We start from the raw sequence: 55,285 nt of genomic DNA, 5'->3' as shown, positions 1-55,285 counted from the left end.
GCACCCCGGCCCGGGCGAGGAGTCCGGACAGCGCTTCGGCGACGTTGGAGTCGACGTTGGACGCGGTGAGTGTGGTGGAGAAGCCGTGCGGGTATCCCGCTTCGGCGAGCAGCGCGCGGGCCTTCGCCGCCGAGCGGGCGAAGGGCTTGACCGACGGGTCGAAGCCGAAGGCGCCGCGCGGGATCATCGCGGGGACCTCCCGGGCCTTGCCGCCCAGCACCGCCTTGATCAGCAGCGGGACGTCGATCGCGTGGTTGAGCGCCTGCCGCACCCGGTGGTCGCCCAGCGGGCCGCCGTCCAGGGTGTTCAGCGAGAGGTACGAGGTGCGGATGCCGGGGTAGCTGTCCAGCGTGACCCCGGTGTATCCGTCCAGCTGCTGGGCGGCGTCGGGGGTCAGCCCGGCGACGAGGTCGACGCCGCCGCTCTGCAGGGCCGCGAGCGAGGAGGAGGGGTTGGGCGCCGGGCTGAAGACCAGCCCGTCCACGCTCGGCCTGCCCTGCCAGTGCCGGGGGTTGGCCCGCATCCGCAGCTGGTGGTCGCGCTGCCAGCTGACGAAGGTGAACGGGCCGGTGCCGACGGGGTGGCCGGCGAATCCCTCGTCCCCGACCCGCGCGATGTAACGCGGCGGGACGACCACACCGCCGAACAGGGAGAGCTTGTCGGGCAGGATCGGGTCGTGCAGCGTGGTGTGCACGTCCACGGTGAGCCGGTCGACGACGCTCACGCTCTTCACATAACGCAGCTCGACGATGGGCGACTTGGTCGCCGGGTCGAGCAGCCGCTCGATGCTGAACTTCACGGCGGCGGCGTCGCAGGGCTCACCGTTGTGGAAGGCCACACCGGGGCGCAGCCGGAACCGCCAGGTCCGCGCGGAGCGGGCCGTCCAGGAGAGTGCCAGGCGCGGGTGCAGCTTGTTGTCGCCGCCCCGGGTGGTGAGCGTGTCGAACATGTTGATCAGGGCGTTCATCGACACCATGTCGCCCTGCTTCTGCGGGTCCATGGTCGTGGCGTCGCCGGGCTGCGAGACCCGCAGGACATTGCCGGCGCTGCTCGCGGGGTTGGCACCACACCCCGTCAGAAGAGCCGGGGCGGCGACGGCCGGAATGAGCAGACCGCCGAGCCGCACCACGTCGCGGCGGGACGGGTGGTTGCGGTCCACGGCCCACCCCTGACGTATTCGTTCCATTGAACAACACTTCCGTTCCGGAAGATGGAATGCGATGCGGTTAAGCTAGGCGTCATGCCGAACACCGTCAACACCCGATCGAGCGAGCAGGAGCCCGGGAAGGGCCCCGTCGACAAAGCGATGGAGGTACTGGAGGCACTGGTACAGGCGGGCGGCCCGCACCGGCTGGGCGAGCTCGCGCGGCGCACCGGTCTCACCAAACCGACGGTCCACCGCCATCTGCGGACGATGGCCGAGTACGGCTTCGCAGAGCCGGCGGAGGGCGGCAGTTACCGCGCGGGACCCCGGCTGCTCGGCCTGGCCGCGGCCGCGCTGGACACCGGGGACGATCTCCGGCTGGTCCGCCCGGCGCTGGCCGATCTGCGCACCCGCACCGGACAGCTCGCGTACTACGCGGTACGGCACCGGGCCACCGCCGTGCACCTGGAGCAGTCGGAACCGGTGCGCGGCTACCGGATGGGCACCCGCCCGGGCGGCGAGACCCCGCTGTACTGCACCGCGGCGGGTCTGGCGATGCTCTCCGCGCTGCCGGAGCCGGAGGTGACGGAGGTACTCGAAGAGACCGCGCTCACCGCGCACACCTCCCGTACGCTCACCGGACCGGACGCGATCCGGGCCGAGTTGCGGCGTACGGCTGAGCGTGGTTACGCGGTCGACGACGAGTACCACGAGCAGGACGTCCGCGCGGTGGCCGCGCCGGTGACGGACGGGGACGGACGAGTCGTGGGCGCGATCGGCATCTCCGGGCTGACGTTCACCCTTGATCCGGAGAGCGCCGGGCTGTTCGGGCCGATGGTGCGCGCTGCGGCCCGCACGGTCTCGGCCGGCCTCGGCAGCAGCGGCCCCGCGCTGGGCGTCGTCGGCCGCAGGACGGCGCGCGACGGTGACCGGACATGAGCAGCGTGAATCCGGCAGGGGGCGCGGCGGACACCGCCCGGCCGGCCGGGCTGCTTGCCGCCGGGCGGGAGCGCCGGGTGTACTCGGCGGCCGCCTGGTCGGTCGGCACGGCCGACGGTCCGCTGGACCGGGGCTGGACCGGCACCAGGAGCTGGACGGGTCCCGGGCTCGACGGCGGCGAACTGTGGGATCTCGCATCCGTGACGAAGCCGGTCGCGGGCCTCGCGGTGATGGCCCTGGCCGATGCGGGCGCCCTCGCGCTCACCGACACCGTCGGCGCGCATCTGCCGGAGTACCGGGGCGGCGACAAGGCCCACCTGACCCTCCATCAACTGCTCACGCACACCTCGGGACTGCCCGGCCGGGTACCGCTCTACCGGGAGAGCCCGACGCGTAGGGCACTGCTGGACGCGGTACGGGGGCTGCCGCCGGCCGCTCCACCGGGCGCCCGTGTCCAGTACTCCTCGCAGGGGTTCATCCTGCTCGGGCTGATCGCGGAGGCCGCTGCCGGGCGCCCGCTGGACCAACTGGTGGCGGAACTGGTCTGCGCACCCCTGGGGATGACGGACACCGGTTTCACCCCGGACGCGGCGGGCCGGGCGCGCGCGGTGGCCACCGAGGACTGCCCGTGGCGCGGCCGGGTGGTGACCGGCGAGGTGCACGACGAGAACGCCGCGGTGCTCGGCGGGGTGGCCGCCCACGCCGGCCTGTTCGCCACCCTGGGCGACATGGAACGGCTGGGCAGATCACTGGCGGGCGGCGGCCGGGAACTGCTGCGCCCCGCGACGTTCGCCCTGATGACAGCGGGCCACACGGACGGCCTCGCCCAGCGCAGAGGGCTCGCCTGGCAGGGCCAGGACCCGGTCGGCTCCCCCGTCGGCGACTCCTTCGGGCCCGCCTCGTACGGGCACACGGGTTTCACGGGCACGAGCCTGTGGGTCGACCCGGCGACCGGACGGTACGCGGTACTGCTCACCAACCGGGTGCATCCCAGCCGGGACGGGGACGGCATCACAGCGGTGCGCCGCGCCTTCCACGACGCGGCGCACAGACTCGACGGGAGGTGACCGGGGCGCGGCTCGGCCTGGCTGTCAGGCCCGGTCGCCCGTCGCCGGGACGTCGCAGCCGTCCGGGCCGCAGACCTCGCCGTCCCCGCCGAACCCCGCCAACCGGGGCTTGGCGCCCCAGGCCTGGCCGAGCGCCTCGGTGAAGACCTCGGCGGGCTGGGCACCGGACACGCCGAAGGCCCGGTCGAGGACGAAGAAGGGCACGCCGTTCGCACCGAGTTCAGCCGCCTCGCGCTCATCCGCCCGTACGTCGTCGGCGTAGGCGGCGGGATCGGCGAGCACCGCGCGGACCGCGTCGGCGTCGAGCCCGGCCTCCACCGCCAGCTCCACCAGATACGCGTCCCCGTTGAAGACGGACCGCTCGTCCGCGAAGTTCGCCCGGTAGAGCAGCCCGATCAGCTCGTCCTGGCGGCCCTGCTCCTTGGCGAGGTGCAGCAGCCGGTGCATGTCGAAGGTGTTCCCGTGGTCACGGCCCTCCGTGCGGTAGCCGAGCCCCTCGGCACCGGCATTGGCGGCGATGTTGTTCTCGGCCTCCTGCGCCTGCTCCATGCTCAGCCCGTACTTCTTGCTGAGCATCTCGAGGACGGGCGCCGCATCGCCCTTGGCCCGCCCCGGGTCGAGCTCGAAGGAACGGTGCACCACCTCGACCTGGTCACGGTGCGGGAAACCGGCGAGGGCCTTCTCGAACCGGGCCTTGCCCACGTAGCACCAGGGGCAGGCGATGTCGCTCCAGATCTCGACGCGCATGTTCTTCATCTCTCCAGGGTCGTACGGCGCAGGAAACCCCACGCCCCCGCGGGAACATGCAGACGGACCAGCCCATTCCCGGCGCCCGGCCGCGGTCCGGCACGGCCCGGCAGGCGAGACCGCTGCGCCTCACCACAGCGGCCGGGCGTCGCGGTCACTCTCCGGGTGCTTCCGTCATGCCGTCCGGCGTCGGGGCCGGGGGGTCGGCCGGCGGGGTGCCCGGCGGAGCCAGCAGGAGGGGGAGGTAGACATCGTCGACGATCTCCGTGATGACCTCCTCCGGGACCGGGGCCCCGTAGAGCAGATAGTGGTTGCGGAGCAGGTCGACCGCCACCGTGGCCCGCCGTGACCCGGGCACCCACGGCTCGATCTCGCCACGTGCGGCAGCCCGTAACAGGACACTCTGGATCGGCCCCGGGCCTGCGGGCCCGACCCGTTCGCGGACCAGCCGGGCGAACTCGGGATCGTGCATGGCCTCCGTGAGCAGGCCGCGGAGGATGTCGCCGTGCGAGGTGGCGAACTTGGCGGAAAGTTGCCGCAGTACGGCGACCACGTCGGTGCGCAGGGCGCCGGTGTCGGGCAGATCGGCATCGGTCAGGCGGCGGGCCGCGCAGGCGTCGATGACGAGTTCGGCGCGGCCGGGCCACCGGCGGTAGAGGGCGGCCTTGCCGGTGCGGGCCCTTACGGCCACGCGCTCCATCGTCAGTCCGGCGTAACCGACCTCGGCGAGTTCGTCGAGGACCGCCGTCAGGATGGCTTTTTCCAGCTCCTCGCCCCGGCGGCGAGGGTTTCTGCGATGGTCACCGGTCGACCGGTCCGGCGCTTCCCCGTTGGTTGGAGGCATGACTCCCAGCCATTTATCAAACACCCGTTGTGAACCCCGAGTGCGTCAGCCTAGCCTCCGATTAGAGAACTGACCGTTCTTTAAGCGTCGAAGCACATCGAGGGGAACGATGACCGAGACCGTTACCACGCCCTCATCAGGCGCCCCCGCCTTTCCCAGCGACCGCACCTGTCCCTACCAACTGCCCGACCAGTACAACGACCTCCGAGGACGGGAGGGGGCACTGCAGCGGGTCACCCTCTACGACGGCCGGCAGGCCTGGCTGGTGACCAGGTACGAGACGGCGCGGAAGCTGCTGGCCGACCCCCGGCTGTCGTCCGACCGGACGCACGTCGCCTTCCCTGCCACCTCCGAGCGGGTGACCAGCTTCCGGGACCGCCGGCCGGCCTTCATCGGCCTGGACCCGCCCGAGCACGGGCCGAAGCGGCGCATGACCATCAGCGAGTTCACCGTCCGGCGCATCAAGGGCATGCGGGCCGAGGTCGAGGAGATCGTGCACGGCTTCCTGGACGAGATGATCGCCTCCGGGCCGCCCGCCGACCTCGTCAGCCAGTTCGCGCTGCCCGTACCGTCCATGGTGATCTGCCGGCTGCTCGGCGTGCCCTACGCGGAACATGACTTCTTCCAGGACGCCAGCAGGCGGCTGATCCAGTCCCCTGACGCGGCCGGGACACGTGCTGCCCGGGACGAGCTGGAGAGCTATCTGGGCGGCCTGGTGGACTCCTTGCGCGGCGAGTCCCGGCCGGGCCTGCTCAGCACCCTGGTCACGGAGCAGCTGGAGAAGGGCACGATCGACCGCGAGGAGCTGGTGTCGACCGCCATCCTGCTGCTCGTGGCCGGCCACGAGACCACGGCGTCGATGACCTCACTCAGCGTCATCACCCTGCTCGAACACCCCGACCAGTACGCCGCGTTGCGCTCCGACCCGTCGCTGGTGCCGGGTGCGGTGGAGGAACTGCTGCGCTATCTGGCGATCGCGGACATCGGCGGAGCGCGTATCGCGACAGCTGACATCGATGTCGAGGGGCAGTGCATCAGGGCGGGCGAGGGCGTCATCGTCACCAACTCCATCGCCAACCGCGACAGTTCGGTCTTCGCCGACCCGGACACCTTCGACGTGCGGCGCGAAGCCCGCCACCATCTGGCGTTCGGCTACGGGGTGCACCAGTGCCTCGGCCAGAACCTGGCCCGCCTCGAACTGGAGGTCATCCTCACGGCGCTGTTCGACCGGCTGCCGAACCTGCGGCTCGCGGTGCCGGTGGACCGGTTGACACTGCGTCCTGGTACGACGATCCAGGGCGTCAACCAACTCCCGGTCACCTGGTGACCGCGGCGAAAGGAGCAGCCATGCGTGTGACGGCCGACCGGGAGGTCTGTGTGGGAGCGGGCCTGTGCGCGCTGACGGCGCCCGAGGTCTTCGACCAGGACGACGACGGTGTCGTGACGGTGCTGGCCGGCGAGCCCGGCGACAAGGACCGCGCCGCGGCGCGTGAGGCCGGGATGCTCTGCCCGTCGGGCGCGGTGCGCGTCGACGAGTAGGACCCGCGTGGGACGGCGGTGGCCGGTCCGGTCGTAACCGGGGCCGGCCCCGCCGGCCGCCTCGGCCCGCCGGCCGCCGCAGATGGCCCAGGGTGCTCCGCTTTCGGGCGACACCTCAGCCCGGCGCCCGACCCTCGACGTCCCGGTGCCCGACGATCGCAGGCGGCCGGCCCCGCCCCGGCCGTGGAGCGTCCGATCACCGGGAGACCGCAGTGCACATCCTGCTCGTCGCGAGTGCCTTCAACAGCCTGACCCAGCGCGTACACGCCGAGCTGCGGGACCATGGCCACACGGTGGCCGTCGCCATCGCGCTGCCCGACCCGGCCCGGCACGACGCGACGCTGCGGGAGGCCGTCCGCCGCCACCGGCCCGAGCTGATCGTCGCCCCGCTGCTGAAGACGGCCGTCCCGGAGGACATCTGGACCGCGCACACCTGCCTCATCGTGCATCCGGGGCCTGCCGGTGACCGGGGCCCCTCCTCCCTGGACTGGGCGATCCAGGAGGGCGTGACCCGGTGGGGGGTCACGGTCCTGCAGGCCGGCGCGGTCATGGACGCCGGTGACGTCTGGGCCACCGCGGAGTGCCCGGTGCCCCCGGTGGGCAAGAGCGATCTCTACCGCAACGAGATCTCCGACGCGGCGCTGCGGGCCGTGCTGCTGGCCGTGGAGCGCTTCGCGTCAGGCACGTACTCCCCCGAACCGCAGCAGTCAGAACCGCGGCAGCCCGAGCCCCGGCGGCCGGTGCGGCAGGGCAGCATCGGCACCCGGCCCTATATGCGGCAGGAGCAGCGGCGGATCGACTGGCGGGCGGATTCCACCACGGCGGTGGTACGCAAGCTGCGCGCCGCCGACTCGAACCCCGGAGTACGGGACGAACTGCTCGGCGGTGAGTGGTTCCTGCACGGCGGCCACCCCGAGGACGGGCTGCGCGGCCGGGCGGGTGAGCTGCTGGCCACCCGGTCGGGCGCCGTCTGCCGGGCGACGGCCGACGGAGCGGTGTGGATCCCGGAACTGCGGCCCCGGCGCGTGCCCGGGCAGCCGCCCACGTACAAACTGCCCGCCGTCAGCGCGCTCGGCGACCGGCTCCCGGAACTGCCCGAACTCCCCGCGCCCCTGCGGCCGGACGGGGACTGCCGCACCTGGAGCGACATCCGGTACCGGGAGGAGGGTCGGACCGGGTTCCTGACGTTCTCCTTCCCCGGCGGCGCGATGAGTACGGCGCAGTGCGAGCGGCTGCTCGCCGCGTACCGGACCGCCATCGCCCGGCCCACTTCGGTCCTGGTGCTGGGCGGCGGCCGGGACTTCTTCAGCAACGGCATCCATCTCAACGTGATCGAGGCGGCCACCGATCCGGCGGCGGAGTCCTGGGCCAACATCAGCGCCATGGACGACCTGGTGGAGGCCGTTCTGACGACCACCGACCGTCTGGTGGTCTCCGCTGTGGGCGGCAACGCCGCCGCGGGGGGAGCCATGCTGGCCCTGGCGGCGGACGAGGTCTGGTGCAGGGCGGGCGCGGTGCTGAACCCGCACTACCGGCTGATGGGCCTGTACGGATCCGAGTACTGGACCCGCACCCTGCCGCGCCGGGCGGGAGCGGATGTCGCCGGGGAGCTGATGCGGCGGGCGCTGCCGGTCAGCGCTGCCGCCGGGCAGCGCATCGGTCTGGTGGACCGGATCGTCGAGTGCGCCCCACAGGACTTCCCGGCCGCGGTCGCCCGGCTCGCGGCGTTCCTCGCGTCGTCCTCCGGCGCGCAGTCGCGGGCGGCGGCCAAGAAGGCGGAGCTGGAGCGCGAGGAGGCCGTCAGGCCGCTGGCGGCCTACCGGGAGGACGAACTGGCGCGGATGGCCCGCACCTTCGGCGATCCGGACGCGCCATACCACGCGCTGCGACGTGCGTTCGTGCACAAACTGCCACTGCCCGGAACACCTGAGCACCTCGACATCCACCGGCCGGGACAGCCGGGGGCGGCGCCGGGTGACGGGGCATGACATAGCGCCGCCCTCACCACCAGGAACCGCCCGGGGCCACCAGGAGCCCCTGCGGGCTATCAGAAGGGCGCCCGGCTCTCAGCTCCGGACCCGCACGGCCGGGATCGCCAGCCGCAGCGAGACGTGCGCCCTGTCAGGGTCACTGACCGCCGGCTCGTACGGCAGCCATCCGTGGCGGGCGTAGAACCGCTGGGCGCGCAGATTGTGTTCGTACACTTCGAGCCGGGCCTCGGGCACCGCGTCCCGCTGCCAGGCCGCCACGACCGCGTCGTGCAGGGCGCCACCGATCCCCCGGCTCCAGCGGGCCGGGTCGACGTGGAACTGCATGAGGGTCATGCCCCCGTTGAAGACCCGGAACGACGCGACCCCGGCGACGATGCCCGCCACCTCGGCGCAGAGCACCCCGCCGTCCTGCCGGCCGATCGCGCCGACCCAGCCCTCCCGCACCTGCGCGTGCACCTCGGCGCTCGCGTACTCCTCGACCGGTATCCGGCCTTCGTAGTACGTGGCACGGGCCGCCGCGTGGAGCGCCGCGATGGTGTCGATGTCCTCCGGGCGCGCCGGGCGGATCAGAGCAACGGACGTCATGGCGGGGAGGACGCCGGCTGATCACCGCACGGTTGCAAGACGGCTGAAGGAGGTCCGGTAGGCGCTGGGGGTGAGGCCGGTGCGCCGGGCGAGGTGCCGGCGCATCGAGTCGGCCGTGCCCAGACCGCTGGCGGCGGCGACCCGGTCCATCGGGAGCTTCGTGGTCTCCAGGAGTTCACGGGCCCGCTCGATCCGCTGGTGAAGCAGCCACTGAAGGGGGCTGACCCCTGTCTCCGCCAGAAACCTGCGGGAGAGCGTACGGATGGAGACGCCCGCGTGCCGGGCGAGATCGGAGAGGGTCAGGGGCTCATCCAGGTGCTGCATGATCCAGGCGCGGGTCTCGGCGAAGGAGACGCCGCGTTCGGGCGGCAGCGGGGTATCGGTGGACTGTGCCTGCCCGCCCGGCCGCACGGGGGCGACCAGGGCACGTCTGGCCACCTCATTGGCGATGGCCGCCCCGTGGTCGGTGCGGACGATATGCAGGCAGAGGTCGAGACTGGCCGCGTAACCGGAAGCCGTCAGGATCCGCCCGTCCTGGACGTAGAGGACGTCGCTCTGCAGGCTGACCGAGGGGTAACGGCGGGTCAGCTCCTCGCCGTTCTGCCAGTGCGTGGTCACCGGGCGCCCGTCGAGCAGACCGGCCTCGGCCAGCAGGAACGCGCCGGAGCAGATGGCGGCGATCCGCTTGCCCGCGGTGGCCGCGGTGCGGATCGCGTCGAGCGTGCGCGGGTCGAAATCCTGGCGCAGCCCGGCGCCCGCGATGATCACCGTATCGGCCCGCAAGACGGCTTCGAGGCCGTGGCGCACCTGGATGTCCAGCCCTCCGGTGGTGGCGACCGGGCCGGGCTCGGGGGCGCAGATGGTGGTCTCGTACCCGGGCACGCCGTCCACCTCGGCCTTCTCGAAGATCATCTCCGGGACGGCCAGATTGAACATCGAGACGGGCGGAGTGGCGATAACCGCTACACGGTACGGACGGGGCATGGCCAGAACCTCCGGTTGCATGGCATTCAGGCCACTACTGTACGGGCGCCCCCTTCGCCAGACTCGCCGTATGACAATCGCAAGCGCCGTCCACGGCACCTCCACCCGGCCCGCGACGGACAGCCGGGGCCGGGCCCCTTCGCCCGGGCTCACTCTCTTCGCCGCGCTGTTCGGCTTCTTCCTGATCACCCTTGACGCGACCGTCGTCACCGTGGCGCTGCCCGCGGTCAGCAGCGATCTGGGCGGCGGGCTCGCCGGGCTCCAGTGGGTGGTTGACGGCTACACCCTGGCCTTCGCAGCGCTGATGCTCTCCACCGGCGCGCTCTCCGACCGGATCGGCGCCCGGCGGGCGTACGCGAGCGGAATCACCGTCTTCACGCTCGCGTCCGCCGCCTGCGGTCTGGCCCCGGGCCTGCCCGTACTGATCGGTTCACGGGTGCTTCAGGGCGTCGCGGCCGCGGTTCTGCTGCCCGCCTCACTCGCGCTCGTACGCCAGGCTTACCCGGAACCGGCGCGGCGGGCCCGCGCGGTGTCGCTCTGGGCGGCGGGCGGTTCGGTCGCGGTGGCGCTGGGACCCGTCGCGGGTGGGGCGCTGACCTCCGCGTGGAGCTGGCGCGGGATCTTCTTCATCAATGTGCCGGTGTGCGCCGTAGCTCTGCTCCTGCTGTCCCGCACCCCGCGTTCGCACCGCAGGCCCGCCCCGCTGGACCTGGCGGGTCAGCTGACCGCCGTGCTGATGCTGGCGTCGGTCACCTTCGCGGTGATCGAGGGCGGCACCGCCGGGATCGTCGCGGGCGGGGTGGCCCTGGTCATGCTGGCCGTGTTCCTCCGTGTCGAGTCCCGGCATCGGCATCCTGTGGTGCCACTGGGACTGTTCCGGAACCGGGCGGTCTCGGTCTCGCTGGGCGCGGGCGCGGCGAACAGCATCGCCTTCTACGGCCTGATCTTCGTACTGAGCCTCTTCTTCCAGCAGGTGCGGGGACAGTCCGCGATGAGCGCGGGGCTGATGTTCCTGCCGATGTCGGCGCTGATCCCGCTGGTCAACGTCCTCGCGGGGCGGCTGGCGGACCGCTTCGGGCCGCGGGTGCCGATGCTGGTCGGCCAACTGGTCGCGGCGGCGGGGGCACTTCTGCTGCTGACGGTCTCGCGGCGTACTCCGGACGTCCTGGTGGCGGTCGCCCTGATGCCGCTCGCCCTGGGGACGGCTCTGACCGTGCCGCCGCTCACGGCCACCATGCTGGAGGCGGTGCCCGGCGAGCGGGCCGGACTGGCGGCGGGGGTGCTCAACGCCGGGCGACAGATCTCCGGCGGCCTGGCGGTCGCGGTCTTCGGCGGACTGGTCGCCGGGGGTGGCTTCGCTGCCGGGATGCGGACGTCGCTGCTGGTCAGCGCTGTCCTACTGGCCCTCTCCGCGCTGGCCACAGCACGGCTGCGGACGGCGCGGATGACCCTGCGGCCCGCCGCTGCCGGGTCCACGGAGGAGCCCGCGGCCCCCGCGGGGTGAGGCCGGCGGGCCGGGCGCGACCCCGCCCGGCCCCGCCATCAGCTCCCGTCGCGCAGTCCCCTGGGCGCGCGGTCCCGGTAGACGAGCGAGTCGAACGTCACCGCGCAGCCTTCGGCTGCGGGGCACTGGGCCAGGAAGCCGATCCGGGCGCCGGCCGCCGCCGCTCCGTCGCCGAGTGCGAAGACCCGTACGAAGGTCCAGCGTTCGCCGTCGGCCGACGCGTGGAAGGCGAAGGCCTTCCCGGTCCGGCTGATCCGCAGCCAGACGCTGTCGCCCTCCACCACCGAGGAGTTGACGTCGTCGGAGTACCCCCTGGTCACGACCGAGCAGATGGTGGGGGTGTCAGGGGAGAGTTCGAAGCAGAGCTTGGCCCACTCCCGTTCGCCGGTCTCCAGGTACAGCGCGCCCGCGTCCCCCGCGCCGACGAAGCCGACCGCCACCCTGGCGATCAGCTGGAAGTCGCCGGGCGGTGGTGTGCCGAGCAGCCTGGGCGCGTCCGACGCCGGCTCGGGTGAGTCGCCCGCCGGGGGCACGAACAGGTCCTCGCGCGCTCCGGCGCGCACCGAGAGCGCCCCTTCCTCGTACTTCCAGGGGGCCTGTGGGCCCTCCGCAAGCAGTGGGAAGGGCAGCTCGGGCAGCCGGGTCACTCGGGGAGGCCGTTGATGCGGCGGGGCAGGCCCAGCGGGTTGGCCTCGCGCAGCTCGGGCGGGAGCAGCGCGTCGGGCGTGCTCTGGTACGCGACCGGGCGCAGCCAGCGCTCGATGGCGGTACCGCCGACCGAGGTGGAGGTGGAGGTGGTGGCCGGGTAGGGGCCGCCGTGGTGCTGGGCGGGGGCGACCGCGACCCCGGTGGGCCAGCCGTTGACCAGGACCCGCCCGGCGAGCGGGGTGAGCTCGTCGAGCAGAGCGGCGGCTGTGGTGCCCTCGCCCGCGGCCTCGGCTGTGGAGACCTGGAGGGTCGCCGTCAGATTGCCCGGCAGCCGGGAGAGCACCGCGGTGATCTCCTCGGTGGATCCGTAGCGTGCGACGACCGTGACGGGGCCGAAGCACTCCTCCAGGAGGAGATCGTGCTCGCCGTCCGCTGCCAGCAGCGCCGCGGGCAGCGTCAGGAAGCCCGCGCTGACGGTGTGCTCGCCGCCCGCCCCGGGCGTGACCGGGGCGTCGACCCCGGTCAGGGCGGCCCGTTCGCGTACGCCAGCCAGGAAGTTGTCGCGCATCCGGTGGTCGAGCAGGACACCCGCCTCGCTGTCGCTGACCGCGGCCGTGAGCGCCTTGACCAGGGCGTCGCCACCGGCCCCGGTGGGCGCGAGCACGAAGCCGGGCTTCACGCAGAACTGGCCGGTGCCGAGGGTGACGGAGCCCGCGAGCCCCGCTCCGATCTCCTCGGCGCGCTCGGCGGCGGCGGCCTCCGTCACCACGACCGGGTTGAGCGAGCCCAGCTCGCCGTGGAAGGGGATCGGGACCGGCCTGGCGGCAGCCGCGTCGAAGAGGGCACGCCCGCCGCGCACCGACCCGGTGAAACCGGCGGCGGCGACCAGCGGGTGCTTGACGAGCGCCACTCCGGCCTCGAAGCCGTGCACCACGGAGACCACCGCGGGGTCGAGGCCGACCTGCTCGGCGGCCCGGTGCAGCACCGAGGCGCAGAGCTCGGACGTCGCGGGATGGTCGGGGTGCGCCTTCACCACGACCGGGCAGCCGGCCGCGAGCGCGCTCGCGGTGTCGCCACCCGGCACCGAGAAGGCCAGCGGGAAGTTGCTCGCCGCGTACACCGCGACGACGCCGAGCGGCAGCTTGTACCGACGCAGGTCGGGCCGGGGCGGGGTCGCGCCGGCGTCCGGGTGGTCGATGCGGACGTCGAGGAAGGAACCCTCGTCGATCACATCGGCGAAAGCCCGGAACTGCGCGGTGGTACGGGCGAGTTCACCGGTGAGCCGGCCGGGGCCGAGCGCGGTCTCGGCGTCGGCGGCCTCGATGACATGGGGCCTGGCCTCGTCGAGCAGGTCGGCGGCGGTACGCAGCAGGGCTGCCCGTACCCTACGGTCGGCGAGCGACGCACGCGCGGCGTGGGCGGCGCGGACCACTTGGTCCACTTCACCCGTCGCGGCCTCCAGCGCGACCTGCTCGCGCTGCTTCCCGGTTCGGGGGTCGACACTCCAGACTGGTGTTGCTGCCACCGCGAACGTCCTTCCAGATCCACTGCCGCAAACCACTGCCGCACAACGAGTCGTTCGGTAAAGTTGTTCGGTATTCTGAACAAAGTTCCTGATGATGAATATCTCCTGGAACTCTAATAACGCGTGTTCAGCATTGACAAGAGGGGCAGGGTCGAATGTCGGCTGCCGAGACAGCAGGTGGGGCGCAGGTCAAGTCCGCGGTGCGGACGGTCGAGTTGCTCGAGTACTTCGCCGGGCGCCCCGGCATGCACTCGCTCGCGGCCGTACAGGAGGCGGTCGGCTACCCCAAGTCCAGTCTCTACATGCTGCTGCGCACGCTGGTGGAACTGGGCTGGGTGGAGACCGACGCGACCGGCACGCGGTACGGCATCGGCGTACGCGCCCTGCTCGTCGGTACCTCGTACATCGACGGCGACGAGGTCGTCGCGGCGGCCCGCGCCACCCTCGACCGGCTCTCCGACGACACGACGGAGACCATCCACCTCGCCCGACTCGACGGGACCAACGTCGTCTATCTGGCCACCCGCCAGTCGCAGCACTACCTGCGCCCGTTCACCCGGGTCGGCCGCAGGCTGCCCGCGCACTCGACCTCGCTGGGCAAGGCGCTGCTCGCCACCCACAGCGACGAGCAGGTACGCAAGATGCTGCCGGAGACCATGCCGCAGCTGACCGAGCACACCATCACGGACCGCGAGAAGCTCATCGAGGAGCTGCACCTCGTCCGCGAGCAGGGGTACGCCGTGGACCGCGAGGAGAACACGCTGGGGCTGCGCTGCTTCGGCGTGGCCATCCCGTACCGGACCCCGGCCCGCGACGCGATCAGCTGCTCGGTGCCGGTGGCCCGGCTCACCCCGGCCCATGAGCAGATGGTCAAGGACGCGCTCTTCGACGCCCGCGACCGGCTGACCCTCGCGACCCGGCGGCTCTGAGCGGCGGTGATCCGGCTCTCACCCAGATGAGAGATCGCTGAGAAATCCGCCGGCCGGGAACGGCGCCGCCCGCCCCGCTCGTCCTCACACGGGATGAACAAGACAATCAGGCGCGCCTCGGTCTTCTGTCTGCTGCTGGTCCTCGCTCTGCTCACGCGGGCGACCTGGGTGCAGGGGTACGAGAGCAAGGCCCTCGCAGACAACAAGAACAACCGGCGGACCGCCATCGCGCAGTACGCGAAGCCGCTGGGCGACATCATCGTGGGAGGCAGGTCGGTCACCGGATCGAAGCGGACGGACAGCGGCGACCTCGCCTACCGGCGTACGTACACCGACGGAGACCTGTACTCGGCCGTGACCGGGTACAGCTCGCAGGCGTACGGGTCGACGCAGCTCGAAGGGATCTACAGCGACGTCCTCGACGGGACGGACACCCGGCTGAAGAACCCGGTCGACGCGCTCACCGGCAAGCAGACCGCCCCCGGTGACGTCCTGACGACGATCAGTCCGGCCGTGCAGAAGGCGGGGTACGAAGCACTCGGCAGCAAGAAGGGCGCCGCCGTCGCCATCGACCCGAAGACCGGCGAGATCCTGGGCATGGTCTCCACGCCGTCCTACGACCCGTCGAAGATCAGCGGTACGACGGACGGCGACGCCTGGAAGCAGCTGACCACCGACAAGGACCAGCCGATGCTCAACCGGGCGCTGCGCCAGCCGCTGCCCCCGGGGTCGACCTTCAAGCTGGTGGTCGCGTCGGCCGCGCTGGAGGACGGGCTGTTCTCGTCGATCGACGAGAAGACCGACAGCCCCGACCCGTACCGGCTCCCCGGCACGACTACGGACCTCACCAACGAGAGCGCGTCGGACCCCTGCAAGAACGCGTCGCTCCGCACCGCCCTCGAGTACTCCTGCAACACCGTCTTCGCCAAGGTGGCCGACGACCTGGGCCAGGACAAGGTGCGGGCGATGGCGGAGAAGTACGGCTTCAACGACTCCAAGCAGGATGTGCCGGTGCGCGCCTGGCCGAGCAACTACCCCACGCACATGTACAAGGCACAGACGGCGCTGAGCGGCATCGGCCAGTTCGATGTGACGGCCACCCCGCTCCAGATGGCGATGGTGACGTCCGCCCTGGCGAACGGCGGGGTGATGGCCGGCCCGCACATGGTGTCCAAGGTGACGGACGGCGACGGCAACACGCTGCAGTCCTACGGGAAGGACGCCGGCAAGCGGATCGTCTCGTCGTCCACGGCGGCCCAGCTCCAGAGTGCGATGCAGACGGTTGTCGAGCAGGGCACGGGTTCGAGCGCGAAGGTCCCCGGCGCCGTGGTGGGGGGCAAGACCGGCACGGCCCAGCACGGTGTGAACAACGACAAGGCGCCGTACGCCTGGTTCACGTCGTACGCGAAGGACAAGTCGACCGGCAAGGAGGTGGCGGTCGCGGTGCTCGTGGAGGACTCGGACGCGGCCCGTGCGGAGGTGAGCGGCAACGGCCTCGCGGGGCCTGTCGCCCAGAAGATGATGGCGGCGGCGCTGAAGTAGCCGGCCGGTGATCCATTACGGTCCCCGGCGGGCGCTCCAGCCCATAGGGTGCCGCCATGGTGATACGACTGCCCCGTTCCCCGTCCGGCTGGACCATGGCCGTCTTCGGTGTGCTCGCCGTCGTACTGGGAGCCGTGGGCCTGATCTCCCCCGCCGCGCTGCTGGAGGCCCTGGGCTTCGCCGCCCCCGCCTCCGGGCGCCCGGCGTCCGACTACACCCGGACCTTCATCACGGCGTCCTCGATGGCCGCGGTGAACATGGGGGCGTACTACGTGCTGGCGGCCGCCGCCGACTGGAAGGGCTTCTTCCGCTGGACGGTGCCGTTCCGGCTGCTGACCTTCGCGGTCTTCACCACGGCCGTCGTGTCCGGCCGCGCGCCGTCCGGGTTCCTCGGCGTGGGGCTGTGGGAGGGAATCGGCGCGGTCGTGACGGGTGCGGCGCTGCGGTACGAGACGGTCACGGCGCGGCGGTCTGCGCCGGCACCGACGACCTGATCGGCACAGGTGAGTTCACACCCCTGGGCCGCACCCGGCGGCGCGTCCCGTCCGCCGGAGGAGCGGCTCTCCCCCGGCGGCGGTCAGCGCGGGAGCGGTCAGGTCACGGCAGGAAGTACATCGGGTTCGGGATCTTGTACGTCTTGTCGGCGTAGCCACCGCTGAGGTCGGAGTACTGGTCCCCGAAGCTGGCGACGATGTCGTAACCCAGGGACTCGATGTGCTTCCTGGTCCCGGTCTTGAACTGGACGGTGGTGCAGGTCCACTTCGGCTGCCCGCAGCTCAGATAGGACGGGGCAGCGGTCGGGTCCTTGAGGTAGAAGTGGGACCTGTCCACCGGTACCCGGTAACCGGCCCTGGTGAGGTTGGTGGCCGAAGCGGTGCGCTGGGTCTCGTCACGTCCGGTCAGGAAGAAGACCGTGACGCCCTTCTTCGCGGCGTAGTTGACGACGTCGGGCATCCCGAAGACCGCGATCGACCGCGCGCTCTGCACGTAGTCGTTGAAGGAGGCCGCGTTGTAGGCGAAGCCGTTCTTCTTCTCCCAGTCATAGGTGAGCAGCGTCGTGTCGTCCACGTCCAGCACGATGGCGGGCTTGCGGCCATGGCCGGTGCGGTGGAGGGCCTCGGCTATCTGCCGCTTCGCCCGCGCCTCGATGCCTGCGACCTGCTTGGCGTAGTTGCTCTTCGGCGAGGCCTGGTAGACACCCGAAGCGTCAGCCGTACCGCCGTAGTAGGCGTTGATGCTGTCTTCGACCTTGGTGACGTTGGGGATCTCCCGGTCCGTCCTCGGCACTGAGTTGTCGGCGGTGGCGACGCCGATGCCGTAGAGGGCGCTGCCGGCCGCGGCGAGGGCGGCCGTACAGGCGGAGATCCTGGCGAGTCTGGAGGGCATACGCGTCTGCTCCGGTTCTGTTGGTGACGAAGTGCAGGTCACTGGTTGTCTACGCGCATCACATGGAGTGCACAAGGCACTTTGCGCATCTGTTGCGGAGAAACCCGGTTGCGGCCCCCGGGGCCCGGTTGTTGAGTGACCGGATGGATCTCGAAGCGGTACGGGCGGAGTTCGACCTTCGTATGCGGCGGGACGCGCCCCCGGACGGCCCCGGCAGCGTGGTCGAACGGGTCGGCGAGGTCGTACGGCAGACCGGTCCGGACGCCGACAGCTGGAACGGCGTCGTCTGGTCGGGTCTTGACACGGCCACCGCCGATGTGGCGATCGCCGGCGAGGTGCGTCATTTCACCGCGCTGAACCGCGAGTTCGAATGGAAGCTGTACGCCCACGACCGCCCGGCCGACCTGGCCGGCCGGCTCGTGGCGGCCGGGTTCACGCCCGAGCCGCCGGAGACGCTGATGGTGGCCGAGGTCCAGGCGCTGGCGACCGAGGTACGGCTGCCCTCGGGGGTGGAGCTGCGGCCTGTGACGGATGCGGCCGGGGTGGCTCTCATGACCCGCGCGCACGAGGCGGCTTTCGGTGAGGACGGCTCGCGGATCCACCGTCAAGTGCTGAACCGGCTGACCGAGGACCCGGATTCGATGGTCGCGGTAGTGGCGATGTCCGGCGACGAACCGGTCTGCGCGGCCCGGATGGAGTTCCACCCGGGCACCGGCTTCGCCAGTCTCTGGGGCGGTGGCACGGCCCCGGCCTGGCGCGGTCGCGGCATCTACCGAGCCCTGGTCGCCCACCGCGCGGGGATCGCCGCCGCACGCGGTGTCCGCCTCCTCCAGGTCGACGCGTCCGACGACAGCCGCCCGATCCTCCAGCGGCTGGGCTTCGCCGCGCTCACCACCACGACGCCCCATGTGTACGGGGAGCGCTAGCCGGCTGGTTCTTCTGCCGGCCCCGCGTCCCGTCAGCCGTGCTCCGTGTGCAGGGCAGCGTCCCGTCGGGGGCCGTTCTCCGAGTGCCTGGCCGCGTCCCGGCCGGGCGGGGCGCCGTACGCCTTGCGGTACTCGCGGCTGAACTGGGACGGGCTCCCGTAGCCCACGCGGTGGCCGACTTCCGCGACGTCCACCGGTCCCGTCAGGAGCAGGGCGCGCGCCTCCCGCAGCCGGATCTGCTTCTGGAACTGGATCGGGGTCATCGAGGTCGCGGAGCGGAAGTGCCGGTGGAAGGCTGACGGACTCATACCGGCCAGGTCGGCGAGGTCCACGATGCGCAGCGGTTCGTCGAAGTGCCGGCGGATCCAGCGGATCGTGCGGGAGATGTGCGCGATCCTGCTGTTGGCCAGGCCGATCTGGCGGACGAGTGCGCCCTGGTCACCGGTGATGAGCCGCCACAGGATCTCCCGTTCGATGCCGGGTGCGAGCACCCGGAGGTCGTCGGGGCGGCCCAGCAGGCGCAGCAGCCGGACGACCGGGTCGAGCAGCTCGGGCGTCGCGTCGCTGACCGCGAGGCCGGAGAAGCCGGGAGGCTTCGCGGTGTCGCCGGTCTCCAGGAGCAGCGGTGCGATCGCCGCCGGGTCCAGCTTCATGCTGAAGACGACGAAGGGTTCGTCCTCGCGGGCTTCGAGTGCCTGGCCGGCCACCGGCAGGTCGACCGACACGACGAGGTACTGCCCCGCCCGGTAGTCGTAGGGCACCCCGTTCAGGATCGTGCGCTTGACACCCTGGCCGACGATCGCGAGCGACGGCTCCGCCATCGCGCTCACCGGGAGGGTGGGCCGGTACGCGCAGGTGATGGCCACGCCGTCCAGGATCTCCGTCTTCAGCTTCGGGCCGCCGCCCGCGTGGCGCACGATCAGCGTCCGCAGTTCGCCGAGGAGCTCCGCCGTCCGCGCCGCCGGCCGGGCCGGTGGTGACACATCCGCTGCCACATCTGCGGGTGCCGCCGCGCCTGCTGGTGCTGCACCTGGTACTTCCACGCCTGCTGGTACTGCCGGGTCTGCCATGGCGGCATTGGAGCAAGGTCGGCAGGATCGTGCAAGCAGGCGGCAGGATCTGTCTACCGGTCGAGCGGGCCGGCGTGGTGAGCTGGCAGGAATCTGCAGCACGAAGCACCGGAGGCATGACGTAATGAAGCGCAGGACCCTCGGGTCGACCGGAATATCCGTCAGCGAGATCGCACTCGGCGCGATGATGTTCGGGAGCCTGGGCAACGCGGACCACGGGGACGCGATCCGTATCATCCACAGCGCGCTCGACGCCGGGATCAATGTCGTCGACACGGCCGACGTGTACTCCAGGGGCGAGTCCGAGGAGATCGTCGGCAAAGCCGTCAAGGGCCGCCGGGACGGCCTGGTCATCGCGACGAAGTTCGGACGGCCGATGGGCGAGGACCCGAACCAGCGGGGCGGCTCACGGCGGTGGATCGTACGCGCGGTCGAGGACAGCCTCCGCAGGCTCGGCACCGACTACATCGACCTGTACCAGATCCACCGGCCCGACCACGGGACCGAGATCGGTGAGACGCTCTCCGCGCTGTCCGACCTCGCACAGGCAGGCAAGATCAGGGCGTTCGGATCCTCCATGTTCGCGGCGGAGATGATGGTCGAGGCCCAGTGGACGGCTGAGCGGCGCGGCTCCCACCGGTTCCTGACCGAGCAGCCCATGTACTCCGTCTTCACCCGTGGACCGGAGACCGCTGTGCTCCCGACGGCGCAACGCCACGGGCTGGGTGTACTCACCTTCAGTCCGCTGAACAGCGGCTGGCTCTCCGGACGGGCGGACCTCCCGTCGACCCACCGGGCCAGGCTGATGGCGTCCGTCTTCCCGTCGCACTACGACACGTCCACCCCGGCCGGCGCACTGAAGGCCGCCGCGCTCGCCCGGCTCACGGTGCTCGCGGAGGAGGCGGGGATGACGCTGCCACAGCTCGCGATCGCCTTCGTACGCGCGCATCCGGCGGTCTCCACCGTACTGATCGGTCCCCGCACGCAGGAACAGCTGGACGGGCTTCTCCACGGTGCCGGTACCGAGCTGTCGGACATCGAGTTGCCGGACGCGATCCTCGACCGGATCGACGAGATCGTCCCGCCGGGCACCGACCTCGACCCGGCGGACAACTACGCGGCCGCACCGCCCTCGATCGAGGACGCGAGGCTGCGCCGCCGCCGGTAGCGGGCCCCCCGTTACCTCAGCGACCACAACACCGCCACGGGCCCCGGCTCCAACGCCGAAGCCCCGCACGTCCGCTGGGCCGACGCGCCCCTGCGCGGCGGACGCGGCACCCCGCGCCCGCCGTCCATCTCCTGGTGGTGGCAGGACCTCACACCGTGAGGTACGGCGTTCCGCAGCAGCTGCCCGGCTGGGGCACGGCGGGTGCGGGGCGCCGGCTGCTCAGTGGGCGAAGCCCCAGTCGAGCATCTTGGTGGCGTCGTCGAAGCGGGAGGCGTCGTCCTTGTCCTTGAGGATCGCGCCGACCAGGGTGCGGTTGTCCCGCTTGGCGGCGAAGACGAGGCAGTAGCCGTCCTCCGGGCCGCTGCCGGTCTTGACGCCCAGGGCGCCGTCGTAGGTACCCAGCAGCTCGTTGGTGGTGTTCCAGGTGTAGTACCGGGTGTGGCCGTTGGCCGCCGGGGCCTCCGTCTTGAACTGCTTGTCCTTCACCACGTTGACGAACACCGGCTGCAGCATGGCGCGCTGGCCGAGCTTGGCCAGGTCGCGGGCGGTGCTGTGGTTGTTGCCGTGCGAGACGCCGTCGAAGGTGTCGAAGTGCGTGCCGGTCAGGCCCATTTGCTGCGCCTCGGCGTTCATCTGGCTCACGAAATCGGCGATCCGGGCGTCCTGGGTGGCCCCGACGCCGAGGTTGTCGGCCAGGGCCATCGCGGCGTCGTCGCCGGACGGGACCAGCATGGCGTGCAGCAGCTGCTCGACGGTCAGCGTGTCGCCGGTCTGGAGGTCGGCGGTGCTGCCGCCGACCTTCTGGACGTAGTCCCGGTAGTCCTGCTTCACCGTGATCCGGTGGTTCAGCCACTCCGGGTGCTTGAGCACCACCAGGGCAGTCATGATCTTGGTGGTGCTGGCCATCGGAACGCTCTCGTCGGCCTTCGCTCCGGCCCACATCTCCCGCTCCTGGCTGCCGTCGCGGGCGTCCAGCAGGAAGGCGTGGTCAGCGCTGATCTGAGGACCGGCCTGGGCTCTGACAGCGTGCTGAGCGTCGGCGGCCCGGGCCGTGACAGCGTGCTGCGCCGCCTGGGGCTGCTGCTGTGCGTGCTGGTTCTGGCCGGCCGGGGTGGTGGCCTCGCTGCTGCCCTGCGCGCCGTTGTCGTCGGCGGAGTGCGTGGCACCGGGGGTGGCCGCCTCCGCGAGGCCGCCGACGGTGAGCGGCAGGGCGGCTCCGACCAGTGCGACCATCGCGATCCGGACTCCGGTGCGGTGGATCCGGGTGGGGCGGGCGTGGGAACCCATGGGCGTCCCTTCTTCCGGCGTGGGGACGCCGGTATGTAGGAAAAACATCAGTGCATATCGAACCTACTTGCGTACTGTCAGCGACTGTCAAGCTAGGTTTGTCATAGCCCGGTAACGAGGTTTACCTCTGTGGAGATGTTGCGCAGGTGACTGGTGGGGCCTGTGGGGTTGCTCGCGCGCGGTGCCCGGCCGACGCCCCTGGGCTACGGAGCGGACCGGTGCCCGCCCACCCGCACCGGCCGTCAACTCCGGTGCTTCCGGCCCGTTCTGTCGGCCCGTTCTGTCGGCTGTTCTGTCGGCCGTTCTGTCGGCCGGGGGTCAGGACAGCGCGGCCCGTACGAGCGTGAGATCGGCGTCGGATGCCAGCCCCGCGTGGTACAGCCGCAGTTCGGTCGCGCCGAGCCCGGCGGCGCGGGCCGCGTCCTCCGCCAGCGTGGCCGGGCTGCCGCCCATACCGGAGACAACGGTGAGGTTGGCCGCGAGCACCGTGCGGTCCGTGCGGTGCACAGCGAAGGGGGCCAGCAGGGCGAGCCCCCCGGTGCAGGGCACGACCACCCCGTCGGCGACGCCGAGGATGTGCTCGGGGTCGACGCCCGCGTTCGCGCCGCAGTGGTGGGCGGCCGGGTCGGCGTGCAGCAGCACCTGGAAGCCGGGCGGCGCCGCGGCCCGTACGGCGGCGACGGCCTGCTCCTGGAGCGTCCGGGCGGTCCGGGTACGCCACTGGAGCACGGCGGCGGCGGTACCGGCCCCGAGCAGCTTCCCGATCGCGGAGCTGCCCGCGTCGGAGAATCCGGTGGACCACCCGGGCTCCAGGGCCCGGCGTACGGCCGCGCTCAACTCATGTGTATCCAGGCCGAGTCCGCCGTACCCGTCCGCGCAGGCCGGGCAGAAGCAGAGCGACATCAGGTACTGGCCCGCGTCGCCGAGCCCCACTCCGGCGATCTTGTCGTGGGCGTGCAGATGGGCGAGGCCGTACCAGCCGAGCGACTCCAGTTCGGTACCGCGCGCCCCGGGGCGCACCGCGGCCTCCGCGGCCAGCTCGGTGAGGTAGGCACGGGTGGCGGGCTGGGCGATGCAGGGCGCCCAGGGGTAGCGGTCCCCGTACGCGTTGACCACCGAGGTGCCGGGGTGCTCGGAGCCCAGGCGGGAGTTGTGCGCCAGGACCACCCACGTGTGGACCTCCAGGCCGGCGGCGGCCAGCGCGGCTGCGGCCTCTCCGTACGGATCGGGGGTGGGGGCCCAGGCCCCAGCGGCGTACGGGCACAGCTCCCGCCCGGCCCACCGCTCGGGGGACGGCGGATAGAGGACAGACGCGTGTCCTGCGGTGACGATCCGGTGCCTCGGGTGACGCGGTGTCAGGGCGCGGGTGGAGTGGTAGGCGGAGGCGAGGGTGACCTGCTGGACGCCGAGGTCCGCGATGCGGGCGGGGGCTTCCGGGTCGCCGACGACGTCCCAGGGGTAGAGGAAGGCCGAGGTCTTCACGCCCGCTCCCCCGGACCCGCCAGGGCCGCGCGGCCCCGCTCGGTGATGGCGGCGAGCTGGGCGATGTGCTCGGGGGACGGCTCACCGAGCGGCGGGCGGACCTCGCCGACGTCCAGTCCGCCGAGCCGCACCCCGGCCTTGATCAGCGACACCGCGTACCCGCGCCGTTGGTTGCGCAGCTCGACGAGCGGCCGGTAGAAGGCGTCGAGCAGCCGGTTCGCCGTCGCGTCGTCACCGGAGCGCAGCGCGCGGTAGAAGGCGAGCGCGATGTCCGGAGCGAAGCAGAAGACCGCTGACGAGTAGAGCGTGACGCCGATGGCACGGTAGGAGAGGGCGGTGAGTTCGGCGGTGGGCAGGCCGTTGAAGTAGAGGAAGTCCCGGCCGGGCAGCTCGGTGCGGACCGCGCTGATGATGCGCTGCATCAGGTCGAGGTCGCCGTGCCCGTCCTTGAGCCCGATGATCCCGTCGACCTGGGCGAGGGCCACGACCGTCCCGGGCGTGAACACCGCGTTGTCGCGCTGGTAGACGATGACGTCGAGCGTGGTGGCCGCCGCGAGCGCCGTGTAGTGGCGGATCAGACCGTCCTGGCCTGCCGTGACGAGGTACGGCGGCATGGCGAGCAGCCCGTCGGCGCCCGCCTCCTGCGCGGTCCTCGCGAAGTGGACCGCGAGCGCAGTGCCGTATCCGGCGCCGGCGACGACGGGCACCCGGCCGGCGCTCACCTCGACCGCGGCGGCGACGACCTCGCCGAACTCCTCCGGGCCGAGCGCGTGGAACTCGCCCGTGCCGCAGCAGGCGAAGACCGCGGCCGCGCCGGAGTCGATGCCGCTGCGCACGTGCGCGCGGAAGGCATCGAGATCGACGGCGCCGTCCGGCCCGAACGGAGTCACGGGGAAGAACAGCAGACCATCGAGTCGGCCGGCGAGCGGGGCTGAGGACACGGGCGCTCCCTGGGGCATCCAGTCGTGCACAGTTCCGTTCGTGCACAATTCTGATCAGTGTCTATATTTCTGAACAACGCCACGCTAAGCCAGCGCGGCCGGGACGGTCAAGACGAGAAACGCCACCACGGAAGCAGAATCCGCACCCCCGCACGACACTTGACGGGGCTCGCGGGGCTCCCTAGTTTGTCCATACATGTGAATTCCATCCATCCATAGATACGCTGGACCCGCTTGCCAGGCGATGGGTACGCGGCCCATCCGTCATCGCGGCCGGCCATTCCGATCCACCTCCGAATTCGTCTCCGATTCACCGAGGAGAGACCGCTCATGCCCGCTCCCCGCACCATCCTGCTCACCGGAGCCGCCGGAGGCCTCGGCACCCTGATGCGGGGCCTGCTGCCCGCGTACGGCTATGAGCTGCGCCTCCTCGACGCCGTGCCGGTCGAGGGCGAACCCGCGGCCATCACCGCGGACCTGGCCGACAAGGAGGCGCTGCGCGAGGCGGTGCGGGGAGTCGACGCCGTCATTCATCTCGCCGGCATCTCCCTCGAGTCGTCCTTCGACAAGATCCTGCGGGCCAACATCGAGGGCACGTACAACCTCTACGAGGCGGCCCGCGAGGCGGGCACCGGACGGATCGTCTTCGCCTCGTCCAACCACGCGGTGGGCTACACCCCGAGCCCGGGAAGCCAAGTCCCGGCCGCTCCGGGCACGTTGATCCCGATCGACACCCCGCGCAGGCCGGACACGTACTACGGGCTCTCCAAGTGCTTCGGTGAGGATCTGGCGCAGCTGTACTGGGACAAGTTCGGCCAGGAGACCGTGTCCGTCCGGATCGGCTCCTGCTTCGCCGAGCCGACGTCCGTACGGATGCTCTCGGTCTGGATGAGCCCGCAGGACGGCGCGCGGCTCTTCCACGCGGCCCTGACCGCCGACGGCGTCGGCCACTCGGTGGTCTACGGCTCTTCGGCCAACACCCGTATCTGGTGGGACCTCTCGTCGGCGCGGGCGCTGGGGTACGAGCCGCAGGACGACTCCGAGCCGTACGCGGCGAAGCTCATCGCCGAACAGGGCGAGCTCGACCCGGCGAACCCGGCCCACTCCCACCTCGGCGGACCGTTCCTCACCGACCCGCCGGTCTGGCCGCGCTGACCCGCCCGGGCCGGTCCACCGCACATCGGGCGCCCGCATCCGGGCAGCGAACGGGCCCGTCCGGTACGCCGGACGGGCCTCTGCCATGCCCGGACGGGCACACCGCGCCAGGTGGGGGCGGTGACGCCTTTCTGGGAACGGGCAGAAACGGGCATGATCAAGCCCGTTCCTGCCCTGTTCACACCATCCGGGCGGCTGTACAACTCTCCTCACAGCCGGCGGAATCCGAGGAGGCCCAGTGTCAGTGAGCGCGGAGCAGCGCCGGAGTGAGATCGTCCGGTCCGCCCGGAAAGCGGGCTCGGTCGATGTCACCGAGCTGTCCGCACGGCTCGGCGTGGCCAAGGAGACGGTGCGCCGCGATCTGCGCGCGCTGGAGGACCACGGTCTGGTCCGGCGTACGCACGGCGGTGCCTACCCGGTGGAGAGCGCCGGCTTCGAGACCACGCTGGATTTACGGACGACGATGCACGTACCGGAGAAGCGGCGGATCGCCGAGGCGGCGGCCCAGCTGCTCGGCGACGCCGAAACGGTCTTCATCGACGAGGGGTTCACCCCGCAGCTGATCGCCGAGTGCCTGCCGCACGACCGCCCGCTGACCGTGGTCACCGCTTCCCTGGTGACGGCGGGGGCACTGGCGCTCGCCGAGCGGACGACGGTCCTGCTGCTCGGCGGCCGGCTGCGCTCGGGCACCCTGGCCACCGTCGACCACTGGACGACCCGGATGCTCTCCGGGTTCGTCATCGACCTGGCGTTCATCGGTGCCAACGGGATCTCCCGCGAACACGGTCTGACCACCCCCGACCCGGCGGTCGGCGAGGTCAAGGCGCAGGCGGTCAGGGCCGCGAGGCGCCGGGTGTTCGCGGGGAACCACACCAAGTTCGGTGCGTCGAGCTTCTGCCGGTTCGCCCAGGTGACCGACTTCGAGACCATCGTCACCAGCACCCTGCTGCCCGCACCCGAGGCGCACCGCTACTCCCTGCTGGGACCACAGGTCATCCGGGTCTGAGCCCTCCTCTCCCCACTGAACGGCCGGCCGGTCCGAGCCCCAACCACCCGAGGAGCGATCCATGCGAAGCCCGATCCGAAGGAGGCCGCGCGCACTGCTCGCGCAGGCCGCATCGGGGGCGCTGCTCATCAGCCTGTCCGGCTGCTGGACCGGCGCCGGAGGAAGCGGGTCCGGCGGGGACTCGATCAATGTGCTGATGGTCAACAACCCGCAGATGACGGAGTTGCAGAAGCTCACCGCCGCCCACTTCACCCGCCAGACGGGCATCAGGGTGAACTTCACCGTGCTGCCCGAGAACGACGTACGCGACAAGATCAGCCAGGACTTCGCCAACCAGGCGGGCCAGTACGACGTCGCGACGCTGTCCAACTACGAGATCCCGATCTACGCCAGGAACGGCTGGCTGCACGACTTGGGCCCGTACACGGCCAAGGACACCGCGTTCGACCAGAAGGACATCCTGCCCGCGCTGCGCGAGTCACTCACCGGGGACGACAAGAAGCTCTACGGCGAGCCGTTCTACGGCGAGTCGTCCATGCTGATGTACCGCAAGGACGTCTTCGCGCAGAAGCACCTGACCATGCCGGCGCACCCCACCTGGCAGCAGGTCGCCGCGCTCGCCGCCGAGACGGACGGCGCGAAACCGGGGATGAAGGGCATCTGCCTGCGCGGCCTGCCCGGCTGGGGCGAGCTGATCGCACCGCTGACCACCGTGGTCAACACCTTCGGCGGCACCTGGTTCGACAAGGACTGGAAGGCCAGGCTCGACTCCCCCGCCTTCAAGCAGGCGGTCAACTTCTACGTCAAGCTGGTCCGCGAGCACGGCGAGTCGGGGGCCGCGCAGTCCGGGTTCGCCGAGTGCCTCAACGACCTCACCCAGTCCAAGACCGCCATGTGGTACGACGCGACCTCCGCCGCCGGGTCGCTGGAATCGGCCAAGTCCCCGGTCAAGGGGAAGATCGGCTACGCACCCGCACCGGTCGAGAAGACGGACAACTCCGGATGGCTCTACACCTGGGCCTGGGGCATCCAGAAGACCTCCCGCAACCCCGACAAGGCCTGGAAGTTCATCTCCTGGGCTTCGGGCAAGCAGTACGAGGAGCTCGTCGGCAAGGAGAGCGGCTGGTCCGACGCCCCGGCCGGGAAGCGCGCGTCCACCTACACCGACCCGTCCTACCGCAAGGCGTCCGCCGCCTTCGGGGACGTCACGCTCAACGCCATCAGAAGTGCCAAGCCCGGCAACCCGGGGGTGCAGCCGCGCCCCGCGCCCGGTATCCAGTTCGTCGGCATACCCGAGTTCACGGACCTCGGCACCAAGGTCTCCCAGGAGATCAGCGCCGCCATCGCCGGGCGCAAGTCCGTCGATTCGGCCATCGCCGCATCCCAGCGGCTCGCCGCGAAGATCGCGAAGGAGTACGAGGGACGATGACAGCGACCACAGCTCCGGCCGCGCCCCGCGCGGTGTCCCCACCCGGCCCCACTGCCCCACCGGGCAGCCGGCTGCGCGCCTGGGCCACCCGGGCCCCGCTGCTGCCGGCTCTGATCTTCATGATCGTGGTCACCCAACTGCCCTTCGTGGCAACCGTGGTGATTTCCTTCTTCAACTGGAACGCGCTCTATCCGAAGGCCCGGCACTTCACCGGCTTCGCCAACTACTCCGATGTGCTCACCGACCCGGACCTGCGCAAGTCGGTCCTCACCACGGTGCTGCTGACGGTCGCCGTGGTGCTCGTCAGCCTGGTGCTCGGACTCGTCCTGGCGCTGCTGCTCGACCGCCGTTTCAAGGGCCGGGGGTTCGTCCGTACGCTGCTGATCGCGCCGTTCCTGCTGGTCCCGGTGGCGGCCGCACTGCTCTGGAAGCATGTGCTCTACAACCCGGAGTACGGGCTCTTCAACGGGCTGCTGCACTGGGTGGGCGGCGGGGGCGCGCCGCAGCCCGACTGGGTGTCGAACACCCCGCTGCTCGCGGTCGAGGCGGCGCTGATCTGGCAGTGGACGCCGTTCATGATGCTGATCCTGCTGGCCGGGCTGCAGAGCCGCTCACCGGAGCTGATCGAGGCGGCGCGGATCGACGGGGCGGGCAGCTGGCAGATCTTCCGCCACCTGACGCTGCCCCATCTGCGGCGCTATCTGGAACTGGGTGCGCTGCTCGGCTCGATCTACATCGTGCAGAACTTCGACGCCGTCTTCACCATCACCTCGGGCGGCCTGGGCACCGCGAACCTGCCGTACACCGTCTACCAGGCCTTCTACCAGGCGCACGAGAACGGTCTCGCGTCCGCCGCCGGGGTCCTGGTCGTCATCGGCACGATCATCATCGCGACCTTCGCGCTCCGCGTGGTCTCGTCCCTCTTCAGCGAGGAGGCATCACGCGCATGAAGTCCGCAGACACGGCGGCGCCCCGGGGCGCCGCCCGTACCGGGGGCGCACTCCTCGGCCTGACGGCCTGGCTGGCCGGAATCCTCTTCTTCCTGCCGATCGCCTGGATGGCACTGACCTCCTTCCACGCGGAGACCGACGCGGCCACCAACCCGCCGTCGCTCGCCGCTTCGCTCACCCTGGACGGCTACCGCGACTTCTTCGGTGCGGGCGGCGGCGCGAGCCCCTGGCCCGCGCTCGCCAACTCGGCCGTGGCATCGGTCGTCTCGACGCTGTGTGTGCTGGTGCTGGCGCTGCCCGCCGCGTACGCGCTCTCCATCCGGCCGGTGAAGAAGTGGACGGATGTCCTGTTCTTCTTCCTCTCCACGAAGATGCTCCCGGTGGTCGCCGGGCTGCTGCCGGTCTATCTGTTCGCCAAGAACACCGGGATGCTCGACAACATCTGGATGCTGGTCATCCTCTACACCTCGATGAATCTGCCGATCGCGGTGTGGATGATGCAGTCCTTCCTGGCCGAGGTGCCGGTGGCGGTCATCGAGGCGGCGCGGGTCGACGGCGCCAGGCTGCCGGTGATCCTCACCCGGATCGTCGCCCCGATCTCTGCGCCCGGAATCGCCGCCACCGCGCTGATCTGCTTCATCTTCAGCTGGAACGAACTGCTTTTCGCCCGGGTGCTCACGGGCGTCGTCGCCGAGACCGCGCCCGTCTTCCTGACCGGCTTCATCACCAGCCAGGGCCTGTTCCTGGCGAAGGTGTGCGCCGCGTCGCTCGTCGTCTCCCTGCCGGTGCTCGCCGCGGGGTTCGCCGCCCAGGACAAGCTGGTCCAGGGCCTTTCGCTGGGAGCCGTGAAATGAAGGCAGCCATCATCGAAGCCATCGGCAAGGTCGGGTACGGGGAGGTGCCGGACCCCACCCCCGGGCCCCGCGACGTGATCGTCGAAGTGGCGGCGTGCGGGCTGTGCGGCACCGATCTGCACATCCTCCAGGGTGAGTTCGCGCCCACTCTGCCGGTAGTACCGGGTCATGAGTTCGCGGGCACGGTGGTGGCGCTGGGCTCCGACGTCACCTCACTGGCCGCCGGCGACCGGGTGGCCGTCGACCCGTCCCTGTACTGCTTCGAGTGCCGCTACTGCCGCCTCGGCCACAACAACATGTGCGAGAAGTGGGCAGCGATCGGGGTGACCACCGCGGGCGGCGCCGCCGAGTACGCGGTGGCGCCCGCCGCCAACTGCGTGAAACTGCCCGACCACGTACGGACCGAGGACGCGGCCCTGGTCGAACCGCTGTCCTGCGCGGTACGCGGCTACGACGTGCTCAACAGCCGGCTCGGCTCGCATGTGCTGATCTACGGCTCGGGGACGATGGGGCTGATGATGCTGGAGCTCGCCAAGCGGACCGGCGCGGCCAGCGTGGACATGGTCGACATCAACGAGGAACGGCTCACCACCGCCCGCGCCCTGGGCTGCTCCGCCGCGGCGGGCGGCGCGGACGAACTGGACCGGGCCGGGCGGGGCTGGGACGTCGTCATCGACGCGACCGGCAACGCGGCCGCGATCCAGGACGGTCTGGGGCGGGTGGCGAAGGCCGGGACGTATCTGCAGTTCGGCGTCGCCGACTACGCGACGCGGGCGACGATCGACCCGTACCGGATCTACAACCAGGAGATCACGATCACCGGTTCGATGGCGGTGCTGCACAGCTATGAGCGGGCGGCCGAGCTGTTCGCCGCGGGGGTGCTCGACCCGGCGGTCTTCATCAGCGACCGGCTCCCGCTGGAGAACTATCCGGCGGCGCTGGACCGCTTCAAGGCGGGCATCGGCCGGAAGATCGTGGTGCGGCCGGGGAAGTGACCCGGCGCGGGAGGGAGCGGCGGTAGACAGCGGCGGGAACAGTCGGAGGGGCTTCCGGGAGCCCGGAAAAGATTCAAGGAACCGTAAAGCCCTGCCGCTCGTTCCTCCGGACATGACCGCAATGACCCCAGGCTCGAACATCCCGCTTCCGATCTCCCGCGTCGCGGTGGACGTGGCAGCTCCGGTGCGGCTCGACGTGTCGGGCCTGCTGCTCACCGCCGACGGCAAGGTGCGCTCGGACGACGACTTCATCTTCTACAACCAGCCGTCGGGCCCCGGCGTCAGCCACCGCTCCGGCGGGGGCCCGGCGCCGGACGCGATCGTGGTCGACACGGCCGCCGTCCCCCCGGGCATCGACAAGATCGTGATCACCGCGAGCCCGGACGCGGCGGGCCAGACGTTCCAGGGCATCGAGCCGACGGCCACCGTCCGCTCCACGGACGACGGCAGCGTCCTGGCGTCGTTCACCCCGCCCCGGCTCGGCACCGAGACCGCGCTGGTGATCGTGGAGATCTACCTCCGCAACGGCGCGTGGAAGGTGCGCGCAGTGGGCCAGGGGTACGCGAACGGCCTGGCCGGTATCGCGACGGACTTCGGCGTGTCGGTCGAGGAGCCTGCCGCGCCCGCCCCCGCCCCCGTCCCGGCCACAGCCCCCGCGGCACCGCCGATGCCGGCCGCGCCGCCGGTGGACCCCCGGGTCACCGTCGCGCCGCCCGCCGCTCCGCCGGCCCCGCCCGCCGGCACCGGGCGGATCAACCTGGACAAGGGCCGGGTCAGCCTCCGGAAGAACCAGACGGTCTCCCTGGTCAAGGGCGGCAAGCCGCTCCTGTCCCGGGTGAGGATGGGCCTCGGCTGGGAGCCCGCCTTCCGGGGCAAGGACATCGACCTCGACGCCTCGGTCATGGCCTTCGGCCCGCAGCGCAACCACATCGACAGCTGTTACTTCGGCAAGCTCTCGATCCTCGACGGCGCGGTCGAGCACTCCGGCGACAACCTCACGGGCGAGGGCGCGGGAGACGACGAGGTGATCGTGGTCGACCTCGGCCGGATCCCCGCCGAGGCCACCGCGCTGTTCTTCACGGTCAACTCCTTCACCGGCCAGAAGTTCACCGAGGTGGCCAAGGCGTACTGCCGGCTGATCGACGCGGCGAGCGGGGAGGAGCTGGTGCGGTTCGACCTGACCGGCGCCGAGCCGCAGACCGGGGTGCTGATGGCCAAGCTGATCAGGCAGTTCTCGGGCGAGTGGGAGATGACGGCGGTGGGCGACTTCGTGAAGTCCCGTACGGTCCGGGGCATGGTCAAGCCTGCGGCGAAGGCCCTGTAGCGGCGGGGCCCCACCCCGGCGTCACTGGCGGTAGCCGGCCAGGAAGCGGCCGATACGGCTGATCGCCGCGTCCAGGTCGTCGGCGTGCGGCAGCGTCAGGATCCGGAAGTGGTCCGGGCTCGGCCAGTTGAAGCCGGTGCCCTGCACCACCTGGATCTTCTCGCGGAGCAGCAGGTCCAGGACGAACTTCTCGTCGTCGTGGATCCGGTGGACCTTCGGGTCGAGCCGGGGGAACGCGTAGAGCGCGCCCTTCGGCTTCACACAGGAGACGCCGGGAATCTCGTTGAGCTTCTCCCACGCCCGGTCGCGCTGCTCGTGCAGGCGGCCGCCCGGCGCCGTCAGATCCCTGATGGACTGGCGGCCGCCCAGCGCGGCCTGGATGGCGTACTGGGCGGGGGCGTTGGCGCACAGCCGCATGGAGGCGAGCATCATCAGCCCCTCCAGATAGCTCTTCGCGTGCTGCTTGGGCCCGGTGACGACCAGCCAGCCGGACCGGAAGCCCGCGACGCGGTACGACTTGGACAGACCGCTGAAGGTGAGGACGACCAGGTCGGGTGCGAGGGCGGCGGCCGAGTGGTGGACGGCGTCGTCGTAGACGATCTGGTCGTAGATCTCGTCAGCGAAGACCATGAGGCCGTGGCGGCGGGCGAGATCGAGGATGCCCTCGACGATCTCGCGCGGGTACACCGCGCCGGTGGGGTTGTTGGGGTTGATGATCACCACGGCCTTGGTGCGGTCGGTGATCTTCGAGGCCATGTCGTCGAGGTCCGGGTACCAGTCCGCCGACTCGTCGCACAGATAGTGCACCGCCCGCCCGCCGGCCAGCGTGGTGGCGGCCGTCCAGAGCGGGAAGTCGGGCGCCGGGATGAGGATCTCGTCCCCGTCCTCCAGGAGTGCCTGGACTGCCATCGAGATGAGTTCGGAGACTCCGTTGCCGAGGAAGACGTCGTCGACGGTGACATCGGGCAGCCCGAGCGCCTGGTATCGCTGGGCCACGGCGCGCCGCGCCGAGAGGATGCCGCGCGAGTCGGTGTAGCCGTGCGCCTGGGGCAGCATCCTGATCATGTCCTGGACGATCTCCTCTGGCGCCTCGAAACCGAAGAGCGCCGGGTTGCCCGTGTTCAGACGCAGCACACTGTGCCCGGCTTCCTCCAGCGCGTTGGCCTGGTCGATCACCGGGCCCCGGATCTCGTAGCAGACCTCACTCAATTTGTTCGACTGGCGGAACTCCATGCCGTGGCCCTCCCAGGTCTCACTTGCTTCACTTGGTTTTACCAAGTAGTAGCTTGGAAAGTCCAACTTTCTGTCTAGACTGCGGTGTATGCCACGCCGAAGTTACGACCAGTACTGCGCCGCCGCCCGCGCGCTCGACGCCGTCGGAGACCGCTGGACCCTGCTGATCGTCCGCGAGCTCCTGGCGGGCCCGCGCCGCTACACCGACCTCCACGCCGACCTGCCGGGCGTCAGCACCGACGTGCTCGCCTCACGGCTCAAGGACATGGAGCGCGAGGGGCTGGCGACCCGGCGCAGGCTGCCGCCGCCCGCACCCGCGTCCGTGTACGAGCTCACCCCCCGGGGGACCGCGCTGCTGCCCGTTCTCACCGCGCTGGCCGACTGGGGTATGCCCGCACTTGCCGAGCGGCGGCCGACGGACGCCCTGCGCGCGCACTGGTTCGCCATTCCGCTGGCCCGGCACCTGGCGGGGCTCGGCGCCGGCGTGGTCGAGGTCCGGATGGACGAGGGGGTGTTCCACGTCCGCACCGACGGCGGCGAGCCGCTCTACGGCGACGGCCCCGCCGGGCGCCCGGACGCCCGGCTCACCCTGGACGCCGACATCTGTATCGCGGTCGCCGCCGGCAGTCTCCCGCTCGACCACGCGATCCGGGACGGCCGTGCGAAGCTCGAAACCCTGCCGCACGGAGCACCACACGGCGCGCCGCACGGGGCGTCGGCCGGGGCGTCGGCCGGGGCGTCGGCCGGGGTGCGCGCTGAAGCTCCGAAGTGACCTGCGCCGCACCGCATCGAGGCAACCCCGCGGCCCGAACTCCGTCCACATAAAGGCGCGTTAAAGGCCGCCGGCCGCCCTACTGACCGGTACCAGTGACGGACAACACGCCCTTGCGCGGAACACGTGACCGATACCACGCGCAGATGAGGGTTAACTGTCAGTGGCAGGCCGTAGCCTTGTTCGTATGCCCACCACCCCTTCCGCCTCCCAGGCCAACGACGCCATCCGCAGGTTCGTCGATGCCCAGAAGACGGACGGCGAGTGGCCTTCGGAGGACTACGAAATCCTGCTGCTGGAGTGGGCCGCCGCGATACAGGGCGGCATCGAGCCCGCGGCCTGAGGCCCCCGGCCCGGACCGGGCCCCCCGTCTTCGGGGCCGACCCGGCTCACCGGGACATCGCCCTCGGCTCCCCGCCGCCGATCCCCTCGATCATCAGCGACAGATAGCGGCGTACATCGGGCGGCCCGCCCGCACCCAGCTCGGCGGCCGTGGCGACCGCGTGCGTGAGCCGCAGCACCTCCGCGGTCTCCAGGTCCGTGCGCGCCGCACCGGCCTTCTGCGCGGCCGTGAGCAGGTCGGCCGCCGCCTCCATGAGCCGGCCGCTGCAGTCCGAGATCACCGGTGTACTGCCGTCGGCCATCGCCGCGCCGAGCAGCGTCTTGAGGCCGCGAAGGTGGATCATCTGCTCCGCCAGCTTCTGCAGCCAGTCGGCCAGCGCCTCGCCCGGCGCTCGCGCCGACGCGCCGAACTCGACCGCTTGGTCGGCGAGTTCGTCGATGCTGTCGACGTAGACCCCTTCGAGGAGGTCCTGCCGGGTGGGGAAGTGGCGGTAGAGCGTGCCCGAGCCGACACCCGCGCGCTTCGCGATGTCGTCCAGCGACGCGTCCACCCCGCGCTCGGCGAAAGCCAGGGCCGCCTCCTTCAGGAGACGCTCGTAATTGCGGCGCGCATCGGCCCGCATCGGCTTCGGCATCAGATGCTCCTCGCGATCGCCACTGCCCGCTTCATGGTCGCGATCGCCGGGACCGGCGTCAATGTCGCCCGCCGCACCGGGCGGCTCCGCCCCGGTGGCCCATACGGAACGGTGACCCGGCATCCCACCGGGTCACCTCACGCCGCCCTCGTACCCGGGGGCCGGCGGCCGTTCGCTGACTGACCTGGCTGACCTGTCCTCGCCGGACTCAGAGCTTGGTCAGCTTGGCGTAAGGGCTGAGAATCCTCCCCTGACGCCCGGAGAAGTCGATGAGCACAGCGTCATTGTCGCCCTCGATTCCGATGACTCTTCCGAGCCCGAACTGATCATGCGAAACACGGTCGCCGACATCGAAGATCTCGATGGGTGCGGCGGCTTGGGCCGGGCGGTTGAAGGGACTGGAGGGCAGGTGGCGCCGGGATCCGGCTGACTTAGTCATTGCCTTCAGTATGCGCCCGCGAGACCTCCTCACGCCATGTCTGTCCCGCCGCACGGCCCTGGGACACGGATTCCCCGCGAGGATTTCGCCTGCGATGATCAGAGAATGGAATTCCCAGCAACCGGCCGTCGTGTGCTCATCACCGGTGCCTCCCGCGGCCTGGGCCGCGCCGCCGCCCACGCTTTCGCCGCCAACGGGGACCGGGTAGCGGTGCATTACGGGACCAGGGAGGACGACGCCAGGCACACGCTCGCGGCGCTCCCGGGCTCCGGGCACGTCCTGGTCGGCGGCGACCTGTCGGACCCGGCAGTGGCCGCCGAAGTCGCCGGGCGCGCGGCCGAGGGGCTCGGCGGCATCGACGTACTGGTGAACAACGCCGCCGTGATGCGCGGCCCCCACTCGCTGCCCGGGACGCCGTACGAGGAGTGGGTGGCCGTCTGGCAGCAGCATGTCGCCGTCAATCTGCTCGCCACCGCGCAGGTCAGCCATCTCGCCGGGCGCCGCATGATCGACGCGGGGCACGGCGGCCGGATCGTGAACATCGGCTCGCGCGGGGCGTTCCGCGGCGAGCCCGACCACCCGGCGTACGGCGCGACCAAGGCGGCCGTACACGCGCTCGGCCAGTCGCTGGCCGTCTCCCTCGCTCCGTACGGAATCGGGGTCGCGTCGGTCGCCCCCGGTTTCTTCGAGACGGAGCGGGTGGCGGACCGGCTGAGCGGCGCCGAGGGTGAGGCGATCCGGGCGCAGTCGCCGTTCGGCCGGGTCGCGTCGCCCGACGAGATCGCGGCCGCTGTGCTGTGGCTGGCCTCACCGGCCGCGGAGTGGTCGTCGGGCACCGTGCTCGACCTCAACGGGGCGTCGTACCTGCGTACTTGAGAGGTCAGCCAGCCGGTCCGAGCCGGGGCCTGACCGGAAAGCGGCGCGGGCGGCCCGCGCCGCCTCTCGGTCAGGCGTCCGCCTCAGGCCCGCGACCGGGCCTTGAAAGCCGCCTTACGGGCGTCCTTCGCCGCCTTGCGGTCCGGGTGCAGCTGCCCCATCGCCTCCAGCACCTCGGCCGTCGCCGGGTGGTCCACGCGCCAGGCCGCCTCGAAGAAGCCGCTGTGCTGCCCGGTCAGCCCCTCCACGAGCCCCTGCAGCTCCTCGACCTCACCGTCCGCGTCCAGCTGTGCGGCCAGCGTGTCGATCGCCAGCCAGAAGATCATCGGCTCCGGAGGCGCGGGCACGTCGGCCGCACCCCGCTCGGCGAGCCAGACCCGGGCCAGCCCGCCGAGCTGCGCGTCGTCGAGCACCTCGCGGACCTCGTGCTCCGCCGCGTCGTCGGCCACCAGCGAGAGCGCCTGCTGGCAGTGCAGCCGGCGCAGCGGCGCGCCCCGGTCAACGCCTCGCGCGGCGGACAGCAACTCCTTCGCGGCGGCGGCAGGTACACGGCCGTCGAGCCAGAGCACGGTCTCGGCGCGGGCAGCCCGCTCGGGGAAGTTCACGAGGGCGTCGAGCAGGGCGCCCGCGTCCTTGTCCGCGAGCTCGCCGACGGCGGGCGCGTCGACGCCCGCATCCAGCATCCGGGCCCGGACCCCGTACAGACCGAGCGGGGTGAGCCGCACCATGCCGTACCGGGAGACGTCCTCGTCCTCCACCGGCCGCTCCGGGCTCCCCTGCCCCTCCGCGTACTCCGCCTCTTCGGCCATCAGGGCCTCGTCGACCGGGTGGTACTCGACCAGGCCGATCGGTTCGAGCAGGCTGAACTGGTCGTCCAGGCGCATCATCGCCTCCGACACCTGTTCCAGTACGTCGTCCGTCGGCTCGCCCATGTCGTCGGGGACGATCATCGAGGCGGCCAGCGCGGGGAGGGGCACGGGGGCGTCCTGGACGCCGGTCTCCGTCACGGTGAGCAGATAGAGGTTGCCCAGCACGCCGTCGAGGAACTCCGCCTCCGCCTCGGGGTCCCACTCCAGCTTCCCGAAGTCGATCTCGCCGTCGTCGCCCACCAGATCGGCGAAGTCGTCGAACTGCGGGGCGATGGCGTCGGCGTGCACGGTCTCCAGTCCGTCCAGCCAGAGCGCCAGGATCTCCTGGGGACTGCCCGACGTGATCAGCGCCAGGTTCTCGCCGGGGGCCGCCGCGCCCTCGGCTTCCTCTCCGTCCTCGGCACCCTCTCCGTCATCGGCGTCCACGATGTCGACCAGTCCGGTGTCGACGGCGAGCCGCCACGCCTCACTCGCGAGGGCCGCGCCGTCCTCGTCCGCGCCGAGACCCAGCTCGGCAGCGGCCGCGGGCAGCTGCTCGTCGACCAGCTCGCCCCCGGCGCCGACGCGCGTGCCGGGCCCGGCCCAGCGCGCCAGCCGGACGGCGCGCGTGAGGAGGGGTGCGGCCAGCGCGTCACGTGCGAGTTCCGCTTCGGAGTTCAGCCGCACCGGCGGCAGGGTGGGGCGGCGGTCTCCGGACATCGGTGGTTCTCCTCGGGGCTGAGACCGACCGGCGAGAGGGCGCGGTCTTCGGGCATACGGTTCGGGCGACCCAGCGTAGACGCATTTCGACCCATGCCACCTGGTTCATGTACCCGTCAACCACCGTCCACCGATGGACCCTTGACAACTCCCCTCCCCACACAAGAGATTGACGCGCGTAGAACGCAGAACGTAGCCCACGGTCCACTCCACCCTCACCTCCGGAGTTCTGTAGATGCGCGCTCTTCCCGCTTTCCCGCTCGCAAAGCCGGCCGCCGTCACCGCCGTGGTCACGGCCGCACTGGCCGCCGGTCTGCTCGCCGTCTCGCCCGCGTCGGCCGGTGCGGCCGAGGTCCGGATCCACGACATCCAGGGCAGCACCCGCCTGTCCCCGCTGGCCGGGAAGGCGGTGACCGGCGTGCCCGGCATCGTGACAGGTGTGCGGACGTCCGGTTCCAAGGGCTTCTGGTTCCAGGATCCGCACCCGGACGCCGACCCCGCGACCAGCGAGGGCGTCTTCGTCTTCACCGGCTCCGCGCCGGCCGTCGCCGTGGGCGACGCGGTCACGGTCTCCGGCACAGTCGACGAGTACATACCCGGCGGCGCCGCCTCCGGGAACCAGTCGGTCACCGAGATCGGTAAGCCGGCCGTGACCGTCGTCTCGTCGGGCAACCCCCTGCCCGCTGCGACCGTCATCAACTCCCATGACGTGCCCGGCACTTTCGCCCCGGCGGGCGACAAGGCGGCCGACGGCAGCATCAACGGCCTCACCCTGCGGCCGGACAAGTACGCCCTCGACCGCTACGAGTCCCTGGAGGGCATGAACGTCCGGATCGGCACCTCACGGGTCACCGGCGCGACCGACGCCTACCGGGAGCTGTGGGTCACCGTGAAGCCGGGCGAGCGCCCGACCCCGCGCGGCGGCACCCTCTACAACGGGTACACCTCGCAGAACACCGGACGGCTGATGGTCCAGTCACTGGCCCCCGCCACGGCCGGGGCGTTCCCGGTGGCGAATGTCGGTGACTCGCTGACCGGGACCACCGAAGGCCCGCTGGACTACAACCAGTTCGCCGGTACGTACACCGTGGCCGCCCGCCGGCTGGGCACCTTCAGGGCGGGCCGTACCAAGCCGGAGGTCACCCGCAAGCAGCGGAAGGACGAGCTGGCCGTCGCCACGTACAACGTGGAGAATCTGGACCCGACGGACCCGCAGAGCAAGTTCGACAGGCTGGCGGCCGGGGTCGTGGACCATCTCTCATCGCCCGACATCGTGGCCGTCGAGGAGATCCAGGACAACGACGGCGCCAAGAACGACGGCGTGGTGGCCGCCGATGTCACGGTCGGCAAGTTCATCGACGCGATCGTCGCGGCGGGCGGCCCGCGCTACCAGTGGCGCTCCATCGACCCGGTGGACAAGGCGGACGGCGGCGAGCCCGGCGGCAACATCCGCCAGGGCTTCCTCTACATCCCGGACCGCGTCGGCTTCACCGACCGCGCGGGCGGTACGGCCACCAGCGCCACCGGCGTGGTGTCCCAGGGCGGCAAGGCCGCGCTGACCTACTCCCCCGGCCGCATCGACCCGGCCAACCCCGCCTGGAAGAACAGCCGCAAGCCGCTCGCCGGGGAGTTCACCTTCCGCGGCAGGAAGGTCTTCCTGGTCGCCAACCACTTCGCGTCGAAGGGTGGCGACCAGGCGATCGACTCGCAGTACCAGCCTCCGGCGCGCAGCTCGGAGACGGCCAGGCACGAGCAGGCCGAGGCGGTGAACACGTTCGTGAAGAAGATCCGTTCGGTGCAGCGGGACGCCGAGGTCGTGGTGCTCGGCGACCTCAACGACTTCGAGTTCTCCGGCACCGCGAAGATCCTCACCGACGGGAAGGCGCTGTCTGCGACCGCTTACTCGCTGCCCGCGAACGAGCGGTACTCCTATGTGTATGAGGGCAACTCGCAGATCCTGGACCAGATCCTGGTGAGTCCGTCGGTACGGAAGTATCAGCTGGACATCGTCCACATCAACGCCGAGTTCGCCGACCAGGACAGCGACCACGACCCGAGCGTGCTGCGCTTCCGTCCGTAGCGCGACCGGCCGGACAGCGGGCGGGGGTGCCGTGCCGCACCCCCGCCCGCCGGTCCTGTATGTGCCCGGGATAAGGACGTGAGCCGGGCGGGGCGGGATGCGTGCGAAGATCTGGGTGGAATTATCCAGCTCCCGAATGCAGTGAGGGTGGGGGATGTGACGGTCGGCACGGAGTCAGGCCAGGAGAGCGACGCGTCGGACGCGCGGGACCCGGGGCGCGGCAGGACCACCAGGAGCACGCAGCGTTCCTTCTGGAAGGAGCTGCCGCTGCTTGTCGTCATCGCGCTGGTGCTCGCGCTGCTGATCAAGACGTTCCTGCTGCAGGCGTTCTCCATCCCGTCGGACTCCATGCAGAACACGCTGCAGACCGGCGACCGCGTGCTGGTGGACAAGCTGACCCCGTGGTTCGGTGCGGAGCCGCACCGCGGCGAGGTAGTCGTCTTCCACGACCCGGACGGCTGGCTGGCGGACGAGCCGGTCAGCAAGCCCAACCCGGTCCAGAAGGGGCTGAGCTACATCGGGCTCATGCCGTCCGCCAACGAGAAGGATCTGATCAAGCGGGTCATCGGGGTCGGCGGCGACACCGTTGAGTGCAAGGGCACGGGCCCGGTGAGGGTGAACGGCAAGGCCCTCAAGGAGCCGTACGTCTTCCCCGGCAACACCGCGTGCAGTACGGACCCGCAGGGCCAGTTCAAGATCAAGGTGCCCAAGAACCACATCTGGGTCATGGGCGACCACCGGCAGTACTCTGCCGACTCCCGCTACCACCAGGACAAGAAGGGCGGCGGCTCCGTCCCGGTGAAGGACGTCGTGGGGCGCGCCGAGGTCGTCGCCTGGCCGCTCAACCGGCTGAACAACCTGCCGGTCCCCGCCACCTTCAGCCAGTCCGGCCTCAGCGCGGCGGCGGCCTCGGCCCCCGCCGCGGCCGGCCTGCTGGGCGCCGTGCCGCTGGTGCTCTGGCGCAGGCGCAGGCGCGCCCCGGAGCGGACCCGCCGGGCGGACGCCCCGGACGCGTCGTAGCGGTCGGCGGCGGCCGCCCGGCTTCCTGGCGCTGTACTCCGGACGGCTCTTTCCAGGTGGCCCGCCGCCGGGAGTCGCGGTCGAGTGGATCCGGCGGCCCGCTCGGGGCCGGCCACCAGCGCCGCCGCCCGGCGGCCGACCGGAGGAGCCTCCATGAGGAGCAGCATCAGTACAGCGGCCGCCGTAGCTGCGGTTGGCCTTTTCGCCGCGGCGGTGAGCGGCTGTTCCAGTGCGAACGGATCGAAGTCCCAGGACCCCGGGGCCGGATCCTCGCCGTCGAGCAGCATGACGGCGTCGAGCAGCGCGACGACCTCGACCGGGCTGCGGACGGTCATGATCAAGGACACCTCGCTGGGCAAGATCCTCGTCACCGGGAAGGGCCGGACGCTCTACGTCTTCGAGGCGGACAAGACCAGCAAGTCGACCTGTTCGGGTTCCTGCGCCAAGGCGTGGCCGCCGCTGCTGGTCAAGAACAAGCCGACCGCGCAGAGCGGGGTGCAGGACAAACTGCTGAGCACGTCGGTCCGGAGCGGGGGCGGCAAGCAGGTCACCTACAAGGGCCACCCGCTCTATACGTTCCTGGGCGACCGCACGCCCGGCCAGATGAACGGCCAGGGCCTCACCCAGTTCGGCGCCAAGTGGTTCGTCGTGGGCCCCGACGGCAAGAAGATCACCACCCAGCCGAAGGCCAGCAGCTCACCTTCGGGCAGCGCCAACCCGTCGAGCAGTGCCAGCAGCGGCTCGGGCTACTGATCTGCCGCTGACCCCGCGCACGATCCGGTCCGCAGGCCCGGGCACCGGCCGGCACTGTTCAGTCCTGCTTCGCGCTTACTCGGAGCAGAACTAAGTGGACCTTCACTCTCCGCTGAGGCGAGACTGCCGTCATGACCCCTTCGCAGCCCTTCGGGCGTGCACTCTGCGCAATGATCACGCCGTTCACCGCTGCCGGTGAGCTCGACCTGGAGGGCGCGCAGCGGCTCGCCGAGCATCTGGTCGGTGCGGGGTGTGACGGGCTCGTCCTCAGCGGCACCACCGGGGAGTCCCCGACCACCACGGATGCCGAGAAGACCGCGTTGGTACGGGCGGTCGCCGAGGCCGTCGGCGACCGGGCGCACATCGTGGCGGGGGTGGGCAGCGCCTCGACCCGGCACACCGTCGAGCTCGCACGGTCGGCCGAGAGCGCGGGCGCGGACGGTCTGCTGGTGGTGACCCCCTACTACAGCCGCCCTCCGCAGGACGCCGTCGAAGCCCACTTCCGTACGGTCGCCGACGCCACCGGGCTGCCGGTGATGCTCTACGACATCCCCGGCCGCACCGGTACCCGGATCGGTACCGGGACGCTGCTGAGGCTCTCCGCGCACCCGCGCATCACGGCCGTGAAGGACTGCGCGTACGACCTGCTGGGCTCCACCAAGGTCATCTCCCGTACCGGGCTTGCCTATTACTCCGGCTGCGAGGAGCTGAACCTGCCGCTGTACGCGGTCGGCGGATCGGGCTTCGTCAGTACGGTCGCGAACGTGGTCCCGCGACAGCTGCGGGCGGTGCTCGACGCGTACGACGCGCCGGATCCCGCCGAGGCCGCACGGCTCAACCGGCTCAACACTCCCCTGGTGGAGCTGATGATGGCGTCCGGCCTGCCGGGCACGGTGACCGCGAAGGCCCTGCTCGGCTCGGCCGGACTGCCGGCCGGGCCGGTCCGTGAACCGCTGCGGCCCGCCGGCCGCGATGCGGTCGACGGGCTGCGCAGGGCGTACGCGGAGCTGCCAGCCGCCGGGTGAGACCGGCACCGGACAGGGGGCGCGGCAGCCTCAGTTGTGGCTGTGCAGGATCTCGTTGAGGCCGCCCCAGACCGCGTTGTTCGGGCGGGCCTCCACCGTGCCGGTGACCGAGTTGCGGCGGAAGAGGATGTTCGAGGCGCCGGAGAGCTCACGTGCCTTGACGATCTGCCCGTCGGGCATCGTGATCCGGGTGCCCGCGGTCACATAGAGCCCGGCCTCGACGACGCACTCGTCGCCGAGCGCGATCCCGACGCCCGCCTCGGCGCCGACCAGGCAGCGCTCTCCGATGGTGATACGGACGTTGCCGCCGCCGGAGAGGGTACCCATCGTGGAGGCGCCGCCGCCGACGTCGGAGCCGTTGCCGACCACGACGCCCGCGGAGATCCGGCCCTCGACCATGGAGGTGCCGAGCGTGCCCGCGTTGAAGTTGACGAAGCCCTCGTGCATGACGGTCGTGCCGTCGGCGAGGTGCGCGCCGAGGCGGACCCGGTCGGCGTCGGCGATCCGGACGCCCTTGGGCGCCACGTAGTCCGTCATCCGCGGGAACTTGTCGATCGAGGTGACCTGGAGGTGCAGGCCCTCGGCGCGGGCGTTCAGCCGCACCTTCTCGATGTCGTCCACGGCGACCGGACCGAGCGAGGTCCAGGCGACGTTGGCGAGCAGGCCGAACATCCCGTCCAGGCTCTGGCCGTGCGGCTGGACCAGCCGGTGCGAGAGCAGGTGCAGCCGGAGATAGACGTCGTGCGTGTCCAGCGGCTTGTCGTCGAGCGAGGCGATGACCGTACGGACGGCGACGACCTCGACGCCGCGCCGCGGGTCGGGGCCCACGGCCTTCGGGGCGGCCTCGCCCAGCAGCTCCGCCGCGCGCTCGGCGGAGAGCCGCTCGGTGCCCGCGGGGCCGGGCTCGGCGGCCAGTCCGGGCGCGGGGAACCAGGTGTCGAGGACGGTGCCGTCGGCGGCGATCGTGGCAAGTCCGGCGGCCACGGCGCCGGTGGAGCGGGCAGGGGTCTGCGAGAGCGTGTCGGTCATGACCAAAACCTAACCGGCCGGGCGCCGCACCGGCGAACCGGTCTCAGCGGTCGGCCCTGTCCACCGAGTTCCCGACGGGAACTCACTGTGGCACCATGAGCCCGCACACGGGGAACGAACAGCGGGGGCCGGGACGACGCGACCGGGACGACCAGGACGGAGCGGGCCATGACACAGCGCACCCGCCTGGACGACGCCGACTGCGCGATCGCCCAGGCCCTGGATGTCGTGGGCGACTGGTGGACCCTGCTGATCGTGCGGGACACCGCGCGCGGGGTGCACCGCTTCGACGCGCTCCAGCGGGAGCTGGGGATGTCACGCAAGGTACTGACGGAGCGACTGCGCCTGCTGGTGGACGCGGGGGTGCTGGGGCGCGAGCCGTACCAGGACCGCCCGGCCAGGTACGAGTACCGGCTCACCCCACGGGGCAGCGCGCTGCTTCCGGTGCTGATCGCCCTCCAGGACTGGGGGGACACCTGGATCCTGGGAGAGGGAACCACGATGGCGACGGCCGGTGAGACGTCGAAGGAGGCCGAGCGGGTACGCGGCCTGATCGGCACGCGCGTGCCCGAGCTGCGGCTCACCGGTCCGGACGGGCGCCCGCTGGACCCGGTCGACCCGGCCGCCGCGCACACCGTCCTGTACTGCTTCCCCGCCGCCTACGCCGACCGCGCCTCCTACCCGCCCGGCTGGGCCGGGATCCCGGGGACCTCCGGCTGCACCCTGGAGTCGTGCACGTACCGCGACCGGCTGGCGGAGTTCACCGCCGCCGGGGCTGCCGTGCACGGGGTATCCACCCAGCGCCCGGACGAGCAGCGGGCGTTCGCCGAGAAGGAGCGGCTGCGCTTCCCGCTGCTCTCCGACGCGGACCTGGAGCTGGCGGCCGCGCTGCGGCTGCCGACCTTCCGCACGGCGGGGGTCAGCAGGCTGAAGCGGCTGACGCTCGTGGTGGACCGGGACCGGACCGTCCGCGAGGCGCTGTACCCGGTCACGGACATCGAGGACAGCGTGCGGGCGGCGCTCGCCGCGGTCAGCCGCTGACCGCGGCCGGCGGCTGCGGGGCCCGCGTCACGGGAGAGCCCGGCCCGGACCATCCCGGCCCCCGATGATCCGGCCCAGCGCGTCCCGTACCTCGTCCGGGTCGAACGCCCGCCCGGTGAGCAGGAGTTGGATCAGCAGCCCGTCGAACAGGGCCACCAGCGCGCGAGCCGTGGCGGCGTCACCGCCGACATGTGCCCGGACCACCTCCACGAAAGCGTCCAGCCACTCCGCCGCGACGGGCCGCAGGGCCTCACGGCGCAGTGCGGCGAGATACAGCTCGTACTCCAGCCGGACCCGGCTCCGGTCCCCCGTGACGAGCCGCCCGAGCAGCGCGGTGAGCCGGCCGGCCAGCCCTTCGCCCGGTTCGGCGAGTGCCCGCGCCCACGCCCCGATGCCGGTCCGCGGCTCGTCACTGACCTTGCGCAACGCGGCGACCAGCAGTTCGTCGAGGGTGGCGAAGTGGTACGTCGTCGATCCGAGCGGCACATCGGCCTCCGCCGCGACCGAGCGGTGGCTCAGCCCGGCGATGCCCTGGTCGCCGACGACCCGGATCGCGGCGTCGATGATCCGGTCCCGGCGGTCCGGATCGTAGCGCCGGGCCATCAGTGCGAGCCGCCCAGATTGAGCAGGACGACCCCGGCGATGACCAGGACGATACCGGCGAGCTTCGCCACGCTCAGCGACTCCCCCAGGAAGATCATGCCGATGGCCGCGATGGCGGCGGTGCCGGTGCCGGCCCAGATCGCGTAAGCGGTCCCCACCGACAGGGACTTGAGCACCTGGGCGAGCAGGACGAAGGCGAGCACATAGCCGGCCGCCGTGGCCAGCGAGGGCCACAGCCGGCTGAATCCGTCGCTGTACTTCATGGCGGTGGTCCCGCCGACCTCTGCGGCGATGGCCGCGGCGAGCAGTACATAGGGCATGCGTACGACCGTACACATCAGCGACGGGCTACGGTATGCCGTTCAACGGGATCCGGTACGGAAATCCGGCCGGACGACGCACGGGAACGGAGCGAGCAGTGGCACAGGACTCGGGGTGGGCGGGAGCGTACGGAAGTACGCCGCACGGGGGGCCTGCGGGGTGGGGCCCGCCGGGATGGGGCGCCCCGCTGCCTCCCCGGGCACCGAAGCCGGGCGTGATACCCCTGCAGCCGTTGCAGCTCAGCGACATCCTCAACGGCGCGATATCCACGGTGGGCAGCTACTGGAGGCAACTGCTCGGCGTGGCAGCGGTGGTGTACGGCGGCGGCGCCGCGATCATCGCCGGGGCGCTCGCCGTCCTCTACGCGTCGCTCTCCGGCCGTATCCACGGCATCGTCCACGCACCCGGGGCGTCCGACGTCACCTGGCACCAGGCCGGTCCCGTGGTGCTGGGGTTCTCCGGGGTGCTGATCGGCGCCGTGCTGCTGAACATGGTCTGCACTGCCATGGCCTCCGCGACCTGCGCGACCGTCCTGCAGGAGGCGGTGCTCGGCCGGCCGACGTCCTTCGGGGCAGTCTGGCGGCGGGCCTGGTCGCGGGTGCTTCCGGTGATCGCCACCGTACTGCTGAGCGGGCTGATCGCCATCGTCCCGCTGCTGCTGGTCGCGGGGGCGACGGCCGCTGTCGTCGTCGCGGCGGTCAGTGCGCAGAGCGGCGTCCTGGCGTTGGTGGTGGGCGTGCTCGGCGGGCTGGTTCTGCTGCCCCTGGGCGCATGGCTGTGGGTGCTGTTCAGCCTGGCTCCGGCCGCCGTGGTGTTCGAGCGCCAGGGACCGATCGGCGCACTGCGCCGGTCGGCCGGGCTGGTGCGGGGCGCATGGTGGCGGGTCTGCGGCATCTCACTACTGGCGCTGGTGATCGGCTCCACGGCGGGCTCCTTCATCCAGCTCCCCTTCACCATGCTGGGGATGTTCCACAGCCTGGGGCTCCCGCTGGGCACCGCGTCCGACCCGAGCGCGGCCCAGCTGCTGTCCGGTCTCACCAGCTATCTGGCGCTCTCCCTGGTGGGCCAGACGCTCAGCCAGCTCGTGTCGGTGACCTTCCCGCAGCTGGTGACGGGGCTGCTCTACGTCGACCAGCGGATACGCCGGGAGGAACTGGGCCCGGTGCTCATCGAGGCGGCGGCCGGGAGTGAGACCGTGGGCGCTCCGTGACTCCGAACAGCACAGTACGGCCCCGGTGCGCGGAGCACCGGGGCCGTACTGGATGACACGCGGCCGGAAAACGCGGCCGAGACTCGGCCGGGCGGAACGGGTCAGACGTTGAAGCCGAGCGCGCGCAGCTGCTCGCGGCCGTCGTCAGTGATCTTGTCCGGGCCCCACGGCGGCATCCAGACCCAGTTGATCTTCAGCTCGTTGACGATGCCCTCGGTGGCCGACTTCGCCTGGTCCTCGATGACATCGGTCAGCGGGCAGGCCGCGGACGTCAGTGTCATGTCCAGCGTGGCGATGTTGGCGTCGTCCACGTGGATGCCGTAGATCAGGCCCAGGTTGACCACGTCGATCCCCAGCTCGGGGTCGACGACGTCGTACAGCGCCTCGCGGACCTCCTCCTCGGAGGCCGGCTTCATCGTGGCGGTCTCGTTCTCGCTCATGCGGTCTTCCCTTCGGACAGCGCCTGCGCCGTCGCGTCCTTCCACGCCATCCAGCTCAGCAGCGCGCACTTGACACGCGCCGGGTACTTCGAGACACCGGCGAACGCGACGGCGTCCTCCAGCACCTCCTCCATCGCGTCGTCCGGCTCGATCTGCCCCCTGGACTGCATCAGCTCCAGGAAGGTCGACTGGATCTTCTGGGCGTCGCCCAGCTCCTTGCCGACCAGCAGTTCGTTCATCACGGACGCGCTGGCCTGGCTGATGGAGCAGCCCTGGCCCTCGTACGAGACGTCCGCGATGCGGTCGCCCTCGTACCGCACACGCAGCGTGATCTCGTCACCGCACGTCGGATTGACGTGGTGCACCTCGGCGTCGCCGTCACGGAGACCGCGCCCGTGCGGGTGCTTGTAGTGATCCAGGATCACTTCCTGGTACATCGAATCCAGCTTCACGACCCAGTCCCTACCCGATGTCCTCGTCCGTCTACCCGAAGAAGTTCCGTACGTGCTCCAGCCCGTCCGCGAGCGCGTCGACCTCCTCGGGCGTGGAGTACAGATAGAACGACGCCCGCGTGGTCGCAGGAATTCCGTACCGCAGGCAGACCGGCCGTGCGCAGTGGTGGCCGACCCGGACCGCGATGCCCTGTTCGTCGAGGACCTGGCCCACGTCGTGCGGGTGGATGTCGCCGAGCGTGAAGGAGATCGTCGCGCCGCGGTCCAGGGCCGTGGCCGGTCCGATGAACCGCAGGTCCGGGATTTCACCGAGCCGCTTCATGGCGTACTCGGTGAGCGCGTGCTCATGCGCGGCGATCTTGTCCATGCCGATCGACGAGAGGTAGTCCACGGCCGCTCCGAGGCCGACGGCCTGGGCGATCGGGGGCGTACCGGCCTCGAACTTGTGCGGCGCGGGGGCATAGGTCGAGGAGTGCATCGACACTGTCTCGATCATCTCGCCCCCACCGAGGAACGGCGGGAGGTCCTCAAGGAGCTCCTGACGGCCCCAGAGGACGCCGATCCCGGTCGGGCCGACCATCTTGTGGCCGGTGAAGGCCACGAAGTCGGCCTGCAGCGCCTGCACGTCGAGCACCATGTGCGGTGCGGCCTGGGAGGCGTCGATGCAGACGAGCGCACCGACCTCCTGGGCGCGCCGGATGATCGCCTCGACCGGGTTGACCGTGCCCATCAGGTTGGAGACCAGCGTGAAGGAGACGATCTTCGTCTTCTCGGTGATGATCTCCTCGACGTTGGACAGGTCGAGGCGGCCGTCGTCGGTGAGGGCGAACCACTTCAGCTTCGCGCCGGTGCGCTGCGAGAGCAGCTGCCACGGCACGATGTTGGAGTGGTGCTCCATCTCCGTGATGACGATCTCGGTCTCGTGGTCGACGCGGTACGGCTCGTCGGCCCAGCCGAGCATGTTGGCCACGAGGTTGAGCGACTCGGAGGCGTTCTTGGTGAAGATCACCTCGTCGCGGCTCGGTGCGTTGATGAAGGCGGCGACCTTGTCGCGGGCGCCCTCGTACAGCGCCGTGGCCTCCTCCGCGAGCACATGCACGCCGCGGTGGACGTTGGCGTTGTGCTGCTCGTAGTACTCGTTCAGCGCGTCGATCACCTGGCGCGGCTTCTGCGAGGTCGCCGCGTTGTCCAGGTAAACGATCTTCTTCCCGTCGTGGACCACACGATCCAGCAGGGGGAAGTCCTTGCGGATCGCGTCGGTGTCCAGGAGGCCCGGCAGCTGTGTCACGCGACGTCCTCCTCCGGGTTCGCTCCGCTCACGGGGGCACCCTTCGTGTATGCCTCGTAGCCCTCGTTCTCCAGCTTGTCGGCGAGCTCCGGGCCGCCGGACTCGGCGATCCGGCCGTTCGCGAAGACGTGCACGAAGTCGGGCTTGATGTAGCGCAGGATGCGCGTGTAGTGGGTGATCAGCAGGGTGCCGACCTCTCCGCCCTCACGGACGCGGTTGACGCCGTCGGAGACCTGGCGCAGCGCGTCGACGTCCAGACCGGAGTCCGTCTCGTCGAGGATCGCGATCTTCGGCTTGAGCAGCTCCAGCTGGAGGATCTCGTGGCGCTTCTTCTCACCGCCGGAGAAGCCCTCGTTGACGTTGCGCTCGGCGAAGGCCGGGTCCATCTGGAGGGTCTCCATGGCCGTCTTGACCTCCTTCACCCAGGTACGGAGCTTCGGCGCCTCGCCGCGGATGGCGGTGGCCGACGTACGCAGGAAGTTGGAGACGGAGACGCCGGGGACCTCGACCGGGTACTGCATGGCGAGGAAGACGCCGGCGCGGGCCCGCTCGTCGACGGTCATCTCCAGCACGTCCTCCCCGTCGAGGGTGACGGTGCCGCTGGTGATCGTGTACTTGGGGTGCCCCGCGAGGGAGTACGCCAGCGTCGACTTGCCGGAGCCGTTCGGGCCCATGATGGCGTGGGTCTCGCCCTGCTTCACGGTCAGGTCGACGCCCTTGAGGATCTCCTTCGTACCGTTCTCGGTTTCGACGGAGACGTGCAGGTCGCGGATTTCAAGCGTTGCCATGGGTGACTCAGGACTCCTGGGATACGGAGACGAGCACATCGTCCCCTTCGATCTTTACGGGGTAAACGGGGACGGGGCGCGTCGCGGGAAGGCCGGACGGCTTGCCGGTGCGGAGGTCGAAGCTGGAACCGTGCAGCCAGCACTCGATGGTGCAGTTCTCGACCTCCCCCTCGGAGAGGGAGACGTTCGCGTGCGAGCAGATGTCGTTGATCGCGAACACCTCCCCTTCCGTGCGGACCACGGACACCGGCGTGCCGTCGATCTCCACCCGCTTCGGGGTGTCGTCCTCCAGCTCGCTCAGTGCGCAGACCCTGACGAAGGCGGCCATCAGACGGCTGCCTGCAGCTCGGCGTCGATCTTGTCGAGCAGGCGCTCCTCGACGTCCGGCAGACCGATCTGCTGGACCAGCTCGGCGAAGAAGCCGCGGACCACCAGACGGCGGGCCTCGGCCTCCGGGATCCCGCGCGACTGCAGGTAGAAGAGCTGCGAGTCGTCGAAGCGGCCGGTGGCCGAAGCGTGGCCCGCGCCGGCGATCTCGCCGGTCTCGATCTCCAGGTTCGGGACCGAGTCGACCCGCGCGCCGTCCGTGAGGACGAGGTTGCGGTTGAGCTCGTACGAGTCGGTGCCCTCGGCGGCGGCTCTGATCAGGACGTCGCCGATCCAGACGGCGTGCGCGTCCTGGCCCTGCAGCGCGCCCTTGTAGGCCACGTTCGACCTGCAGTGCGGCGCGTTGTGGTCGACGAGGAGGCGGTGCTCCTGGTGCTGGCCGTGGTCGGTGAAGTAGAGCCCGAGGAGCTCGGCGTCGCCGCCGGGTCCCGCGTACTGCACACGCGGGTGGAGGCGCACGACGTCGCCGCCGAAGGTGACCACGACCGACTTGAGTGAGGCGTCCCTGCCCACCAGCGCGTTGTGCTGCGCCACGTGGACGGCGCCGGGCTCCCAGTCCTGGACGGAGACGACGGTCAGCTTCGCGCCGTCGCCCAGGATGTAGTCGACGTTGGCGGCGAGCACCGCGTCGCCGGTGTGGTCGATGACCACGAGGGCTTCGGCGAAGGCGCCCAGCTCGATGACCTGGTGGCCGTAGGCGACGCCGCCGACGCCGCGTACGGCGATCCGGATCGGCTCGCTGAGCACGGTCTCCTTGGGTACCGAGACGACCGAGGCCTTCTCGAAGGAGGAGTACGCCTGGGCGGCGACCCGGTCCACCGGGGTGCCGGCCCGGCCGATGCGGGCGTCGTCACGGCCGACGGTCTCGACGTGGACGCCGTCGGGCGCGGACACCTCGACCTCGACGCCGGCGCCGGTCGCCACGGCGGTGCCGTCGTGCAGCCCCTTGAGCCGCTCCAGCGGAGTGAACCGCCACTCCTCCTCACGGCCGTGCGGGACCGGGAAGTCCGCGACGTCGAAGGACGGCGGTGCACTCACACGGGTGGCGACGGTGGACTCGGCAGCCACCGCGATGGACCCGGCAGTGGTGGAACCTGCTGGAATAATTTGAGCCTCAGCCATGGCTGTCGTCGTGCTCGCTTTCTGATGGATACGTCGGGGTCGGGCGAGGGGGCGGGGCGGCTGCCAGGCAGCTGCTAGCCGACTGAACCCTCCATCTGCAGCTCGATCAGCCGGTTGAGCTCCAGGGCGTACTCCATGGGGAGCTCCTTGGCGATCGGCTCGACGAAACCGCGCACGATCATGGCCATCGCCTCGAACTCCGTCATACCGCGGCTCATCAGGTAGAAGAGCTGGTCGTCGGAGACCTTGGAGACGGTCGCCTCGTGGCCCATGGACACGTCGTCCTCGCGGACATCCACATAGGGATAGGTGTCCGAGCGGGAGACCGTGTCGACGAGCAGGGCGTCGCACAGGACGTTGGACTTGGAGCCCTCGGCGCCCTCGCCGATCTCGATCAGACCGCGGTAGGAGGTGCGGCCGCCGCCTCGCGCCACCGACTTGGAGACGATGTTGGAGGAGGTGTTCGGGGCCATGTGGACCATCTTGGCGCCGGCGTCCTGGTGCTGGCCCTCGCCCGCGAAGGCGATCGACAGCGTCTCGCCCTTGGCGTGCTCGCCCATCAGGTAGACGGCCGGGTACTTCATGGTCACCTTGGAGCCGATGTTGCCGTCGACCCACTCCATGGTCGCGCCCTCGTACGCCACGGCACGCTTGGTGACGAGGTTGTAGACGTTGTTCGACCAGTTCTGGATCGTCGTGTAGCGGCAGCGGCCGCCCTTCTTCACGATGATCTCTACGACGGCGCTGTGCAGCGAGTCGGAGGAGTAGATCGGGGCGGTGCAGCCCTCGACGTAGTGGACGTAGGCGTCCTCGTCGACGATGATCAGCGTCCGCTCGAACTGGCCCATGTTCTCCGTGTTGATACGGAAGTAGGCCTGCAGCGGGATCTCGACGTGCACGCCCTTCGGCACGTAGATGAACGAACCGCCGGACCACACGGCCGAGTTCAGCGAGGCGAACTTGTTGTCGCCGACCGGGATCACGGTGCCGAAGTACTCCTGGAAGAGCTCCGGGTGCTCCTTCAGCGCGGTGTCGGTGTCCATGAAGATGACACCCTGCGCCTCCAGCTCCTCGTTGATCTGGTGGTAGACGACCTCGGACTCGTACTGGGCGGCGACACCCGCGACGAGGCGCTGCTTCTCCGCCTCCGGGATGCCGAGCTTGTCGTACGTCTTCTTGATGTCCTCCGGCAGGTCCTCCCAGGACTCGGCCTGCTTCTCGGTGGACCGCACGAAGTACTTGATGTTCTCGAAGTCGATGCCCGACAGGTCGGAGCCCCAGCTCGGCATGGGCTTCTTACCGAAGAGCTTGAGGCCCTTGAGACGCAGCTTCAGCATCCACTCGGGCTCGTTCTTCTTCGCCGAGATGTCGCGGACGACAGCTTCGGACAGGCCGCGCTTGGCCGCGGCGCCTGCCACGTCGGAGTCGGCCCAGCCGAATTCGTACGTACCCAGGCCCTCGAGTTCGGGGTGGGCAGTCTCCGTGGGGAGAGTCATGCGGGGTTCCTCCCGGCCGTGCTGGCGGATGCTGAATCGGTGGTCTGATGGGTGATCTTGGGAATGAACGTCGTGCACACACCGTCACCGTGGGCGATGGTGGCCAGACGCTGCACATGGGTCCCGAGCAGGCGGGAGAAGACCTCGGTCTCCGCCTCGCACAGCTGCGGGAACTGCTCGGCGACATGAGCCACCGGGCAGTGGTGCTGGCAGAGCTGCTCGCCGACCGGGGCGTTACGCGCCGTAGCAGCGTACCCGTCGGCGGTCAAAGCCTTGGCCAGAGCTTCGGCGCGCTGCTCCGGCGCCGCGGCGTCGATGGCCTCGCGGTAGGCCTCCGCCTGGGTCTCGATCCGGTCGCGGGCGAACGCCATGACCTCGTCGTCACCGGAGCGCCGGGCGATCCAGCGCAGGGCGTCGGCGGCGAGCTGGTCGTAGGACTGGTCGAAGGCGTCGCGGCCGCAGTCGGTGAGCGCGAAGACCTTGGCGGGACGGCCCCGGGTCCTGGCGCCGTACACCCGCTGCTCGCGGGGGGCGACCACATCGTCGGTGACCAAGGCGTCGAGATGGCGGCGGACCGCCGCCGGGGTGAGCCCCAGACGTCCCGCGAGCTCGGTGACCGTGGACGGGCCGTGGTCCAGGATGGAGCGCGCGACCCGGTTGCGGGTGGACCGCTCACCGGTCGCGAGTTCCTCCTGCCCAGTCTCACCGACTGGGGCCTCGCCGACGTTTTTCACAACGCCATTGTTGCGTAATTCCCCGGCGCGCGACAAGTGAAGATCGGGGACTCAATCGGTGGCCTCGATCACTTAGGGCTACCTAAACAGGGCCGGATGCCTGTTCCCCCATGGCCTCCGGCCCCTGTACGAGCCGCGCCCCGCCGGCTTCGTAGACTCCCCCGTATGAGTACAGATCCCGCCGTTGAGGTCCGCGGCCTCGTCAAGCGGTACGGCGCCAAGACCGCTGTGGACGGCCTGGACCTCACGGTCGGCGCGGGCACCGTCACCGCAGTACTCGGGCCCAACGGCGCAGGCAAGACCACCACCGTCGAGACCTGCGAGGGCTACCGCCGCGCCGACGCCGGCACCGTCCGGGTCCTGGGCCTCGACCCGGTGGCCGACGCGGCCCGGCTGCGTCCGCGGATCGGGGTGATGCTCCAGTCCGGCGGCGTCTACTCCGGCGCCCGCGCCGACGAGATGCTCCGCCACATGGCGAAACTGCACGCGCACCCCCTCGATGTCGGCTCGCTCATCGAGCGGCTCGGCCTGGAGAGCTGCGGCCGCACGACGTACCGCAGACTCTCCGGCGGACAGCAGCAGCGGCTGGCCCTCGCGATGGCCGTCGTGGGCCGCCCCGAGCTGGTCTTCCTGGACGAGCCGACCGCCGGCCTCGACCCGCAGGCCCGCAGGTCCACCTGGGATCTCGTACGGGAGCTGCGCGCGGCCGGGGTGACGACGGTGCTCACCACCCACTTCATGGACGAGGCCGAGCAGCTCGCCGACGAGGTGGCGATCATCGACGCGGGCCGGGCCGTCGCGCACGGAACCCCCGAGGAGCTCTGCCGCGGCGGCGCCGAGAACACCCTGCGCTTCGGCGGACGGCCCGGGCTCGACGTCGGCTCACTGCTGAAGGCGCTCCCGGACGGCTCGGCGGCCACCGAGCTGACCCCGGGCAGCTACCGGATCACCGGTACGGTCGACCCCCAGCTGCTCGCCACCGTCACCTCGTGGTGCGCCCAGCACGGTGTGCTGCCGGACCGTATCTCGGTCGAGCGGCACACCCTCGAAGACGTCTTCCTGGAACTGACCGGCAAGGAGCTGCGCGCATGAGCGCCGGTACGTACACCCCGCAGCCGGGGGCGGCCCCGCTGTCCCGCATGATCGCCGCGCAGACCGCCTTCGAGACGAAGATGCTGCTGCGCAACGGTGAGCAGCTGCTGCTGACCGTGATCATCCCGTCGCTGCTGCTGGTCCTCTTCTCCGCGGTCGACATCGTCGACACCGGAGCGGGCAAGTCGGTGGACTTCCTGGCCCCGGGCATTCTGGCGCTCGCCGTGATGTCCACGGCCTTCACCGGGCAGGCCATCGCGACCGGTTTCGAGCGCCGGTACGGGGTGCTCAAGCGGCTCGGTGCCTCACCGCTCCCCCGCTGGGCGCTGATGACCGCCAAGACCCTGGCCGTTATCGTCACCGAGGTTCTGCAGATCGTCCTGCTGACCGTGATCGCGCTGCTGCTCGACTGGTCGCCGCAGGGCAACCCGTTCGCCGTCCTGCTACTGCTCGTCCTCGGTACGGCCGCTTTCTCCGGCCTGGGCCTGCTGATGGCGGGGACGCTCAAGGCGGAGGCCACGCTGGCCGCGGCCAACCTGGTCTTCCTGCTGCTGCTGGTCGGCGGCGGGGTGATCGTG

56 protein-coding genes (2 of these 56 cut by a window edge) are annotated in these 55,285 nt (G+C 70.9%); 29 read left to right on the top strand and 27 right to left on the bottom strand.

Annotated features, from left to right (window positions below; translation table 11 throughout):
- Positions 1 to 1,186 carry the 5' portion of an ABC transporter substrate-binding protein gene (locus OG452_RS27940; RefSeq protein WP_327298327.1) on the bottom strand. Its footprint begins 389 nt before the window's first position, so the window shows 1,186 of its 1,575 coding nt (coding positions 1-1,186); its start codon is at positions 1,184 to 1,186; its stop codon lies off the left edge, out of view.
- A 54-nt stretch (positions 1,187 to 1,240) separates the two neighbouring features.
- Here OG452_RS27940 and OG452_RS27935 point away from each other — a divergent pair, with 54 nt between their 5' ends.
- Both OG452_RS27935 and OG452_RS27930 read left to right on the top strand, forming a co-directional pair.
- Entirely contained in the window at positions 1,241 to 2,083 is an 843-nt protein-coding gene (locus OG452_RS27935) for an IclR family transcriptional regulator (RefSeq protein WP_327298326.1), read from the top strand.
- Complete coding sequence (locus OG452_RS27930; RefSeq protein ID WP_327298325.1) at positions 2,080 to 3,150, top strand: serine hydrolase domain-containing protein; 1,071 nt, start codon at positions 2,080 to 2,082, stop codon at positions 3,148 to 3,150. The genes OG452_RS27935 and OG452_RS27930 overlap by 4 nt, the downstream gene beginning before the upstream one ends.
- Positions 3,151 to 3,174: 24 nt before the next feature.
- Here OG452_RS27930 and OG452_RS27925 read toward each other — a convergent pair whose 3' ends face one another.
- Positions 3,175 to 3,897: a DsbA family oxidoreductase gene (locus OG452_RS27925; RefSeq protein ID WP_327299808.1), complete on the bottom strand. Its 723-nt coding sequence runs from the start codon at positions 3,895 to 3,897 to the stop codon at positions 3,175 to 3,177.
- A 154-nt stretch (positions 3,898 to 4,051) separates the two neighbouring features.
- Positions 4,052 to 4,741, bottom strand: coding sequence for a TetR/AcrR family transcriptional regulator (locus OG452_RS27920; RefSeq protein ID WP_327298324.1), 690 nt, complete (start codon positions 4,739 to 4,741; stop codon positions 4,052 to 4,054).
- Positions 4,742 to 4,850: 109 nt separating this feature from the next.
- Between OG452_RS27920 and OG452_RS27915 the strand changes: the two genes are divergently transcribed.
- The 3 genes from OG452_RS27915 (at position 4,851) to OG452_RS27905 (ending at position 8,268) form a co-directional block, all read left to right on the top strand.
- Positions 4,851 to 6,068: a cytochrome P450 gene (locus OG452_RS27915; protein ID WP_327298323.1), complete on the top strand. Its 1,218-nt coding sequence runs from the start codon at positions 4,851 to 4,853 to the stop codon at positions 6,066 to 6,068.
- A 20-nt stretch (positions 6,069 to 6,088) separates the two neighbouring features.
- Complete coding sequence (locus OG452_RS27910) at positions 6,089 to 6,280, top strand: ferredoxin (RefSeq protein ID WP_327298322.1); 192 nt, start codon at positions 6,089 to 6,091, stop codon at positions 6,278 to 6,280.
- Between the two features lie 212 nt (positions 6,281 to 6,492).
- The gene (locus OG452_RS27905) at positions 6,493 to 8,268 is read left to right on the top strand and encodes an enoyl-CoA hydratase-related protein (protein WP_327298321.1); all 1,776 of its coding nucleotides are present in this window, start codon (positions 6,493 to 6,495) and stop codon (positions 8,266 to 8,268) included.
- A 78-nt stretch (positions 8,269 to 8,346) separates the two neighbouring features.
- Here OG452_RS27905 and OG452_RS27900 read toward each other — a convergent pair whose 3' ends face one another.
- Both OG452_RS27900 and OG452_RS27895 read right to left on the bottom strand, forming a co-directional pair.
- Positions 8,347 to 8,856: a GNAT family N-acetyltransferase gene (locus OG452_RS27900; RefSeq protein ID WP_327298320.1), complete on the bottom strand. Its 510-nt coding sequence runs from the start codon at positions 8,854 to 8,856 to the stop codon at positions 8,347 to 8,349.
- Positions 8,857 to 8,877: 21 nt separating this feature from the next.
- On the bottom strand, positions 8,878 to 9,840 hold the full coding sequence (locus OG452_RS27895; RefSeq protein ID WP_327298319.1) for a GlxA family transcriptional regulator: 963 nt from the start codon (positions 9,838 to 9,840) through the stop codon (positions 8,878 to 8,880).
- A 70-nt stretch (positions 9,841 to 9,910) separates the two neighbouring features.
- On the opposite strand from OG452_RS27895, the gene OG452_RS27890 reads away from it, so the two are divergent.
- Positions 9,911 to 11,344: an MFS transporter gene (locus OG452_RS27890; RefSeq protein ID WP_327298318.1), complete on the top strand. Its 1,434-nt coding sequence runs from the start codon at positions 9,911 to 9,913 to the stop codon at positions 11,342 to 11,344.
- Positions 11,345 to 11,382: 38 nt separating this feature from the next.
- Here OG452_RS27890 and OG452_RS27885 read toward each other — a convergent pair whose 3' ends face one another.
- Both OG452_RS27885 and OG452_RS27880 read right to left on the bottom strand, forming a co-directional pair.
- Entirely contained in the window at positions 11,383 to 11,991 is a 609-nt protein-coding gene (locus tag OG452_RS27885) for a DUF1349 domain-containing protein (RefSeq protein WP_327298317.1), read from the bottom strand.
- Entirely contained in the window at positions 11,988 to 13,517 is a 1,530-nt protein-coding gene (locus OG452_RS27880) for an aldehyde dehydrogenase (NADP(+)) (protein WP_327298316.1), read from the bottom strand. Before OG452_RS27880 ends, OG452_RS27885 begins: the two co-directional genes overlap by 4 nt.
- 155 nt (positions 13,518 to 13,672) lie before the next feature.
- Between OG452_RS27880 and OG452_RS27875 the strand changes: the two genes are divergently transcribed.
- From OG452_RS27875 to OG452_RS27865, 3 genes are all read left to right on the top strand, one after another.
- Positions 13,673 to 14,446, top strand: coding sequence for an IclR family transcriptional regulator (locus OG452_RS27875; protein WP_327298315.1), 774 nt, complete (start codon positions 13,673 to 13,675; stop codon positions 14,444 to 14,446).
- A gap of 93 nt (positions 14,447 to 14,539) precedes the next feature.
- A complete protein-coding gene (locus OG452_RS27870) occupies positions 14,540 to 15,988 on the top strand; it encodes a peptidoglycan D,D-transpeptidase FtsI family protein (protein ID WP_327298314.1) in 1,449 nt (482 codons plus the stop codon).
- A 56-nt stretch (positions 15,989 to 16,044) separates the two neighbouring features.
- Complete coding sequence (locus OG452_RS27865; protein WP_327298313.1) at positions 16,045 to 16,482, top strand: hypothetical protein; 438 nt, start codon at positions 16,045 to 16,047, stop codon at positions 16,480 to 16,482.
- 103 nt (positions 16,483 to 16,585) lie between these two features.
- Here the strand turns inward: OG452_RS27865 and OG452_RS27860 are convergent, their stop codons facing one another.
- A complete protein-coding gene (locus OG452_RS27860; RefSeq protein WP_327298312.1) occupies positions 16,586 to 17,374 on the bottom strand; it encodes an HAD family acid phosphatase in 789 nt (262 codons plus the stop codon).
- A 143-nt stretch (positions 17,375 to 17,517) separates the two neighbouring features.
- Between OG452_RS27860 and OG452_RS27855 the strand changes: the two genes are divergently transcribed.
- Entirely contained in the window at positions 17,518 to 18,300 is a 783-nt protein-coding gene (locus OG452_RS27855; protein ID WP_327298311.1) for a GNAT family N-acetyltransferase, read from the top strand.
- A gap of 32 nt (positions 18,301 to 18,332) precedes the next feature.
- Here the strand turns inward: OG452_RS27855 and OG452_RS27850 are convergent, their stop codons facing one another.
- Complete coding sequence (locus OG452_RS27850; protein ID WP_327298310.1) at positions 18,333 to 19,283, bottom strand: AraC family transcriptional regulator; 951 nt, start codon at positions 19,281 to 19,283, stop codon at positions 18,333 to 18,335.
- Positions 19,284 to 19,494: 211 nt separating this feature from the next.
- Between OG452_RS27850 and OG452_RS27845 the strand changes: the two genes are divergently transcribed.
- On the top strand, positions 19,495 to 20,538 hold the full coding sequence (locus tag OG452_RS27845) for an aldo/keto reductase (protein WP_327298309.1): 1,044 nt from the start codon (positions 19,495 to 19,497) through the stop codon (positions 20,536 to 20,538).
- A 219-nt stretch (positions 20,539 to 20,757) separates the two neighbouring features.
- On the opposite strand, the gene OG452_RS27840 is transcribed toward OG452_RS27845, so the two are convergent.
- The 3 genes from OG452_RS27840 to OG452_RS27830 form a co-directional block, all read right to left on the bottom strand.
- Positions 20,758 to 21,825, bottom strand: coding sequence for a D-alanyl-D-alanine carboxypeptidase family protein (locus OG452_RS27840; RefSeq protein ID WP_327298308.1), 1,068 nt, complete (start codon positions 21,823 to 21,825; stop codon positions 20,758 to 20,760).
- Between the two features lie 318 nt (positions 21,826 to 22,143).
- On the bottom strand, positions 22,144 to 23,307 hold the full coding sequence (locus tag OG452_RS27835) for a hypothetical protein (RefSeq protein WP_327298307.1): 1,164 nt from the start codon (positions 23,305 to 23,307) through the stop codon (positions 22,144 to 22,146).
- Positions 23,304 to 24,248, bottom strand: coding sequence for a 5-dehydro-4-deoxyglucarate dehydratase (locus tag OG452_RS27830; RefSeq protein WP_327298306.1), 945 nt, complete (start codon positions 24,246 to 24,248; stop codon positions 23,304 to 23,306). Before OG452_RS27830 ends, OG452_RS27835 begins: the two co-directional genes overlap by 4 nt.
- A gap of 330 nt (positions 24,249 to 24,578) precedes the next feature.
- On the opposite strand from OG452_RS27830, the gene OG452_RS27825 reads away from it, so the two are divergent.
- From OG452_RS27825 to OG452_RS27795, 7 genes are all read left to right on the top strand, one after another.
- A complete protein-coding gene (locus OG452_RS27825; RefSeq protein WP_327298305.1) occupies positions 24,579 to 25,403 on the top strand; it encodes an NAD-dependent epimerase/dehydratase family protein in 825 nt (274 codons plus the stop codon).
- Between the two features lie 244 nt (positions 25,404 to 25,647).
- Entirely contained in the window at positions 25,648 to 26,409 is a 762-nt protein-coding gene (locus OG452_RS27820; RefSeq protein WP_327298304.1) for a DeoR/GlpR family DNA-binding transcription regulator, read from the top strand.
- Between the two features lie 61 nt (positions 26,410 to 26,470).
- Complete coding sequence (locus OG452_RS27815; RefSeq protein ID WP_327298303.1) at positions 26,471 to 27,838, top strand: ABC transporter substrate-binding protein; 1,368 nt, start codon at positions 26,471 to 26,473, stop codon at positions 27,836 to 27,838.
- Complete coding sequence (locus OG452_RS27810) at positions 27,835 to 28,788, top strand: carbohydrate ABC transporter permease (protein WP_327298302.1); 954 nt, start codon at positions 27,835 to 27,837, stop codon at positions 28,786 to 28,788. Before OG452_RS27815 ends, OG452_RS27810 begins: the two co-directional genes overlap by 4 nt.
- Positions 28,785 to 29,642, top strand: coding sequence for a carbohydrate ABC transporter permease (locus tag OG452_RS27805; RefSeq protein ID WP_327298301.1), 858 nt, complete (start codon positions 28,785 to 28,787; stop codon positions 29,640 to 29,642). The genes OG452_RS27810 and OG452_RS27805 overlap by 4 nt, the downstream gene beginning before the upstream one ends.
- A complete protein-coding gene (locus OG452_RS27800) occupies positions 29,639 to 30,637 on the top strand; it encodes a zinc-dependent alcohol dehydrogenase family protein (protein ID WP_327298300.1) in 999 nt (332 codons plus the stop codon). The genes OG452_RS27805 and OG452_RS27800 overlap by 4 nt, the downstream gene beginning before the upstream one ends.
- Positions 30,638 to 30,749: 112 nt before the next feature.
- Positions 30,750 to 31,961, top strand: coding sequence for a TerD family protein (locus OG452_RS27795; protein ID WP_327298299.1), 1,212 nt, complete (start codon positions 30,750 to 30,752; stop codon positions 31,959 to 31,961).
- A 21-nt stretch (positions 31,962 to 31,982) separates the two neighbouring features.
- Here the strand turns inward: OG452_RS27795 and OG452_RS27790 are convergent, their stop codons facing one another.
- A complete protein-coding gene (locus tag OG452_RS27790) occupies positions 31,983 to 33,194 on the bottom strand; it encodes a pyridoxal phosphate-dependent aminotransferase (RefSeq protein ID WP_327298298.1) in 1,212 nt (403 codons plus the stop codon).
- Between the two features lie 88 nt (positions 33,195 to 33,282).
- On the opposite strand from OG452_RS27790, the gene OG452_RS27785 reads away from it, so the two are divergent.
- Together OG452_RS27785 and OG452_RS27780 are read left to right on the top strand one after the other, a co-directional pair.
- The gene (locus OG452_RS27785) at positions 33,283 to 33,966 is read left to right on the top strand and encodes a winged helix-turn-helix transcriptional regulator (protein ID WP_327298297.1); all 684 of its coding nucleotides are present in this window, start codon (positions 33,283 to 33,285) and stop codon (positions 33,964 to 33,966) included.
- 187 nt (positions 33,967 to 34,153) lie between these two features.
- Positions 34,154 to 34,309, top strand: coding sequence for a hypothetical protein (locus OG452_RS27780; RefSeq protein WP_327298296.1), 156 nt, complete (start codon positions 34,154 to 34,156; stop codon positions 34,307 to 34,309).
- Between the two features lie 46 nt (positions 34,310 to 34,355).
- Here the strand turns inward: OG452_RS27780 and OG452_RS27775 are convergent, their stop codons facing one another.
- Entirely contained in the window at positions 34,356 to 34,943 is a 588-nt protein-coding gene (locus tag OG452_RS27775; RefSeq protein ID WP_327298295.1) for a TetR/AcrR family transcriptional regulator, read from the bottom strand.
- Between the two features lie 208 nt (positions 34,944 to 35,151).
- A complete protein-coding gene (locus OG452_RS27770; RefSeq protein ID WP_164267523.1) occupies positions 35,152 to 35,382 on the bottom strand; it encodes a CarD family transcriptional regulator in 231 nt (76 codons plus the stop codon).
- A gap of 105 nt (positions 35,383 to 35,487) precedes the next feature.
- Between OG452_RS27770 and OG452_RS27765 the strand changes: the two genes are divergently transcribed.
- Positions 35,488 to 36,258: an SDR family NAD(P)-dependent oxidoreductase gene (locus tag OG452_RS27765; RefSeq protein WP_327298294.1), complete on the top strand. Its 771-nt coding sequence runs from the start codon at positions 35,488 to 35,490 to the stop codon at positions 36,256 to 36,258.
- Between the two features lie 83 nt (positions 36,259 to 36,341).
- Here the strand turns inward: OG452_RS27765 and OG452_RS27760 are convergent, their stop codons facing one another.
- Positions 36,342 to 37,826, bottom strand: a complete 1,485-nt coding sequence (locus OG452_RS27760) for a hypothetical protein (protein ID WP_327298293.1) — start codon at positions 37,824 to 37,826, stop codon at positions 36,342 to 36,344.
- Positions 37,827 to 38,061: 235 nt separating this feature from the next.
- On the opposite strand from OG452_RS27760, the gene OG452_RS27755 reads away from it, so the two are divergent.
- From OG452_RS27755 to dapA, 4 genes are all read left to right on the top strand, one after another.
- Positions 38,062 to 39,906, top strand: a complete 1,845-nt coding sequence (locus OG452_RS27755; protein WP_327298292.1) for an endonuclease/exonuclease/phosphatase family protein — start codon at positions 38,062 to 38,064, stop codon at positions 39,904 to 39,906.
- Positions 39,907 to 40,053: 147 nt separating this feature from the next.
- Positions 40,054 to 40,926, top strand: coding sequence for a signal peptidase I (lepB, locus tag OG452_RS27750; RefSeq protein WP_327298291.1), 873 nt, complete (start codon positions 40,054 to 40,056; stop codon positions 40,924 to 40,926).
- Positions 40,927 to 41,079: 153 nt separating this feature from the next.
- Positions 41,080 to 41,679 carry a COG4315 family predicted lipoprotein gene (locus tag OG452_RS27745; RefSeq protein ID WP_327298290.1) on the top strand — a complete coding sequence of 200 codons (600 nt, stop codon included), beginning with the start codon at positions 41,080 to 41,082 and terminating at the stop codon, positions 41,677 to 41,679.
- 131 nt (positions 41,680 to 41,810) lie between these two features.
- Entirely contained in the window at positions 41,811 to 42,704 is an 894-nt protein-coding gene (dapA, locus tag OG452_RS27740; protein WP_327298289.1) for a 4-hydroxy-tetrahydrodipicolinate synthase, read from the top strand.
- 30 nt (positions 42,705 to 42,734) lie between these two features.
- Here dapA and dapD read toward each other — a convergent pair whose 3' ends face one another.
- Positions 42,735 to 43,733, bottom strand: coding sequence for a 2,3,4,5-tetrahydropyridine-2,6-dicarboxylate N-succinyltransferase (gene dapD, locus OG452_RS27735; RefSeq protein ID WP_327298288.1), 999 nt, complete (start codon positions 43,731 to 43,733; stop codon positions 42,735 to 42,737).
- A 168-nt stretch (positions 43,734 to 43,901) separates the two neighbouring features.
- Between dapD and OG452_RS27730 the strand changes: the two genes are divergently transcribed.
- On the top strand, positions 43,902 to 44,774 hold the full coding sequence (locus tag OG452_RS27730) for a winged helix-turn-helix transcriptional regulator (RefSeq protein ID WP_327298287.1): 873 nt from the start codon (positions 43,902 to 43,904) through the stop codon (positions 44,772 to 44,774).
- A 27-nt stretch (positions 44,775 to 44,801) separates the two neighbouring features.
- Here the strand turns inward: OG452_RS27730 and OG452_RS27725 are convergent, their stop codons facing one another.
- Both OG452_RS27725 and OG452_RS27720 read right to left on the bottom strand, forming a co-directional pair.
- Entirely contained in the window at positions 44,802 to 45,377 is a 576-nt protein-coding gene (locus OG452_RS27725) for a TetR/AcrR family transcriptional regulator (protein ID WP_327298286.1), read from the bottom strand.
- Positions 45,377 to 45,715, bottom strand: a complete 339-nt coding sequence (locus OG452_RS27720) for a DMT family transporter (RefSeq protein ID WP_327298285.1) — start codon at positions 45,713 to 45,715, stop codon at positions 45,377 to 45,379. The genes OG452_RS27725 and OG452_RS27720 overlap by 1 nt, the downstream gene beginning before the upstream one ends.
- 197 nt (positions 45,716 to 45,912) lie before the next feature.
- Here OG452_RS27720 and OG452_RS27715 point away from each other — a divergent pair, with 197 nt between their 5' ends.
- Entirely contained in the window at positions 45,913 to 46,908 is a 996-nt protein-coding gene (locus OG452_RS27715; RefSeq protein WP_327298284.1) for a DUF7847 domain-containing protein, read from the top strand.
- Positions 46,909 to 47,009: 101 nt separating this feature from the next.
- On the opposite strand, the gene OG452_RS27710 is transcribed toward OG452_RS27715, so the two are convergent.
- The 8 genes from OG452_RS27710 to OG452_RS27675 all read right to left on the bottom strand — a co-directional run bounded on the left by OG452_RS27710 (position 47,010) and on the right by OG452_RS27675 (position 53,615).
- A complete protein-coding gene (locus OG452_RS27710; protein ID WP_327298283.1) occupies positions 47,010 to 47,348 on the bottom strand; it encodes a metal-sulfur cluster assembly factor in 339 nt (112 codons plus the stop codon).
- Positions 47,345 to 47,800 carry a Fe-S cluster assembly sulfur transfer protein SufU gene (gene sufU, locus OG452_RS27705; protein WP_266858166.1) on the bottom strand — a complete coding sequence of 152 codons (456 nt, stop codon included), beginning with the start codon at positions 47,798 to 47,800 and terminating at the stop codon, positions 47,345 to 47,347. Before sufU ends, OG452_RS27710 begins: the two co-directional genes overlap by 4 nt.
- 31 nt (positions 47,801 to 47,831) lie before the next feature.
- Positions 47,832 to 49,088: a cysteine desulfurase gene (locus OG452_RS27700; protein WP_327298282.1), complete on the bottom strand. Its 1,257-nt coding sequence runs from the start codon at positions 49,086 to 49,088 to the stop codon at positions 47,832 to 47,834.
- Positions 49,085 to 49,876 carry a Fe-S cluster assembly ATPase SufC gene (sufC, locus tag OG452_RS27695; protein WP_327298281.1) on the bottom strand — a complete coding sequence of 264 codons (792 nt, stop codon included), beginning with the start codon at positions 49,874 to 49,876 and terminating at the stop codon, positions 49,085 to 49,087. The genes OG452_RS27700 and sufC overlap by 4 nt, the downstream gene beginning before the upstream one ends.
- Positions 49,877 to 49,883: 7 nt before the next feature.
- Positions 49,884 to 50,204 (bottom strand): bifunctional 3-phenylpropionate/cinnamic acid dioxygenase ferredoxin subunit, encoded by a 321-nt coding sequence (locus OG452_RS27690; protein WP_327298280.1) that lies wholly within the window; start codon positions 50,202 to 50,204, stop codon positions 49,884 to 49,886.
- Positions 50,204 to 51,385, bottom strand: coding sequence for a Fe-S cluster assembly protein SufD (gene sufD / locus OG452_RS27685; RefSeq protein WP_327298279.1), 1,182 nt, complete (start codon positions 51,383 to 51,385; stop codon positions 50,204 to 50,206). Before sufD ends, OG452_RS27690 begins: the two co-directional genes overlap by 1 nt.
- 74 nt (positions 51,386 to 51,459) lie before the next feature.
- On the bottom strand, positions 51,460 to 52,881 hold the full coding sequence (sufB, locus tag OG452_RS27680) for a Fe-S cluster assembly protein SufB (protein WP_164263422.1): 1,422 nt from the start codon (positions 52,879 to 52,881) through the stop codon (positions 51,460 to 51,462).
- Positions 52,878 to 53,615, bottom strand: coding sequence for a helix-turn-helix transcriptional regulator (locus tag OG452_RS27675; RefSeq protein ID WP_327298278.1), 738 nt, complete (start codon positions 53,613 to 53,615; stop codon positions 52,878 to 52,880). Before OG452_RS27675 ends, sufB begins: the two co-directional genes overlap by 4 nt.
- A gap of 165 nt (positions 53,616 to 53,780) precedes the next feature.
- Here OG452_RS27675 and OG452_RS27670 point away from each other — a divergent pair, with 165 nt between their 5' ends.
- Together OG452_RS27670 and OG452_RS27665 are read left to right on the top strand one after the other, a co-directional pair.
- Positions 53,781 to 54,707: an ABC transporter ATP-binding protein gene (locus OG452_RS27670; protein WP_327298277.1), complete on the top strand. Its 927-nt coding sequence runs from the start codon at positions 53,781 to 53,783 to the stop codon at positions 54,705 to 54,707.
- A protein-coding gene (locus tag OG452_RS27665; protein ID WP_327298276.1) for an ABC transporter permease crosses the window boundary here: on the top strand, positions 54,704 to 55,285 show its 5' portion. 186 nt of this gene lie beyond the right edge of the window; only the first 582 of its 768 coding nucleotides appear in the window; it begins with the start codon at positions 54,704 to 54,706; its stop codon lies beyond the right edge, outside the window. The genes OG452_RS27670 and OG452_RS27665 overlap by 4 nt, the downstream gene beginning before the upstream one ends.

The sequence above is a fragment of the Streptomyces sp. NBC_01197 genome, from assembly GCF_036010505.1.
Lineage (GTDB): Bacteria > Actinomycetota > Actinomycetes > Streptomycetales > Streptomycetaceae > Streptomyces.
Note: the sequence above shows the minus strand (reverse complement) of the source record. Positions and strands in the feature narration are given on the sequence as shown.

Coding starts and splice junctions, on each gene's coding strand:
- OG452_RS27935 (WP_327298326.1), top strand. CDS start 1,241: ATGCCGAACACCGTCAACACCCGATCGAGCGAGCAGGAGCCCGGGAAG.
- OG452_RS27930 (WP_327298325.1), top strand. CDS start 2,080: ATGAGCAGCGTGAATCCGGCAGGGGGCGCGGCGGACACCGCCCGGCCG.
- OG452_RS27925 (WP_327299808.1), bottom strand. CDS start 3,897: ATGCGCGTCGAGATCTGGAGCGACATCGCCTGCCCCTGGTGCTACGTG.
- OG452_RS27920 (WP_327298324.1), bottom strand. CDS start 4,741: ATGCCTCCAACCAACGGGGAAGCGCCGGACCGGTCGACCGGTGACCAT.
- OG452_RS27915 (WP_327298323.1), top strand. CDS start 4,851: ATGACCGAGACCGTTACCACGCCCTCATCAGGCGCCCCCGCCTTTCCC.
- OG452_RS27910 (WP_327298322.1), top strand. CDS start 6,089: ATGCGTGTGACGGCCGACCGGGAGGTCTGTGTGGGAGCGGGCCTGTGC.
- OG452_RS27900 (WP_327298320.1), bottom strand. CDS start 8,856: ATGACGTCCGTTGCTCTGATCCGCCCGGCGCGCCCGGAGGACATCGAC.
- OG452_RS27895 (WP_327298319.1), bottom strand. CDS start 9,840: ATGCCCCGTCCGTACCGTGTAGCGGTTATCGCCACTCCGCCCGTCTCG.
- OG452_RS27890 (WP_327298318.1), top strand. CDS start 9,911: ATGACAATCGCAAGCGCCGTCCACGGCACCTCCACCCGGCCCGCGACG.
- OG452_RS27875 (WP_327298315.1), top strand. CDS start 13,673: ATGTCGGCTGCCGAGACAGCAGGTGGGGCGCAGGTCAAGTCCGCGGTG.
- OG452_RS27870 (WP_327298314.1), top strand. CDS start 14,540: ATGAACAAGACAATCAGGCGCGCCTCGGTCTTCTGTCTGCTGCTGGTC.
- OG452_RS27865 (WP_327298313.1), top strand. CDS start 16,045: ATGGTGATACGACTGCCCCGTTCCCCGTCCGGCTGGACCATGGCCGTC.
- OG452_RS27860 (WP_327298312.1), bottom strand. CDS start 17,374: ATGCCCTCCAGACTCGCCAGGATCTCCGCCTGTACGGCCGCCCTCGCC.
- OG452_RS27855 (WP_327298311.1), top strand. CDS start 17,518: ATGGATCTCGAAGCGGTACGGGCGGAGTTCGACCTTCGTATGCGGCGG.
- OG452_RS27845 (WP_327298309.1), top strand. CDS start 19,495: ATGAAGCGCAGGACCCTCGGGTCGACCGGAATATCCGTCAGCGAGATC.
- OG452_RS27840 (WP_327298308.1), bottom strand. CDS start 21,825: ATGGGTTCCCACGCCCGCCCCACCCGGATCCACCGCACCGGAGTCCGG.
- OG452_RS27825 (WP_327298305.1), top strand. CDS start 24,579: ATGCCCGCTCCCCGCACCATCCTGCTCACCGGAGCCGCCGGAGGCCTC.
- OG452_RS27815 (WP_327298303.1), top strand. CDS start 26,471: ATGCGAAGCCCGATCCGAAGGAGGCCGCGCGCACTGCTCGCGCAGGCC.
- OG452_RS27810 (WP_327298302.1), top strand. CDS start 27,835: ATGACAGCGACCACAGCTCCGGCCGCGCCCCGCGCGGTGTCCCCACCC.
- OG452_RS27805 (WP_327298301.1), top strand. CDS start 28,785: ATGAAGTCCGCAGACACGGCGGCGCCCCGGGGCGCCGCCCGTACCGGG.
- OG452_RS27800 (WP_327298300.1), top strand. CDS start 29,639: ATGAAGGCAGCCATCATCGAAGCCATCGGCAAGGTCGGGTACGGGGAG.
- OG452_RS27795 (WP_327298299.1), top strand. CDS start 30,750: ATGACCGCAATGACCCCAGGCTCGAACATCCCGCTTCCGATCTCCCGC.
- OG452_RS27790 (WP_327298298.1), bottom strand. CDS start 33,194: ATGGAGTTCCGCCAGTCGAACAAATTGAGTGAGGTCTGCTACGAGATC.
- OG452_RS27785 (WP_327298297.1), top strand. CDS start 33,283: ATGCCACGCCGAAGTTACGACCAGTACTGCGCCGCCGCCCGCGCGCTC.
- OG452_RS27780 (WP_327298296.1), top strand. CDS start 34,154: ATGCCCACCACCCCTTCCGCCTCCCAGGCCAACGACGCCATCCGCAGG.
- OG452_RS27775 (WP_327298295.1), bottom strand. CDS start 34,943: ATGCCGAAGCCGATGCGGGCCGATGCGCGCCGCAATTACGAGCGTCTC.
- OG452_RS27770 (WP_164267523.1), bottom strand. CDS start 35,382: ATGACTAAGTCAGCCGGATCCCGGCGCCACCTGCCCTCCAGTCCCTTC.
- OG452_RS27765 (WP_327298294.1), top strand. CDS start 35,488: ATGGAATTCCCAGCAACCGGCCGTCGTGTGCTCATCACCGGTGCCTCC.
- OG452_RS27760 (WP_327298293.1), bottom strand. CDS start 37,826: ATGTCCGGAGACCGCCGCCCCACCCTGCCGCCGGTGCGGCTGAACTCC.
- OG452_RS27755 (WP_327298292.1), top strand. CDS start 38,062: ATGCGCGCTCTTCCCGCTTTCCCGCTCGCAAAGCCGGCCGCCGTCACC.
- OG452_RS27745 (WP_327298290.1), top strand. CDS start 41,080: ATGAGGAGCAGCATCAGTACAGCGGCCGCCGTAGCTGCGGTTGGCCTT.
- dapA (WP_327298289.1), top strand. CDS start 41,811: ATGACCCCTTCGCAGCCCTTCGGGCGTGCACTCTGCGCAATGATCACG.
- dapD (WP_327298288.1), bottom strand. CDS start 43,733: ATGACCGACACGCTCTCGCAGACCCCTGCCCGCTCCACCGGCGCCGTG.
- OG452_RS27730 (WP_327298287.1), top strand. CDS start 43,902: ATGACACAGCGCACCCGCCTGGACGACGCCGACTGCGCGATCGCCCAG.
- OG452_RS27725 (WP_327298286.1), bottom strand. CDS start 45,377: ATGGCCCGGCGCTACGATCCGGACCGCCGGGACCGGATCATCGACGCC.
- OG452_RS27720 (WP_327298285.1), bottom strand. CDS start 45,715: ATGTGTACGGTCGTACGCATGCCCTATGTACTGCTCGCCGCGGCCATC.
- OG452_RS27710 (WP_327298283.1), bottom strand. CDS start 47,348: ATGAGCGAGAACGAGACCGCCACGATGAAGCCGGCCTCCGAGGAGGAG.
- sufC (WP_327298281.1), bottom strand. CDS start 49,876: ATGGCAACGCTTGAAATCCGCGACCTGCACGTCTCCGTCGAAACCGAG.
- OG452_RS27690 (WP_327298280.1), bottom strand. CDS start 50,204: ATGGCCGCCTTCGTCAGGGTCTGCGCACTGAGCGAGCTGGAGGACGAC.
- sufD (WP_327298279.1), bottom strand. CDS start 51,385: ATGGCTGAGGCTCAAATTATTCCAGCAGGTTCCACCACTGCCGGGTCC.
- sufB (WP_164263422.1), bottom strand. CDS start 52,881: ATGACTCTCCCCACGGAGACTGCCCACCCCGAACTCGAGGGCCTGGGT.
- OG452_RS27670 (WP_327298277.1), top strand. CDS start 53,781: ATGAGTACAGATCCCGCCGTTGAGGTCCGCGGCCTCGTCAAGCGGTAC.